Below are 54,656 nucleotides of genomic sequence, written 5' to 3'. Positions count from 1 at the left end.
CTCGCCCAGCTCACCGGCTCCCGCGAGCCCCTGCGCGCCACCCGCGACGCCCGCCGCCGCGGCGCCCACGGCGTCATCGCCTCGCTCGGCCCGGACGGCATGCTCGCGGTCACCCCGGACGGCGTCTGGCGGGCCTCGCCGCCCGCCCCCGTCAAGGGCAACCCGACCGGAGCGGGCGACTCCGCGGTGGCCGGACTGCTCTCCGGACTCGTGGAGTCCCTGAGCTGGCCGGACCGGCTGCGCCGGGCGGTGGCACTGTCGACGGCGACCGTGCTGGCCCCCACCGCGGGCGACTTCGACCGCACGGCGTACGAGGAGCTGCTGCCGCGCGTGGCCGTCGAGGAACAAGGACCAGGAGCGGCGGCCTGAGAACCGCACCAGCAGCGGGGGCCCGCCCCCGCCCCGCACCGGGCCCGTCCGCCGGACCCGGGGAAACAACAGAGGTCAGCAATGCCGCTCGTCAGCACCGGTGAACTCGTCTCCGCAGCCCAGGCCCAGGGGCGCGGGATCGCCGCCTTCAACGTCATCACGCTGGAACACGCGGAGGCCATCGCCACCGGCGCCGAACGCGCCGGCGCCCCCGCCATCCTCCAGATCTCCGAGAACGCCGTGAGGTTCCACGGCGGCCGGCTCACCGCCATCGCCGCCGCGGCCGCCGCCGTCGCCCGCACGTCGAGCGCCCCGCTCGCCCTGCACCTCGACCACGTCGAGTCCGCCGACCTGCTCCACCGGGCCCACGACGAGGGCTTCGGCTCCGTCATGTTCGACGCCTCGAAGCTCGCTTACGAGGACAACGTCCGGGCCACCGCCGAGGCCGTCGCCTGGGGCCACGAGCGCGGCATCTGGATCGAGGCCGAACTCGGCAAGGTCGGCGGCAAGGAGGGCGAGGCCCCGCTCGACGCCCACGCCCCCGGCGTCCGCACCGACCCGGACGAGGCCGCCGCGTACGTCGCCGCCACCGGCGTGGACGCCCTCGCCGTCGCCGTCGGCTCCTCGCACGCCATGACCGAGCGCACCGCCGCCCTCGACCACGAGCTGATCGGCCGCCTCCGCGACGCCGTCCCCGTCCCGCTCGTCCTGCACGGCTCCAGCGGCGTCCCGGACGCCGAGATCCGCCAGGCCGTCGCCGCCTCCGGCATGGTCAAGATCAACGTCGGCACCGCTCTGAACACCGCGTTCACCGGAGCCGTCCGCGCCCACCTCGCCGAGAACACCACGGGCGTCGACCCCCGCAAGTACATCGCCCCCGGCCGCGAGGCCATGGCCGCGACCGTGGCCGGCTTCCTCGCCCTGATGGGCTGAGCTCGGCCCGCGAACGCCACGGCCCCCTCGCCCGGAGGCGAGGGGGCCGGAACGTGTGTGGCGCCGGTCAGCGGGTCTGGTGACCGGCCTTCAGCGACAGCTGGTCCAGGTTGGCGTCGCACTGATCGCCCTCGTTGCACGAGATCATCAGCGTGTTCTGGCCCTTGACGAGGTTGACGTAGGCGTACGTCGTCGTCCAGCCCTTCTCCAGATCGCCCTCGGGGGCGTTCGCGAAGTTCTTCATGTTGATGTCGCGCGGGTCCTCGGAGTTGACCGTCAGGGACGTCTTCGCGTCCTTGCCCGGCACGCCGTACGTCACGAACAGCGTGTACTCGCCGTCCTCCGGCACCTCGACCGTCCAGGTCGCCGAACGGCCCACCTCGTTGAGGTTGATGTACTGCCCGTTCGCGCTCTTGGCGCCCTTCACGGAGTTGTCGAGCTCCGCCGTGCCGCCCAGATGGAGCGAGGCCGCGTCCTGCTCCGGCAGCTCCGCCGGGGCCGAGGAGGACGGGGACGTCTCCGGCGTCGGGGACTGCTCGACCTGCTTGCCCGGACCCTCCGAGGACGTCGCCTCGGCCTTCTTGTCCTTGTCGCCGTCGTCCGTCATCAGCGCCGCGCCGATGCCGATGAGCACCACCGCGACCACCGCGACCGCGGCGATCAGCAGGCCCTTGGTGTTCGGACCGCCCCGGCCGGAACCGCCCGCACCGCCGCGCCCGCCCTGCTGCGGCACCTGCGAGGTGGCCGCGCCGCCGGGATACGTCTCCGGAGCGGCGTACTGCGGGCTGGGCTGACCGTACTGGCCCTGGGGCGCCTGCTGCGGGTACCCGTACGCCTGCTGCTGCGGCACCTGCTGCCCGTACTGGCGCTCGCCGACGGTCCGCACCTGGTTGTACGAGGTCCGGGGCACACCCGGCTGGGCGGCGGGCCCCGGGTAGCCGTAGCCGCCCTGACCCGGCGGCTGCGCACCGGCCGCCTGCCCGTCCTCGTAGAGGTAGCCGAACGGATCGTCGTCCTCGGGTGTGCTCGCGCCGTTGTTCCCGGCCATCCCTGGGTCACTCCTCACCATGTCGCCAGCCGTCGCCCAATGTCGCCGGCCGCCGCCGACCGGCCGAGCCTACCTCGAATGGACGATGTCAAGAATTGACACGGCCCCGGGCGGGAACCCGGACGGGGTCGCGCGGAAGAACGTCAGCCGGCCCTGCGGTGAACCTTCGACCGCGACCGCTTCTCGATGTACATCCGCTGGTCGGCGGAGCGCAGCACCTCTTCCGCGGTCATCCCGCAGGCCGCCCAGCCGATCCCGAAACTCGCCCCGACCCGCACCGCGCGCCCGTCCACCCGGATCGGCGGAATGATGGCGTTCCGCAGCCGAACGGCCAGGTCAGCCGCGTCCGCCGCGCCCAGCCCGTCCGCGAGGACGACGAATTCGTCACCCCCGAGCCGGGCGACGGTGTCCCCGTCCCGCACACACGTGGTGAGCCGGCGCGCCACCTCGATGAGAACCGCGTCACCCGTGTGGTGCCCGAAGCGGTCGTTGATGGACTTGAAGCCGTCCAGGTCGCAGAAGAGGACCGCCAGCCCCTTCGCACCGTCGTCCCGCGACGTGTCCGGCGCCACGGCGTGCACATGGTGGTCGAACGGGTGGGCACCCGGGTCCGGCGTGTAGTGGCCCCGCGGGTCGTCCCCGTACGCCGCGTCCAGCGCCTGCACGTCCGTGGTCGCCGCCGCGTCCGGCCGGGCGCACAGCCTGGCGCCGAGCCTGGCCCGCAGCTCCGCGCTGTTGGGCAGCCCGGTGAGCGCGTCGTGCGAGGCGCGGTGCGCGAGGTTCAGCTCGTGGCGCTTGCGCTCCTCGATGTCCTCGACGTGCGTCAGCAGGAACCGCGGTCCGTCCGCGGTGTCCGCGACGACGGAGTTGCGCAGCGACACCCACAGGTACGAGCCGTCCCGGCGGCCCAGGCGCAGCTCCGCCCGGCCGCCCTCGGCGGAGGTACGGAGCAGGGTGCCGATGTCCTCGGGGTGGACCAGGTCCGCGAAGGAGTAGCGGCGCAGCACCGACGCGGGGCGGCCCAGCAGCCGGCACAGCGCGTCGTTGGTCCGCAGCAGCCGCCCCTGCTGGTCGCCGCCCAGCTCGGCGATGGCCATGCCGCTGGGGGCGTACTCGAAGGCCTGGCGGAAGGATTCCTCACTGGCCCTGAGCGCCTGCTGTTCGCGCTCCAGCCGGACCAGGGCGCGCTGCATGTTGGCCCGGAGCCTGGCGTTGCTGATCGCGATGGCGGACTGCGAGGCGTACATGTGGAGCGCCTCGCGGCCCCAGGCGCCCGGGCGGCGTCCGTTGCGCGGCCGGTCGACGGATATGACGCCCAGGAGGTCCGAGCCGCCGCCGGAGGCGTACATCGGGGCGTAGAGCCGGTCCTGCGGGTGCCACTCGTCCTCGAAGCGGGGCTCGGGGCCCTCCGTGTGCCACTGGGGCACGTCGTCGTCGAGGAGGACCCAGCCCTCGGTGTGCGGTATGAACCGCAGCCCGTCCCACGCCTGGCCCATGGCGAGCCGGCGCTCCCAGGAGCCGCGGGAGCCGACCCGGCCGGTGATCAGGGCCTCGGCGGCGTGGTTCCCCGCCAGGGAGGCGACGACGAGATCGCCGTCGGGGCGGACGAGGTTGACGCAGGCGAGTTCGTACCCGAGGTTGGCGACGATCCCGTCGGCCACGGTCTGCAGGGTGTCGGCCAGGCTCCGTGCCGTGTTGAGATCGGCGACGGCCTGGTGCAGCTGCCGCATCGTCGCGAGACGGACGTAGGGCTCCGACTCGGCGTCCATCGCTCGCACTCCCCGAGACCTCGACAGCACTCCAGAATTCATATCGACGTACGTGACGTACTTACTGCAGTGTCACGGCAACTGAATCACAGCGAGCTGTGCACCCGGTACACAGGGTCAACAAATATCGCACTCTGTGACTCAAGTCACAAACGAGCACGGTGTGATCGGAGCAGGTCAGCGCCCCGGGGGTCCTAGGACCCGGCTGGTCCCCTGGCCCGATGCGGGGGCACGGGGCGCGCGACTAGCGTTCCCGGTGTGTTGCAGACGAAGCCCCCCACCCCGCGTACCGAGCCCGTCCCCCATGCTGAGGGGGTGAGCAACGAAGAGTTCCGGGCCGCGCTGTCCCGGCTGGCGGCCGGCGTGGTGCTGGTCACGGCCCAGGAGCCGCCGCTCGACGAGGGCGGACGCGGCGAGGACGTCGGGATGACCGCGACCGCCTTCATGTCGGTGTCGCTCGACCCGCCGCTGGTCATGGTGAGCCTGCGCAACGACTCCCGGATGGACGACCTGCTGGCGGAGCAGCCGCTGTGGGCGGTGTCCGTGCTGTCGGAGAGCCAGCGGCACATCGCCGGGCGGTTCGCCATGAAGGGCCGGATCAGCGACCGGCTGCTCTTCGAGGACATCCCGTACGTGCGCGGCGAGGTCACCGGCGCCCCGCTGGCGGGCGGCACGCTGGCGACGCTGGAGTGCCGCACGGAGCAGCGGGTGGTCGCGGGGGACCACACGCTGGTGATCGGCCGGGTGCTGAGTGCCCACGTCCCGAGCGGGGAGGGCGGGCCGCTGACGTACTTCCGGGGGAAGTACCGGCAGCTGGGCTGAGTCCGGGGGTGGCGGCCGTCTTTCGTGCCGCGTTACCAGTCGCGCCCCGAGCGGCCCCGCTTGGTGTCGCCGCGCTGCTTCTTCTCCCGCAGCCGGCGTTCGTTGATGCCGCGGGGCACCTTCCGCTTCACGCGCGGCCGGGGCGGCGGGGCCGACGCCTCCGCCAGCAGCGCCGCGAGGCGTACGGCGGCCGTCTCGCGGTTGCGCCACTGGGAGCGGTGCTCGGAGGACCGGACCGCGATCACGCCGTCGGTGAGCCGCCCGGCCAGCCGCTCCAGCGCGCGCTCCTTCCACACCTCGGGCAGCGCCTCGGTGGCCGCGAGGTCGAAGCGCAGCTCCACCTGGGAGTCGCTGGTGTTGACGTGCTGCCCGCCGGGCCCGGAGGACCGCGAGAAACGCCACATCAGCTCGGCCTCCGGCAGGGAGACCGAACCGCGGATGACATAGGGCCCGGACATGACACCCATGTTCCCCGCCCCACCAGGTGTTCGTCACCTCTTTTTGCCGCGCCCCGCCACCTCTTCGGCAAAGAAAGTAAAGGTGGGCGGAACCTCCTGGTCCCCTGTCGGCGTTATGACCTGTGACGGTAGCTTCGTGACCGCGAAGCCCGCACCCGACAGATGAAAGGGACTTCCCATGGCAGTAAGCCTGTCCAAGGGCGGCAACGTCTCCCTCACCAAGGAGGCCCCCGGCCTCACCGCCGTCACGGTCGGCCTCGGCTGGGACGTCCGTACCACCACCGGCACCGACTTCGACCTCGACGCCTCGGCGATCGCGGTCAACACGGGCGGCAAGGTCTACTCCGACGGCCACTTCGTCTTCTTCAACAACAAGGCGACGCCGGACCAGACCATCGTGCACACCGGTGACAACCTCACGGGTGCCGGAGAAGGCGACGACGAGCAGATCAACGTCAACCTGGCGGGTCTGCCGGCCGACGTCGACAAGATCGTCTTCCCGGTCTCGATCTACGACGCCGAGACCCGCAGCCAGAACTTCGGCCAGGTGCGGAACGCCTACATCCGCATCCTCAACCAGGCCGGCGGCGCCGAGATCGCCCGCTACGACCTGAGCGAGGACGCCGCCACCGAGACCGCCATGGTCTTCGGCGAGCTGTACCGCAACGGCGCGGAGTGGAAGTTCCGCGCCGTGGGCCAGGGCTATGCCTCCGGCCTGCGCGGCATCGCCCAGGACTTCGGCGTCACCCTCTGACGCCTGGTCCCTGACGTCCCGTACGTCGACCTCACGGGAGCCCCCGGCCGAACGTCCTGCGGCCGGGGGCTCCCGTATGTCCGCACACCCGGTCTAGGCCGGTCGGGGCCCGCCGAATAGCGGACATGACAGAACCTCAGTCGAACAGAACTGGTCAAGGAAATGTGAGGTAATTGTTCGTACACCGTCAATGACGGTCATCCGATGGCAAGCTCCCCGCTCGTAACCCCCCACGGAACGAGCAACGGAGTTTGCATGACCCCCCACATGAACACCCGTCGCGCCGCAGCCCTGGCCGCCGTGGCCGCGATGGTCGTCGTCGGAGTGCAGACCGGTTCGGCGAACGCCCACCCGAACACCCCCGGCGACGCCCCCTCCGTCTCCGCCACTCCCGCCTTCAGCAGCGCCTCGGCCCGCTCGACCGCCATCAAGTCCGCCCAGTCCGACGCCTCCTCCACGGCCACCGCGCTCAAGCTCGGCGGCAAGGAGAAGCTGATCGCCCGTGACGTGATCAAGGACGCGAACGGCACCGTCCACACCCGCTACGAGCGCACCTACGACGGACTGCCCGTCCTCGGCGGCGACCTCGTCACCCACACCGCCGCCAACGGCAAGCTCAAGAGCGTCACCAAGGCCACCACCGCCCGCATATCCGTGCCGTCCACCACGCCGAAGATCAAGACGGCGGCGAGCGCCCGCAAGGTGATCTGGGCCGGCGGCTCCACCCCCGTCCTCGCCCTGGAGTCCGTGAAGACCGGCGTCCAGAAGGACGGCACCCCCAGCCGCAAGCGCGTCATCACCGACGCCACCACCGGCAAGGTCCTGCGGAGCTACGAGGAGATCGAGACCGCCGGCGTCGGCAACAGCCAGTACAGCGGCAAGGTCGACCTCACCACCACCGCGTCGGGCTCCGGCTTCGAACTGACCGACGGCGACCGCGGCGGCCACAAGACGTACGACCTGAACCAGGGCGAGAGCGGCACCGGCGACCTCGTCACCGACGACGACGACACCTGGGGCGACAGCACCGGCAACGACCGCCAGACCGCCGCCGTCGACGCCCACTACGGCGCCGCGAAGACCTGGGACTTCTACAAGTCCGCCTTCGGCCGCGACGGCATCGCGGGCGACGGCAAGGCCGCGTACTCCCGCGTCCACTACGGCGACGCGTACGTCAACGCCTTCTGGGACGACAGCTGCTTCTGCATGACGTACGGCGACGGCGCCGACAACAAGAGCGCCCTCACCGCCCTCGACGTCGCCGGTCACGAGATGAGCCACGGCCTCACCTCGTCCACCGCCAACCTCAACTACTCCGGCGAGTCCGGCGGCCTCAACGAGGCCACCAGCGACATCCTTGGCACCTCCGTCGAGTTCTCCGCCGACAACTCCACCGACGTCGGCGACTACCTCATCGGCGAGCAGATCGACATCAACGGCGACGGCAGCCCGCTGCGCTACATGGACAAGCCCAGCAAGGACGGCGGCTCGGCCGACTACTGGGACAGCGGCGTCGGCGGCCTCGACGTCCACTACTCCTCCGGCGTCGCCAACCACTTCTTCTACCTGCTGTCCGAGGGCAGCGGCGCCAAGACCGTCAACGGCGTCGACTACGACTCCCCGACCTCCGACGGCTCCACCGTCACCGGCATCGGCCGGGACAAGGCCGTCCAGATCTGGTACAAGGCCCTCTCCGAGTACATGACCTCCACCACCGACTACGCGGACGCCCGCACCGCCACCGAGAAGGCGGCGACCGACCTCTACGGCGCCGACAGCGCCGAGCTCAAGGCCGTCGACGCGGCCTGGAGCGGCGTCAACGTGAAGTAACCCGTACGCGGGAGCAGAAGCGGGAGCCGGTCAGCCGTCCGCGGCGGGCCGGCTCCCGCCGTACAGCCACGCCTTCCACAACCCCGACAGGTCCTGGCCCGTCTCCTCCTCCACGTACGCCGTGAAGTCCGCCGTCGACGCGTTGCGGTGCCGGTACTTCTCCGTCCAGCCCTGCAGCAGCGCGAAGAACTCCTCGTCGTCGTCCACCGCCTCACGGATCTTGTGGATCACCATCGCCCCGCGCCCGTACACCGGCTCGTCCGAGATCCGGGCGGCGGACGGCGGATCGGCGGGCGGGAACGCCCAGTTGTCCCCGTCCTCGTAGGCGTCCTCGAACGACTCCTCGGCCGGGGTGTCGTTCTTCTCCTCCTCCCACAGCCACTCCGCGTATGTCGCCATGCCCTCGTTCAGCCACATGTCGCGCCAGCTCTCCGGCGTGACCGAGTCGCCGAACCACTGGTGCGCCATCTCGTGGACGAGCAGCCCGACGCTCGGCGGGCCGGGGAAGAACGGCCGGTTCTGCGTCTCCAGCGCGTACCCGGCGTCGTCCTCGCGGTCCACGATCGCGCCCGTCGCGGAGAACGGATACGGACCGAAGTGCTCCGCCTCCCACGCCACGACCTCCGGCACCCGGCCGACCGTCCGCGCACTCTCCTCCGCCACCTCGGGGTCCACCGCCGTGAACACCGTGATGCCGCCCGGCATCGTCGACGTCCTGGTCTCGAACCGCCCGACGGCCAGCGTCGCGAGATAGCTCGCCATCGGCTCGGCGGTGTGCCAGCGGAAGGTCGTGCGGCCCTTCTCTGTGACCGGCGGGCCCGCCATCACGCCGTTGGAGACCGCCGTCAGCCCCTTCGGGACGGTGACCGTCAGGTCGTACGCGGCCTTGTCGCCCGGGTGGTGATTGCCCGGGAACCACGCCATCGACCCGGTCGGCTCACCGAGCGCCAGCGCCCCGTCGTCCGTCGGCAGCCAGCCCTCCTCGGACTCGTCCGGGTCCGTGACGGTCTTCGGGGAGCCGGAGTAGTGGACGACCGTACGGAACGTCTCGCCCTTGCGCAGCCGGTCCTCGACCTTCGCGTCCGTACGCAGCGTCAGCTCGCTGCCCGCCCGGTTCACGGTGGCCGGACGCCCCTCCACGGTCGCCGAGTCCACGGTCAGCCCGGCCAGGTCCAGATTGAACGAGCTCAGGTCCTGCGTGGCCCGCGCGGTGATCTCGGCCGTCCCGCGCAGCGTCTGCTCGTCCGGGTCGACGTCGAGCGTGAGGGCGTAGTGCGTGACGTCGTAGCCGCCGTTGCCCAGCTTCGGGAAGTACGGATCGCGCACGCCGGACGCGCCCGGCGTGCCCTCGACCCCGCCCGTGCAGCCGGGCGCGAGAAGCGCGAGGGCGAGCAGCGGGAGGGCGGCGCGGGCCACCCCTGGGGCCCTACGGCATACGCGGGTTCGACAATCCACACCGATGATCCTATGTGTGGAATGTCGTGATCCGGGTGTGGTCCGCCGCCCCCGGAGCATCGCGATGCCCAGCGGCCGTTCACCCGCCGCCAGGCGCACCGGAGGCGTCCTGCCCGCGAGAGCGACGACCGCGGGACACGCCGGGCATGACACCATCGAACCGTGCTCGACATCGGCTACTCCCTCTCCCGCCGCTTCCCCGACCCCCCGCAGACCGACTACCGCCGCGCGGACGTCCACGCGCTGCGCCACGACCTGTTCTCCGGGGACGTCTACCTCGCGGACACCAAGGCGGACCGCGAAGTATCCACAGCCTGGGGATGGGTACCCGTGCTCGACTTCGCCTGGGCCCTCTGCGACATCGTCGAACAGATCGACCAGGACCCGCGCGGCAGCCGCTCGCACCGCCGCCAACAGGCCGAACTCGACTTCACCGAGTCCACCGACCGCATGCTCTTCGAACGCCGCTTCGGCTGGGTCGACATCGAAGCGGACTGGATGGACCCCGAGGAACCGCCCCTCACCTTCAGCCACTCCCTGCTGCGCCGCGAGGCCCGCGACTTCCTGCACGACCTGATCGCCGACCTCGCCGACATGCACGAAGGCCTCGCCGACAACCCCGCCGTCTGGGACCTCCAGGCCCGCTTCCCCCGCCTCTGACCGGACGCCGGAGTCTCACGCCTCCACCCGCACCCCGATCTGCGCCGCGAACGCCGGAGCCAGCTCCATCAGCTGCACCGGACTGATCACCGCACCCGCCAAGCGCTCCACACCCCGCGCGATGTCCAGCTCCGCGGCCCCCCGCAGATCCACCGCCTCCATCCGCACCGCACTGAAGTCCGCCCGCTTCAGCACGCAGTCCCGGAACTCCACCCGCGTCAGCCGCGCACCCCCGAAATCCGGCTCCGCCAGCACACAGCCCTCGAACACGACATCCGTCAGCCGGGCCTCCCGCAGATTCAGGTAGTCGATCTTCCCGCCCCGCACCAGCACCCGCTCCAGCACGGCACCGTGCAACTGCACCCCGCCCAGGCGCGCGTCCACCACCTCCACGTCCCGCAGCGACGCCTCCGCCAGATCGGTGCCCACGCCCCGTACGCCCGTCAGTACCGAATCGATGAACCGCGCCCGGACCAGCTCCGCCCGGTCCAGCGCGCACCCCTCCAGCACACAGTCCATGAACCGCGCACCCCGCCCCGACGCGTCCGCCAGATCGACGGACCCCCCGAACCGCACCCCGTCGTAATCCCCGTCCGGCTCCAGCCCGCCGCCCTCGAACTCCACCAGCGGCGGCAGCCGCACCTCCGGCCGCCGCGCCGCCGCCACACCACTCTTCCGACCACCACTGCGCACCATGCCCCCATCGTGACGCACGCCACTGACAACGCCCCCGGGGACCGCGCGCGGTCAGGCCCCGCCCAGCTCCGCCAGCGCCCCGTCCGTCAGCCGGTACACCGTCCACTCGTCCTGCGGACGCGCTCCCAGCGACTCGTAGAACGCGATCGACGGGGCGTTCCAGTCCAGCACCGACCACTCCAGGCGCTCGTAACCCCGCTCCACACAGATCCGCGCCAGCTCCGTCAGCAGCGCCTTCCCGTGCCCGCCGCCCCGCCGCTCCGGACGTACGTACAGGTCCTCCAGGTAGATCCCGTGCACCCCGCGCCACGTCGAGAAGTTCAGGAACCACAGCGCGAAGCCGACGACCCCGCCGTCCTCGTCCGACTCCGCGATATGCGCGAACGCCGCCGGCCGCTCCCCGAACAGCGCCTCCCGCAACTGCTCCTCCGTCGCCCGCACCTCGTGCAGCGCCTTCTCGTAATCGGCCAGCTCGCACACCATGGCGTGGAGGACGGGGACATCGGCGGGGGTAGCGGTACGAATCATGGGGGCAGCGTAAACAGCGCCCCGCCGCCCCCTACCCCCGGCCCAGCACCACCCGCGCGATCTCCGCCTGCTCCGGCGCCAGCCGCCGCGCCCCGCCCTCGACGGACCAGCACGCGTTCTGGAGCACCCGCCCCAGCGTCCAGGCCGCCGCACGCCCCCGGTCGAGCCCCAGCGCCCCGGTCAGCACATCGAACCGCGCCCCCACCGCGTCCGCGTCGAACCCGTCCACCAGCGCGGGCAGCAGCTCGAACCCGGGATCGCCCACCAACGGCTTCGGGTCGATGGCGACCCACCCGGCCCCGCCCTCCCCCGCCAGCACGTTCCCGAAGTGCAGATCCCAGTGCAGCAACCGGTCCCCCGGCTCCCCCGCCACCTCACGCACCGCCGCCGCACAATCCCGTACGAGCCCCCGCTCCCCCTCGTCCGCCAGCGCCGCCACGACATCCGGCGCACCGGCCAGCATCCGCGCAGCCGCCTCTCCCAGGCCCCGCAACCCGGCGTCCGGCCCCGGCCGCACCGCCGTCAGCCCGCCCAGCAGCTCCGCGACCACCCGCACCGCACGGCCCGCGTCCGCCACCGCCTTCAGCGAACGGCTCCCGTCCAGCCGCTCCAGCAGCATCGTCCCGGTCGCCGGATCGTGCTCCAGCAACCCCACCGCCCCGGCCCCCGCCGCACCCCACAACCGCAGCGCGACCGGCTCCCCCGCCGTTTCCGGGTCCACCGGCTGCAACTTCAGCACCGCCGGACGCCCGTCCCCCACCCGCACCACCGGCAGCACCAGCGCGCACACCCCGTACATCGCCTCACCGTCCCGCCGCAGCCCCCACCGCTCCAGGAACTCCGCCGCCATCCCCGGCAACGCGGCCACGAACGCCCGCCCCGCCTCCCCGTTGTATGCGGACTGAGTAGCAATGAGCGCTTCCGGAATGTCGATCACGCCCCCGATCGTAGGAGCGTGCGTCAATCGGGCCATGCCCACCGGCCACCCCGTCCCGCCCGCACGGCCCCGCCCCGCCCCCGCCGCGTGGCTCCGCGCCACCGGCACCTGGACCCGCAGAGCACCCGGCACCTATCTCTGGCTGACCGTGCTCTTCGCCACCACGGTCATCGTCCACCAGATGTCACCGGCCTTCGAGGAGGAGTTCCTCCGCCGGCGCTCCACCAACATCCACGAGCTGTCCCAGAACCCGGTGCGCGTCCTCATCACCAGCGCCTTCTGGATCGACAGCGGCCAGTGGCTCCCCTACGCGGTCCTCTACACCGTCTTCCACGCCCCCGCCGAACGCCGCCTCGGCACCGCGCGCTGGCTCACCGTCGCCGCCACCGCCCACGTACTCGCCACCCTCGTCAGCGAGTCCGTCCTCGCCTGGACCATCCGCCACGGCCACGCCCCGCCCTCCGCCGCCAACACCCTCGACGTCGGCGTCAGCTACGCCCTCGCCGGCGTGGTCGCGGTCCTCACCTACTACGTCCCCCGCCCCTGGCGCCCGGCGTACCTCTTCGCGGTCCTGGTGATCTACACGGTCCCCCTGATCACCCGCCCCACCTTCACGGACATCGGCCACCTCACGGCGGCACTGATCGGGCTGGGGTGCTACCCGCTGACGCGGCGCGGGACATGAAAAGACGCGGGCATGAAAGACGCGGGCATGAAAAAACCAGGCCGGCGGGGCGCCGGCCTGGTGGGTGGAGCCCCCTGTCGGATTCGAACCGACGACCTACGCATTACAAGTGCGTTGCTCTGGCCAGCTGAGCTAAGGAGGCGTGCCGGAGCAGTCTAACCAACCCGGCACCCGGCACAGCGCAGAAATTTCACAGCCGGGGAACTACTGACAGATCCGAAACCGCCAGGTAGCGTCCTTGCAGGTTCACTCGTTTGGACCAGACCACTCCCTTACGACGGATCGTCCGGCACGTACCTGCCGGTGGAGGAGAAGCATCAGCATGGCCAGTGTCACGTTCGACAAGGCGTCCCGCGTCTACCCCGGCTCCACGAAGCCCGCGGTCGACCAGCTCGAGATCGACATCGCGGACGGCGAGTTCCTCGTCCTCGTCGGTCCCTCCGGTTGTGGCAAGTCCACCTCGCTCCGCATGCTCGCGGGTCTCGAGGACGTCAACGGCGGTGCGATCCGCATCGGTGACCGCGACGTCACGCACCTGCCGCCGAAGGACCGGGACATCGCCATGGTGTTCCAGAACTACGCCCTGTACCCGCACATGACCGTCGCGGACAACATGGGCTTCGCGCTCAAGATCGCCGGTATCAACAAGACCGAGATCCGCGCGAAGGTCGAAGAGGCCGCCAAGATGCTGGACCTCACCGACTACCTGGACCGCAAGCCGAAGGCGCTCTCCGGTGGTCAGCGCCAGCGTGTGGCGATGGGCCGCGCGATCGTGCGTGAGCCGCAGGTGTTCCTCATGGACGAGCCGCTGTCGAACCTCGACGCCAAGCTCCGTGTCTCCACCCGTACGCAGATCGCCTCGCTCCAGCGCCGCCTGGGCATCACGACCGTGTACGTCACCCACGACCAGGTCGAGGCCCTCACCATGGGTGACCGCGTCGCGGTCCTCAAGGACGGTCTGCTCCAGCAGGTCGACTCGCCGCGCAACATGTACGACCGCCCGGCGAACCTCTTCGTGGCCGGCTTCATCGGCTCCCCGGCGATGAACCTCATCGAGGTCCCGATCACCGACGGTGGCGTGAAGTTCGGCAACAGCGTCGTCCCGGTCTCCCGCGAGGCGCTGACCGCCGCCGCGAACCGCGGCGACACGACCGTCACGGTCGGCATCCGCCCCGAGCACTTCGACATCGTCGAGCACGGCGGCGCCGCCGCGAAGGCCCTCAGCAAGGACTCCTCGGAGGCCCCGGCCGGCCTGGCCGTCTCGGTCAACGTGGTCGAGGAGCTCGGCGCCGACGGCTTCGTCTACGGTGCCGCCGAGGTCGGTGGCGAGCACAAGGACCTGGTCGTCCGCGTCGGCGGCCGCGCCGTCCCGGAGAAGGGCACCAAGCTGCACGTCGTGCCCCGCCCGGACGAGCTGCACGTCTTCGCCACGTCGACCGGTGAGCGCCTCACCGACTGACGTCGCACGCGCTGTACGGTGGCCCCGCACGATCTTCGTGCGGGGCCACCGCGCTGTGCGGGGTTTGAACAGGCGGAGGCGAATTCCCCGGCACAACGGTCATTTCGCTCCGGTTCGTCAACACCCGATTCGAAAAGCCCTCTCGAACCATCCCCCGCGAGGGTGACGTAATGTCGCCCTGCCGTCACCGGCCGCTACGCTCGCTGCGTGACCCACACCGTGCGCCGTATCGGCCGAACTCTCGCTTTCGTACTGCCCGTCGTCATGGTCCTGTCCGGGACCCTCGCGGTGACCGCCGTGCCGTGGGCAGCCAGCAACTCCGACTCGCAGCTGCTCGCCGCGTCGGCCCGCACCGTCCCCGGCGCCAAGGGCGCCGCCAAGGAGGTCAAGGTGCGCGCGCCCGAGGACGTCCTGCGCGACCGGCTCCTCCAGGAGCTCCGGGCGAAGGACCCCGGCGTCGCCCTGACACACCTCCAGCGCGCCGTCGAGGGGCGCCCGTCGCTCGCCAGGCACTGCATGTCCCTCGCGAAGACCCTGGGCAAGGCCGCCGTCGAGAAGTACGGCCCGACGCGCGCGCACCGCTTCTCGCGCCCCGTCTGCGACACCTCGTTCGCCTCGGGCGTCGCCCAGTTCAGCTGACCGACGCGACACCTTCTGCGGCCGGGCACGGCTTATCGTGCCTGGCATGCATACGTTTCCGACGCAGGCCGTGATCCTGGCGGGTGGCCAGGGGTCACGGCTGCGCCCGTATACCGATGACCGCCCCAAGCCGATGGTCGAGATCCCGGGTACCGGGACGCCGATCATCGGCCATCAGCTTTCCTGGCTGGCCGCCGAGGGCGTGACCGACGCCGTGGTGTCCTGCGGGCATCTGGCCGAGGTGCTCCAGGAGTGGCTGGCCGACGCGGTGCTGCCGCTGCGCGTGACGACGGTGGTGGAGTCCGAGCCCCTGGGTCGCGGGGGCGGGCTGAAGTACGCGGCGGAGCGGCTGCCGTCGCCGGACGAGCCGTGGTACGCGACCAACGGGGACATCTGGACGCGGTTCTCGCTGCGGGAGATGGCGGCGTTCCACGCGGAGCGCGACGCGACCGCGACCCTTGCGCTGGCCCGTCCCCGGATTCCGTGGGGTGCGGTGGAGACGGACGCGTTCGGGCACATCACGGACTTCATCGAGGCCCCGCCGTCGCCGTATCTGATCAACGCGGGTGTGTACGTGTTCTCCCCCGCCTTCACGGGGCTGCTGCCGGACCGGGGCGACCATGAGCGTACGACGTTCCCCCGGCTGGCCCGCGAACGCCGGCTGGCGGGCTATCCGCTGCCGCACGGGGCGTACTGGCGGGCCATCGACACGGCGAAGGACCTGACGGAGGCCGCCAAGGAGCTGGACGGGCGGTAGGGCGTACGAGGATGGGGCGGGCCCGGAGGAAGTCTTCCTCCGGGCCCGCCCCATTCCCGTGTGGGCGCCCGTGGTCAGCCGAGGAGGCCGCCGATGGGGTTGCGGCCGGTGCCGCTGTCGCCGCTGCCTCCGGAGGTGGACCCGGGGTCGGGGTCGGAGCCGCCGGTGGTGGAGCCGCCGCCGGTGCCGGTGGTCCCGGAGGAACTGGGGCCGGAGCTGGTGGCGGGGGGTTGCTGGGGGGTGGTCTGCTGCGGGGGCTGCTGGCCGGTGCCCTGGGTCTGGCTGGGCTGTCCGGTGCTCGCGCCCGCGGCCTGGCCCGTCTCGCGGACGCCGTCCGACGAGGGGGTGGAGGCGTTGGCGGACGGGGTGTGCGGGGCGGTGCTGTGCGACGGGGTGGGGCGGTCGCCGGTGGGGGCCTTGGAGGCCTTGCCGCTGCGGGACTTGTCGGGGAGCGGGGAGCCCGGGAGCCGGTTGGTGGGGACGCCGTCGGGGCCGGGAACGGTGACGACCCCGGAGGAGCGGACGGCGCCGCCGAGGACGGAGCCGATGAGGAGGGTGAGGCCGACGACGACGCTGGCGACGACGGCGCCGCGGCGCAGGACGCGGCGGCGCAGGTCCCAGATCTCGGAGCGGGGGCCGAGCTTGCGCCAGGCCTCCCCGGCGAGGCGTCCGTCGATGGAGTAGACGGGGGCGCCCGCGATGATCAGGGGGCTCCAGGCGGCGAGGTAGATGATGTCGGGCGCGTCGTAGGCGGCGACGGTGCGCCAGCTGACGGTGACGAGGAGGGCGGCGGACAGCAGGGCGCCGACGGTGGCGGCGACGCGCTGCCAGAGTCCGAGGACGGTGAGGACGCCGACGACGACCTGGAGGAAGGCGATCGAGAGGCCGGCGCCGACGGGGTGGGAGAGCGCGAACTCGCGGAGCGGCTCGGCGAGCGCCCAGGGGTGGAGCGAGTTGAGCCACTTGACCATGGAGCCGCGCTCGCCGCCGTCGAAGTAGACGGGGTCGCAGAGCTTGCCCATGCCGGCGTAGATGGAGATGAAGCCCAGGAAGACGCGCATCGGCAGGAGCACGACGCCGAGGTTCATGCGGCGGCCGGGGTAGTACGCGTGGCGCACGTCGTCGGTGCCGTCCCGGCGGCGGCCGCGGGTGTCGGTGTCCTCGTCGGTGAGGTCGACGGCGGGCTCGTCGTCGTACGCGTCCCGGTGGTCGTGGCGGTCCGCGTCGTACGGGCCGGGGTCGACCGGGTCGTAGGCGCCGACGGCCCTGCGCATGGGGGGCAGCAGGGGGCCGCCGGAGCGGGGTGCGCCGATGACGGGGGTGGGCTGGGTCTCTTCGAGGGGTAGCTCGTCGAGACGCGGGATGACCTGGGTGCCGGCGCCGCCGCGTCCGTTGTCGAACTCGTAGGAGGCGTACGGCTCGTAGGAGTCGTACCCGGTTTCGGGGCGGCCGGCGGTGGAGTTGCGTACGGCCTGGAGGAGTCCGGTGGCGCCGGGGTCGCCAGGGGCGGACTTGCCGCTCCAGACGACGGGGGCGCGCCTGCCGCGTCCGGCTCCGGCGGCGCTCATGGCGGGGATCCTGGGCGCGCCGGCGGGGGTCGCACCGCGCAGCCGTGCGCGCTGGCCGGGGGCGAGCTGCACCCGGAAGCTGGCGTGGTTGACGATGACCTGCGCAGGGTCGCAGTCCACCTTGGTCATGCTCAGGGCGGGTAGTTCGTCGAACCGAGGCGTTCTGGTGTCCACACTCATCTAACCGAGTGATGTGTGATTAGGACACTGCCTCCACCGTGTCGAAGTGTCCGAGACCCGTCAACAGGTGGTGGGGGGTCGCGCGGGGGCGCGCGCACGTGCGTACGCGCCCCCGCGTGGCCCGACGGGGCCGGTGGATCAGGCGCGGCGGCGGGCGACTTCGTACATGACGATGCCGGCCGCGACACCGGCGTTGAGGGACTCGGCGCCGCCGGGCATGTTGATGCGGACGCGGTAGTCGCAGGTCTCGCCGACGAGGCGGCCGAGGCCCTTGCCCTCGCTGCCGATGACGATGACGACGGGTCCGGCGAGCGCTTCGAGGTCCTCGACGGTGTGCTCGCCGTCGGCGGCGAGGCCGACGACCGCGATGCCGTCCTTCTTGAAGGCTTCGAGGGCGCGGGTGAGGTTGGTGACCTTGGAGACGGGCGTCCGGGCGGCGGTGCCGGCCGAGGACTTCCAGGCTCCGGCGGTCATGCCGGCCGCGCGGCGCTCGGGGACGACGACGCCGTGGCCGCCGAAGGCGGAGACGGAGCGGACGATCGCGCCGAGGTTGCGGGGGTCGGTGACGCCGTCGAGGGCGACGATGAGCGGGTCCTCGCCGTTGTCGTACGCGGCTTCGACGAGGTCCTTCGGGTCGGCGTACTCGTAGGGCGGGACCTGGAGGACGAGGCCCTGGTGGTTGAGTCCGCCGGTCATGCGGTCGAGCTCGGGGCGGGGCGCTTCCATCAGGTTGATGTTGCCGCGCTCGCCGGCGAGCTGGAGGGCCTCGCGGACGCGCTCGTCGTTGTCGATGTACTGCTGGACGTAGAGCGTGGTGGCGGGCACGCCGTCGCGCAGGGCCTCGAAGACCGGGTTGCGGCCGACGACCATCTCGGAGGAGCCCTTGACGCCGCCGCGCCGGGGGGCGGGGCGGCGGTTGGCGGCCTGCTTGGCCTTGGCGGTCGCGATGCGGTTCTTCTTGTGCTTCTTGCGCTCCTCGGCGGGCGGGGTGGGGCCCTTGCCTTCGAGGCCCCGGCGTCGCTGGCCACCGCTGCCGACCGTGGCGCCCTTCTTGTTGGACGTGCGGCGGTTCCTGCGCTGGCTGTTCCCGGCCATGACCTACCTGTTTCGTTGCTTCGGTCGTGCGTACGTATAAGTGAAGTGTGCCGCCCGGCGGACCGGGCGGCATGTGGTGGGCTACTGGCGCGGGCCGAGTGTCCACCGGGGGCCGGACGGGCTGTCCTCGATGACGAGTCCGGACTGGTTGAGCTGGTCGCGGATGGCGTCGGCGGCGGCCCAGTCCTTGCGGGCGCGGGCGGACTGGCGCTGGTCGAGGACGAGGCGGACCAGTGTGTCGACGACGCCGTGCAGGTCGTCGCCGCGGTCGCTCTCGCCGGCCCAGTGGTCGTCGAGCGGGTCGAGGCCGAGGACGCCGAGCATGGCGCGGACCTCGGCGAGGCGCGCGACGGCGGCCTCCTTGTCGTCGGCGGCTAGGGCGGAGTTGCCCTGGCGGACCGTGGTGTGGACGATCGCGAGGGCCTGCGGGACGCCGAGGTCGTCGTCCATGGCTTCGGCGAAGGCGGGCGGCACCTCGGCGGCGGGCGCGACGGTCTCGCCGGCCTTCTCGGTGACGCGCTGGATGAAGCCCTCGATCCGGGCGAACGCCGACTCGGCCTCGCGCAGGGCCTCCTCGCTGTACTCGATCATGGACCGGTAGTGCGGGGTGCCGAGGTAGTAGCGCAGGACGATCGGGCGCCAGGCCTTGACCATCTCGCTGACGAGGACCGAGTTGCCGAGCGACTTCGACATCTTCTCGCCGGACATGGTGACCCAGCCGTTGTGCACCCAGTACTTCGCGAAGTCGTCGCCGAAGGCCTTGGCCTGGGCGATCTCGTTCTCGTGGTGCGGGAAGATCAGGTCGATGCCGCCGCCGTGGATGTCGAAGGCGGTGCCGAGGTACTTGTGCGCCATGGCGGAGCACTCGAGGTGCCAGCCGGGGCGGCCGCGGCCCCACGGCGTCTCCCAGCTGGGCTCGCCGGGCTTGGACGCCTTCCACATGGCGAAATCGCGCTGGTCGCGCTTGCCGGTCTCGCCCTCGCCGGACGGCTGGCGCAGGTCGTCGAGGTCCTGGTTGGAGAGCTCCAGGTAGCCGGGGAACGAGCGCACGTCGAAGTAGACGTCGCCGTCGGCCGCGTACGCGTGACCGCGCTCGATGAGGCCCCGCATCATCTCGATCATCTCGGGGACGTGCCCCGTGGCGCGCGGTTCGTAGGTGGGCGGCAGGCAGCCGAGCGAGTCGTAGCCCGCGTTGAACGCGCGCTCGTTCTCGTAGCCGATGGCCCACCAGGGGCGGCCCTGTTCGGCGGACTTGGTGATGATCTTGTCGTCGATGTCGGTGACGTTCCGGACGAACGTCACGTCGTAGCCGCGGTACGCGAACCAGCGGCGCATGATGTCGAAGTTCAGTCCGGACCTGATGTGCCCGATGTGCGGGGCGGCCTGGACGGTAGCGCCGCAGAGGTAGATCGAGACACAGCCCGCTGTGAGCGGGACGAAGTCACGGATCTGCCGGGCGCTGGTGTCGTACAGGCGAATAGTCACCCCTCAAGGGTAGTGGGCCCGCACCAGTGCCCCTGCGCCCCTGTGGATATTGCGAGCGCAGTTGTTACGGGGCCGGTGCGGCAGGCCGGCGTGCGGGTCAGCCGGTGCGGCAGGCCGGCGTGCGGGTCAGCCGGTGCGGCAGGCCGGCGTGCGGGTCAGCCGGTGCGGTAGACGAGGGCGGTCGCGAGGCCCGCGATGCCCTCGCCGCGGCCGGTGAAGCCGAGGCCGTCGGAGGTGGCGGCGGACAGCGACACGGGCGCGCCGACGGCGTCGGACAGGACCTGCTGCGCCTCCTCGCGCCGCTTGCCGATCTTCGGGCGTACGCCGACGACCTGGACGGCCACGTTGCCGATCTCGAAGCCCGCCGCGCGGACGGTGCGGGCGGCCTCGGTGAGGAGGGTGACTCCGGCGGCGCCGGACCATTCGGGGCGCCCGGTGCCGAAGTGCTGTCCGAGGTCGCCGAGGCCGGCGGCGGAGAAGAGGGCGTTGCACGCGGCGTGGGCGACGACGTCGGCGTCGGAGTGGCCGGCCAGGCCGGGGCCCTCGCCGTCCCAGCGCAGACCGGCGCACCACAGCTCGCGGCCCTCTTCGAAGGCGTGGATGTCGGTGCCGATGCCGACGAGGGGGATGACAGGGGCGGGGGCCTGGGCGGGCCCGGGGGTCTCAGAAGCCATCGTTGGCCCTCCTGCGTGCGAGTACGGCCTCGGCCAGGACGAGGTCGAGCGGCCGGGTCACCTTGAACGCCTCCTCGTGTCCGGGGACGACGACGACGGGCGCGCCGAGCTGTTCGACCATGCCGGCGTCGTCGGTCGCGCCGTCGCCGCTGACGGCGACCTGCTCGTGGGCGCGGACGAGGGTGGCGCGGTCGAAGCCCTGCGGGGTCTGTACGGCCCTGAGCCGGGCGCGGGCGGGGGTGGAGAGCACCGGTTCGGGTGCTCCGGGGGGCCCGGGCTCGACCTCCTTGACGGTGTCGGCGAGCGGCAGGGCGGGGACGACGGCGGGGGCGCCGTCGCGTACGGCCTCGACGACCGCGTCCACGGTGTCGACGGGGACCAGGGGCCGGGCCGCGTCGTGGACGAGGACGGCGGAGATGGTGTCGGGGAGGGCGTCGAGGCCCTGCTTCACGGATTCCTGGCGGGTGTCGGCGCCGGGGACGACGAGGAAGTCGGTGCGCTCGGGCAGGGCGTGCTCGTCGAGGAGGTTGCGTACCTCGGCGGCACCGTCGGGCGGTGCGACGACGACGACCAGGGACACGTGCCGGGAGGCGGCCATGGCCCGTACGGCGTGGATGAGCATGGGCGTCCCGCCGAGCGCGCGGAGCGCTTTGGGGGCGCCGGGGCCGAGCCGTACGCCGCGGCCGGCCGCGGGGATCACGGCGGCCGTGCGGTAGGGACGCGGTTGTTCAGACATCGGTTGCACTCCGAGGCTTCGGCATGTTTGTGTCCACGGCCGACGTGGGTATGGCCACAAGCGAGCCGGGCGCCGCGCCATGACTCGACCGGGACCCTTTCCGTGACCCCCGGGCGGGTGGGTGCACGCCGCGGCCGTTCGGGGTCGGCCTCGCACGCCGGATTCAGCAAGATCGCGAGCAAGGTACCAAGGACGTGTGACGGGGGATCATCGGCAGGCGCCGGGAAATCCGGCCGGATCTCGCCGTTGGTGGCTGCAAACAGTATCCAGCCGGGTCGGCATCTGGCTGGAATTCACCGTTCGATTGCGGTCCACAGGTCCGGACATGCCGCAGCGCCCGACGACACAGCGTGAATACGACTGGTCAGCGGGCACCGCGGCACATTTCCTATGGCCGGTGCGAACCGGTCGTCATGACGACCGGTGCCGTCCGGTTCAGGAGGCGAGGACCTCGTCGAGGAGCGCCTCGGCCTTGTCCTCGTTGGTGTTCTCGGCGAGGGCGAGCTCGCTCACCAGGATCTGGCGGGCCTTGGCGAGCATGCGCTTCTCACCTGCGGAGAGTCCGCGCTCGCGCTCGCGGCGCCACAGGTCGCGCACCACTTCGGCGACCTTGATGACATCGCCGGACGCGAGCTTCTCGAGATTTGCCTTGTAGCGCCGGGACCAGTTCGTCGGCTCCTCGGCATACGGTGCGCGCAGCACCTCGAAGACGCGGTCCAGCCCTTCCTGCCCGACTACGTCGCGCACACCCACGAACTCCGCATTGTCCGCCGGTACACGCACCGTCAAGTCGCCCTGAGCGACCTTGAGCACCAAGTAGGTCTTGTCCACGCCTTTGATCTGGCGAGTTTCGATAGCCTCGATCAGCGCGGCCCCGTGATGGGGATAGACCACGGTGTCGCCAACCTTGAACGTCATGTGACAGGTACCCCTTCCGTGGCTATCAAGCGTAACACGAGAATCGCTACTCCTGAATGGCGTTTTCGCAGGTCAGGGCATATCTCGGGGCTTGACAACTGCATCAGGGACGTGCTGCGGACAGCCCCCGGAAGGGGGTATTCGCAGGTCGGAGCGGCTGTACGGGGACGGAGAAACGCGGACGTTACACGCACTCCGCCTCGCTCCGAAGGGGACGAACGTCCCGATTTGTCGGGTTCCGGTTGCCGAACTTTCCGTAGCCCGTTCGATGATGGATCACTCGTTCGGGCGTAACTGCCGATGGCCAATGAAATTGATCAACGTACGGCCGCGGCGGGGATTATGCGCAATGAATGCGCCACCGTCCGTGAACAGCAACGAAGCCCGGGGCGAACGTGCGGCCGGAATTTGATCAAGCGCGTTATGTGAAGGGACCGCGAAAGCGCGTACGCGGCCGGGGCCCGGGATCACCGGTGCGTCAGGGGCGGGTCGGGTGCGGGGCGGTGAGGAGGGCTCGGTAACCTGACGGCTGACAGACCCTTAGGGCGGCTTTGCACCACCCGCCCGACCCGTCCATCTCACCGTCCGCTCGTTCAAGGAGTTGCCGCCGCCGTGAGCCGCAGCCTTCGACACGGCGCCCTCGCCGCCACTGCCATCGCGTTCTCGTTCACCGCGCTCACCGCGTGTGGTGCGGGCAATAACGCGCAGACGCTCGAAGTCAGGCCTGACAACGCCGCCACCTCGGCCGGCACGATCAAGATCCAGAACGTCAACGTCATCACCCAGCCCGAGCGCGACGCCAAGGGCCCGGCGGTCGTATCCGCCACCGTGTTCAACACCGGCTCCAAGGCGGAGACCCTCGACTCCATCACCCTGACGGGCAGCAGCGGCTCCGTGCAGCTGAACCCCGCCGAGGGCTCGGGCCCGGTCGTCGTCCCGGCCGGCGGCCGGGTCGTCTTCGGCGGCAAGGGCAACGCGTCCGCCGTGATCGAGAACGGCGACGAGGCCACGCAGACCGGCAACGTGCAGCCCCTCGTCTTCAAGTTCAGCCGCACCGGCGAGGTCTCCCTGGGCGCCTCCGTCGTCCCGGCGACCCACTACTTCAAGGGCTTCGGCCCCAGCGCGCTCCCCGAGCCGTCGAAGACGCCGTCCGGCTCCCCCACCGGCTCCGCGTCGCCGGACACCTCCGAGAGCCCGTCCGGCGAGGCGTCGGCCTCCTCCTCGGCGAGCGAGTCCGGCCAGCCCGGCTGAGCCGCACCCCGTACACACATGGCTGAGGCGCCTTCCCCACCGGGGAGGCGCCTCAGCCATGCCGGGCCTACGCGTACGGCCTACGGCTCGAACTTGTAGCCCAGACCGCGCACCGTCACCAGGAACCTGGGCGCGCCCGGGTCCGGCTCGATCTTGGCCCGCAGGCGCTTCACGTGGACGTCGAGGGTCTTGGTGTCACCCACGTAGTCCGCGCCCCAGACCCGGTCGATGAGCTGCATCCGGGTCAGCACCCGGCCCGCGTTGCGCAGCAGCATCTCCAGCAGGTCGAACTCCTTGAGCGGCAGGTCGACCTTGCCACCGGAGACCGTGACGACGTGCCGGTCCACGTCCATGCGGACCGGGCCGGCCTCCAGGGCGGCCGGCGCGACCTCCTCGGGCTCGCCGCGGCGGCGCAGCACCGCGCGGATGCGGGCGACGAGCTCGCGGGAGGAGAAGGGCTTGGTGACGTAGTCGTCGGCCCCTATCTCAAGGCCGACGACCTTGTCGATCTCGCTGTCCTTGGCGGTGACCATGATCACCGGCACGTTGGACCGGCTGCGCAGCTGGCGGCAGACCTCGGTGCCGGGGAGCCCGGGCAGCATCAGGTCGAGCAGCACGAGGTCGGCGCCGTTGCGCTCGAACTCGTCCAGGCCGTCGGGTCCGGTGGCCGCGATGGCGACCTCGAAGCCTTCCTTGCGGAGCATGTAGGACAGGACGTCGCTGAAGGATTCCTCATCCTCGACGACAAGCACTCGGGTCACGGAAGAGCCTCCGGGGCGGGGAAGGATACGTAGGAGTCGGGAGTGGCGCCCGGGCGGGACGCCTCGTCGCCGTTGACGATGAGCGGGCCGCCCGCTGCGCGGTCCCGGCCGCGTGCGGAGCCCGCTTCGGGCAGCCGCAGGGTGAAGGTGGAGCCCTGTCCCTCCGAGCTCCACACGGTGACCTCCCCGCCGTGCGAGGCGGCCACGTGTTTGACGATGGCGAGACCGAGGCCCGTACCACCGGTGGCGCGCGAGCGGGCCGGGTCGACGCGGTAGAAGCGTTCGAAGACCCGTTCCCGGTCCTTCTCGGAGATGCCGATGCCCTGGTCGGTCACGGCGATCTCGATCTCGTCCCCGCCGGGCACGACCACGCGGCGGGCGGCGATGCCGACGCGGGTGCGGGCGGGGCTGTAGTTGACGGCGTTCTCGACGAGGTTGCCAAGGGCGGCCGCGAGCTGGCCGCGGTTCCCCCATATCCGCAGGTCGGCGGTGCCGCCGGCGGCCATGGTGATCTGCTTGGAGCCGGCCTGCTGGCGGCAGCGGTCGATGGCCTCGGCGACCAGTTCGTCGACGCGGACGGGCTCGGCGTCCTCCAGCGGGTCGTCGTTCTGCACCCGGGAGAGGTCGATGAGCTCCTGGACGAGGTTGGTGAGCCGGGTCGCCTCGATCTGCATGCGGCGGGCGAAGTGCTCCACCGCCTCCTGGTCGTCGGAGGCGTCGAGCACGGCCTCCGAGAGCAGGGACAGGGCGCCGGTCGGGGTCTTGAGCTCATGGCTGACGTTGGCGACGAAGTCGCGCCGGACCGCCTCGATGCGGCGGGCCTCGGTGAGGTCCTCGACGAGCAGCAGGACCAGCCGGGAGCCGAGCGGGGCGACCCGGGCGGAGACCGCCAGGGCCTCGCCCCGGCCCGTGCCACGTCGCGGGAGGTCCAGTTCCACCTGGCGTATCTCGCCGTCGCGGCGGGTGTCCCGCGCCATGTTGAGCATCGGCTCGACGGCGAGGCGGCCGCCCCTGACGAGACCCAGCGCGTACGCGGCGGAGCTGGCCTTGACGACGCTGTCGCTCTCGTCGAGCACGACCGCGGAGGAGCTGAGCACGGACAGGACCGTGTCGACGCCGGGGGGCAGCGGGGCGTTGCTGTCGGGCCGCGGGGAGGTGCGCGTCGGCTTCTTCTGGTCGCGCTCGCTCCAGCGGAACGCCAGCATGGCGATCACGCCGGTACCGACACCGGCGATCGCGGCAGCTGCGGCGACCGCCGCGTTCACGTCCATGTGCCCAGGTTATGCGGCACCTCGGACACTCTCCCAGCGGTGCGGGGGGCTCCTCGGCCACTCGTCGCCCAGAGTTCACCGAGGGGCTAGCGCCGGTTCACTTGGCCGGTCGGAATCCGACGCGTACGCCCGTCACGGTGGCGTCGTGGGGTTCGGAGCCGGTCGCCGGCGGGCCCCGGCCTCGGTCAAGGACTGGAGAGGGACATCCCATGCGTGACGCGTACCACGAGGAACTCGACTCGATCGGAGAGGGCCTGGTCGAGATGGCCAGGCTCGTCGGGTCGGCGATAGGCCGGGCGACGACGTCGATGCTCGACGCCGATCTCAAGCTCGCGGAGTCGGTGATCGCCGCCGACCAGAAGGTGGACGACCTCCAGCACGAGCTGGAGGCGCGGGCCATCGCCCTGCTGGCGCGCCAGCAACCGGTGGCGACGGATCTGCGGATCGTGGTGACGTCGCTGCGGATGAGCGCGGACCTGGAGCGCTCGGGCGACCTGGCGCAGCACGTCGCGAAGCTGGCCCGGCTGCGGTTCCCGCAGTCCGCGGTCCCGCACGACCTGCACGCGACGATCCTGGAGATGGGGCAGCTCGCGCAGCGCCTGATGGCGAAGGCGGCGGAGGTGATCGTCACCAAGGACGTCGACCTGGCGCTCCAGCTGGAGCAGGACGACGACGAGATGGACCTGCTGCACCGCGCGCTGTTCCAGCACCTGATGGACGACCGCTGGAAGCACGGGATCGAGACGGCCGTCGACGTCACGCTGCTCGGCCGCTATTACGAGCGGTTCGCCGACCACGCGGTGTCGGTGGCCAAACGGGTGGTCTACCTGGTGACGGGCGAGCACGCGGACGAGATCCAGCAGCCGACGCCGGTGGACGGGGCTTGAGAGGGCCGCCGCGCGGGAAGGCCGGGGCGCGGGGCGGTGAGGCGCACGCCCGCGCGCACGGCTCGCACATGCGTTCCTGCTCGTGTGCGCCGTTGATGCGCCCGTCCGGGTGGGCATGCAATGGGGCGGGGCGGCACGACGTGTCCGTACGCCCCGGTCACGGGCCCCGTGCGGGCCTGCGGCCCTGTCGTACGCCTTGAGGAGGAACCATGACCGATTCCCCCATGACCGAACCCGAGCAGGAGGCCCCCGTCGAGGTGGTGCAGCTGACCGTTCTGGGCGCCTGCGGCTGCGGCTCGGGCTGCGGGTGCGGCTGCCAGTCCGGTGCGCCGTGCCAGTGCGGGGGCTGCTCGGGCTGACGCCGGACCGGCCGCCGGCTGTTGGGCCGTACGGGTTACGAGGGTGACGCCTCCGCCTTCGTTGCCCGTACGCCGATGTCCTGCGGGGCGTCGGTCCCGGCCGCGCCGAGGATCTCCGGCGCGGGGGCGGTCCCGGTCGCGGCGGCGATCTGCGTCGCGGCGCTCTCCTGCGCCAGGGCGGGCTCCTTCGTCGCGCCCGTCCCGGTCGGCAGGCCGCGCATCAGCAGCCAGTAGCCGGCGGCGGCCACCGTGCCCAGGAGTGCGCAGGTCGCCCAGAGCCACCCGGCGCCGAAGTGGTCGATGACCACGCCGGACATCAGGGGGGCGACGAGCGCGGCGGCCGACCAGGACAGGGTGTACATGCCCTGGTAGCGGCCCCGGCCGTGCGCCGGGGAGAGCTGGACGACCAGGCCGTTCTGCACGGGCGCGTTGATGATCTCGGCGACGGTCCACACGCAGATCGTCAGCGCGTACACCCCGACCGAGCCGGCGAAGGCGGTCAGCCCGAAGCCGTATCCCGCGAGCATGGAGGAGACGAGGAGCAGGCGGCGCGGGTCGCGGCTCTGGATGAACCGGGTGACGGGGATCTGGAGCGCGACGATGAGGACGCCGTTGACGGCGATCGCCGTACCGAAGTCGGAGCTGCTGAGCCCGTCGGCGCCCATGGCCACCGGCAGGCCCACGTAACCCTGCTGGAAGATCAGCGCGATCACGAACGACAGGCCGACGACGCCCATGAACCGGCCGTCGCGCAGCACGGTGGAGAGCCGTACGCCGTCGTCGGCCGGGACACCGCCGGCCGTGGGCGCGCCCGGTCGCTCCGGGCGGGACTCCGGCACCTTCAGGAAGACCACGATCGCGCAGACCAGGGTCATCGCGGCCTCGCCGACGAAGCCCGCGAGGTAGCTGTACTCGGCGACGAACCCGGCGCCGGCGGAGGACACCGCGAAGCCGAGGTTGATGGCCCAGTAGTTGAGCGAGAAGGCCCGCACCCGGTCCTTCGCGGGGACGATGTCGGCGATCATCGCCTGGACCGCCGGGCGGGAGGCGTTGCTCGCCATGCCGACGAGGAAGGCGACGCCGGCGATGGCCATCGGGTGCGACATGAAGCCGAGCACGGCGACCGCCGCGGCGGTGGAGAGCTGGGCGGCGAGCATGGTGGGCCGCCGCCCGACGCGGTCCGTCAACACCCCGGCCCCGAGCGAGGACACGACCCCGCCGAGGCCGTGGAGGGCGGCGACCAGACCGGCGTACGAGGCGGAGTAGCCGCGGTCCAGGGTCAGGTACAGGGCCATGAAGGTGGCGACGAACGCCCCGAGGCGGTTGACCAGCGTGCTGGTCCACAGCCACCAGAACTCCCTGGGGAGACCGGAGACCGTCTCCCGGGTGGCACGGGTGGCCCGTCCGAGACCGGTGGCAGACATACGGGTTTCCCCCCAGGGACGTACGACGGATGACGCCGGGGAGGTAAGTGGCCCACCGACGGTCCGAACATTACGAATCCACGGGCCCCGCCTGCCACTCAATTGACGGGCGCCGTCAAACGTCGAAGGGCGCCCCGCTCCCCCGCCGGCCCTGTCCGCTCTGTGACCGGTCGCGCGCCGCTCGGACGGGTTCGATTACGCTCGGACTCATGGCCGACGCACCGTACAAGCTGATCCTCCTCCGCCACGGCGAGAGCGAATGGAACGCGAAGAACCTGTTCACCGGTTGGGTGGACGTCAACCTCACCGAGAAGGGCGAGAAGGAGGCGGTCCGCGGCGGTGAGCTGCTGAAGGACGCCGGCCTGCTCCCCGACGTGCTGCACACCTCGCTCCAGAAGCGCGCCATCCGCACCGCCCAGCTCGCGCTGGAGGCCGCGGACCGCCACTGGATCCCCGTCCACCGCTCCTGGCGCCTGAACGAGCGCCACTACGGCGCCCTCCAGGGCAAGGACAAGGCCCAGACGCTCGCCGAGTTCGGCGAGGAGCAGTTCATGCTCTGGCGCCGCTCGTACGACACCCCGCCGCCCGCCCTTGAGGACGGCACCGAGTTCTCCCAGAGCGACGACGCGCGCTACGCGACGATCCCGCCGGAGCTGCGCCCGCGCACGGAGTGCCTCAAGGACGTCGTCACGCGCATGCTGCCGTACTGGTACGACAGCATCGTCCCGGACCTCCTGACCGGCCGCACGGTGTTGGTCGCCGCCCACGGCAACAGCCTCCGCGCCCTGGTCAAGCACCTCGACGGCATCTCCGACGCCGACATCGCGGGCCTGAACATCCCGACGGGCATCCCGCTCACCTACGAACTCGACGCGGACTTCCGCCCCCTGAACCCGGGCGGCACCTACCTCGACGCGGACGCCGCCCAGGCGGCCATCGAGGCCGTGAAGAACCAGGGCAAGAAGTAACACCTGCCCGAACGAGCCCCTTACCCACTTTCACGGGGAAGGGGCTCTTTCACGCCCAGACAACGTCGCGGCGGGCCGCGCGTCAGCCGAGGCTCACGCTCCATACGTCGCCGTGACCCAACCATTCATCGCGCTCTTCGCCATCGCTGCTGACCAGGACGGAGACCTTGGTCTCGGTTGCGCGGTACTCCTGGAAATCGCCTTGGTCGATGCTCCGCAGCGCCGGAGCGCCCGGCAAGCTGGAATACGCACTCCGCAACTCGTCCCACGTGAGGTACCGAGGGAAGCGATCCTGCATCTTCGCAGACCAACGCTCAGCCATGTCGGCGCGACCGGCCAGCCTGTGCAACTCGACAGACCCCCCGGACACCCGCCACTCCTGGTCGAGATTCAGATAGAACTCGATGAAACCGTAATCGCGGCGCATCGAATCGCCATCTTCGTCCACAATGTCCACGAAATCGAAATCAACGGCCCGTTGCATATCAGACGGAGTAGATCCGACGCCAATTCCGTAGATTCTTCCCGTTGCAATGAATGAAACAATTCTCTCAAGGGCGCTCACGGCCACCCCTCCAGCTTCTCAATGAGATTTGTCATTTCGCCTGCCCGGTTCTTATTATTTCCCCAGTTGTGATCGAGCATGTGCTCCCGCGCGGAAGTGGCCTTGGCGAGTAGATCGGCGCGAAGCTTAGGATCATTGTTCACGGCATCCACGGCTTCTCGAACACTCTTTTCGGAGGCCCAACCGTGTTCGAGCCTGATCGGCTCGCCCGCAATCTTTCCACTGTCATCCACAAAAATCCGAACTTCGTCTTCAAGGCCAGGTTTCTTCTTCAGAGGGATGTGGACGTGGGCACCTTTGGTAGCCCAATCGGGCGCCACGGGAGATACACGCACCTTGCAGGGCTTCAGCCCCAAAGGATCTGCCCACGTGTGTGGGCTTGTCACATACGACACAGTGTTGGGGGCCGGCCGGAGACCCAAGGGGTCGACTGTCACGTAGCGGGCAATTTCAGGGTCGTAGTACCTGTGTACGTTGTAGTGAAGACCGGACTCGGGGTCGAAATACTGGCCGGGAAAGCGGAGAGGCGTGTACGCGGCACTCGACACCGACCACGAGGTCTTACCCCACAATGTCGTACGTGCACGCCAGGCAATTTCGCCGGATTCGTCAATGAGCTCGCTCGGCGTTCCAATCAAATCTGTAACGACAGAAAAGAATCGTTCATTAATAACTTCTTGTGACGGCCCTCCATGAATCACGCGCTCCGATTGAGTCAGCGGGCGTACGCCTTCGTGATCCCAAGTGATCAAAACAGGGTTCGGTAGGCCCCTCCCGCTGGCCCGCTGCTCGCAGAGATTGCCGTCGTCCCAGGTGAAGGAGGTCTGCTCGTGGATGGAGGACCCATCACTCGCAAGACGTTGCTTGGCTACACGGCGCCCGAGGGGATCGTACAAGTAGCGCCACTTCACCCCATCCGGCGTGAGCACTGCAACAAGTCGGTCCTCTGCATCCCACTCATATCGCCATGTCTCCGGCTTCCGTGAAAGTCGACGTTTCTGGCGGAGGATGACCCGGCCCTGGGCATCATGCTCGTAGCGGACGCCTCCTGCCGCGTCGATGCGTGTACCTGTGTACGTCCGTGCACCCATGGCCTCCTGCCCCGGGTGTTCCGAAGGCCAGGCGGCCTTGATCTGATTTCCGGCCGAGTCGTACGCGTATTGCTCCTCCCAGTCGGGTGCGCGCACGGCCGTAACACGTCCGACTGCGTCGACATCGAATTTCTGGGCGCCACGCATCCGGTCGTCGATACCGACGACGTTGCCATCAGCACGGTATGCATAGGCTCGACGCTGAACGGTGCGACCCGAGGCCGTGATTCGCTGCTCGGTAAGCCGACCCATGATGTCGAATTCATGTCGGCTTGTAACCGTTTTTCCGATATGCCGGACCAGCTCCTGCCCGGCAGCATCGCGGTCGAAGGTGAGCTTACGGCCAGATGTCGTGAGCTCGTTACGGCGGCCCGCTGCGTCGTAAGTCCACGCGCTGACGACACCGCCGGGGGTAGTTCTGCTGATTCTTCGCCCGAGAGCGTCATGCTTGAAGGTGAGACATCGGCCATTGACGCCTTCAAATTTCAAGCGTCCGTGCCGATCCCGAATTCTAGTCAGGGTGACATCGGGTCCTGAGGCCACGGCCAGCTGGTCGAAGTCGTCATATTCGTAGCGGGTGAGCGTTCCGTCTACGTACTTGCGCAGCAGTTGGCCGAGTTCGTTGCGTTCGAAGCGGATGATCTGGCCGGCGCCGTTGGTTCGGGATACGAGGCGGCTCGCGGCGTCGTAGGTGTACACGAGCGTTCTTCCGTCGAAGTCGCGCTCCCGGACGAGGCGCCCCACCGCGTCGTATGTGTAACTCCAGCGCAGTCCTTGCGGGCTTGTCACTTCAGTGAGTCGAAGCAGCGAGTCGTGGCCGAACTCATGTCGTGCCGAGTCCGGTCCGGTACGTGCGACGAGCAGGTCGAAGTCGGAGTACTCAAAGGTGGTGACGCCTCCCATCGAGTCTGTGTGCGAGAGGCAGTTTCCCTCACCGTCGTAAGTCCAGGACTGTCTGCTGCCATCGGGGTCGACACGATGAGCGAGATTCCCTTCCGGGGTCCAGGCGAACCATGTGACAGTCCTCAGGGCATCCGTTATCGCAACCGGACGGCCGTAGGCGTCGCGTTCGTAGCGAGTCGTCGCGCCCAGCGGGTCGGTGATCTCGGCGAGCAGACCGGCAGCGTCGCACCGTACGGATGTGCGATGGCCGAGCGCGTCGGTCACGGACGTGATGCGCCCCGCCCCGTCGTACGCATAGGTCGTCGTCGCGTCGGAGGCATCGGTGATCGATGTTCGGTTACCGCGTTCGTCGTACGTCTGCCGGATGACTGTCCCGTCTGCGCTCTTGACCCGCACCGGTAGGCCCAGGGTGTTGTATTCGGCCGTCAGCTCTCGCCCGTCAGGGCGGGATACCGAGGTCAGGCGGCCCTGCTCGTCGTAACTGGAGCGAGTGGTGTGCCCGAGCGGGTCCGTGACTGACAGAAGTCGGTGGTAGCGGTCGTACTCATAGCGGGTGACCACACCAAGCGCGTTGATCTCGGCGACGACCTGGGATCGAGCGTTGATCACATATCGCGTGGTATTGCCGAGCCCATCGGTCGTGGACGTCATGCGCAGGCCGGTGGCCGGATCGATGTCGTCCCAGGCAAAGTGGGCTTCGAGATGACCGTTGGCCCCGGTTTGGTATACGCAGCGGTCATGCTCGTCGTAGCTGTATTCGTACCGGCTTCCGTTGGTGTCCGTCCAGGCAGTGATACGGCCGAGTTCGTCGTAGTCGAAGCGAAGCGGCGTGCCGGAGGAGTTGGTGACCTCGGTGAGGTGGCCTTCGGTATATCCGTATCGGAGTATCTCCTGGTCGCTGCCGTCCGGCGCGGCACCCGCCAGGTGCAGTGCAGTGACTCTGCCGTCATGCGTCGTGAGTTTCAGGCGATAACCGCCGTGGTGGACGATCGATGTAGGGGTACCGAGGTCGTCGTACTCAAAACTGATCCAGCAGCCGTTGCGGTCGTCGATCTGGGCCAGCAGCGCCAGTTCCCCGGCGGGATGGTCTACGAAGTGCCGGACGCAGCCGGCTTCGGGGTCGGTGATGGTGTAGCCGCCATCCACCCGGTCCAGCGGCCAGCGTCGGCCATGTGTGGGCATGACGGGCGCCCCGGGGGCAGGGTGCGGGTAGGCGAGCAGACTGCCCTCGTTACAGCTGAAGACCACGCCTTCCGCATCGATCTCCAGACGCTGGTCAACCGTGCTCGACCAGCCGTGGCCGAACCATCGGCCGCCACGGTACGAGGAGTCGAAGACGCGCTCGAAAACAAGTGGTAGTGACCCTGGCAGGGCGATGTCGGTCTGTGGGAGCAGCATGCGGCCGGTCGCAACATCGACGGGGTCCCCAGCACACTTGACGACTGTGCACTTCTTGGCTGCGGAGTCGGGGTTCTTTTCGTGACCGTGACGATTCCTTCCCGTGGGCCGTTCGAGAAGGTCCTTCATCCCAGCTCGCAGACCACCCTTGAACAGGCCACCCCCCTTGGTACCGAATAGTTCGGGAATGAGTCGGCCAAAGAACTCCGAGGGATCGCCCTTGGCCGCGTTCCAGGTGTTCTTCAAGGCGCGGTCGGGGTTGGCACCGGTGGAGACGAGACCGGCCAGTGTGGTGTGGACGCCCTTGTAGTACTCGGCCGGGTGGGTCAGGTTGTACGGGTCTTGTGGATCTACGGAGCGGACGAAGTCGACCAGGCCGGCCGTGCCCTTGACGGCACCGCCGAGAACGTGGGCGAGCTCGATACCTTGACCCATGCCATGGTCGAAGAACTCCTGCTTGAGCCGGTCCATGCCGGCCGGCACCTCTGGCGCGTGTGCCAGAGCCGCGCTGATCAGACTCTTGGCTGCTGCCGCCGCCTCGTTGCGCGCCTGTCGGGCATGGTTCAGGACCTCTTGCGCTTCTTGTCGCTTGGCCAAACCCGGGTCCGAGAACTCACCGGGATGCGGGAGCGGGTGATCAGTATTGCGAGCCGCGTTGTACGCTCGCGCCTTCTCGTTGTACGCAGAGACGGCTGTTTCGGTGCGTTGCTTGCCCTCTCCGTAGAGGGCAATGGCCTCGTGGGCCTTGTTCTGGGCGCTGGCAAGCGTGTCCGCGTATGCCTCCAGCGCCGTGGCCGCGTCATCGAAGGCAGCCGCCGCGCGCACCCAGTCAGTGGGCAGCGTCTGAAACTTTTCCCGGAACGCGTCGGCGGCAGCCCCTTCCAATGACTGGAGTCGAGCTTCTTCATACCGCGAGCAACGAGATCGAACGCGCTCTCGAAGTCCCGGAGGTTCTTCACCGATGTGGCGATCTTCCCTGGTTTGCCGTGGATCAGCTCGTCGGCCTCCTCGCTCTCACCCAGCTGCCTCTCATCGACCTGTGCGCCCAGCGCCGACGCGGTCTCGTCCCCCCAGTCCTCGACTGCGTCCGCCCACTGGTCGACGCCGACCTTCTCCAAGCCGGCTCCGACCATGTCGGTACCGTGGTCGACCACCTCACCAACGAACTGCTTTCCCTTGCCGACGAGTTTGCCGGCGCCGTCGACGAGCCCGTCGCCAAGTTTCCCCCAGTCCACCTTCAGCCCCCCCGACCCCATCGCGGCTGTTCAGCCTGGTCAATCGTGCCCTGCGACGGGTCGAGGTGATCCCTCAATTGTTCGTCCACCGACGCTCGCAGATCCGAACCAATGAAACCCTGATGCTCCATTGAGTCGAGTAGTGAGTCCGACACGTCGTAACCGGTGTCCTGCCACAGCTGGTTCACTTCGCTCCGTGCCTCAAGCATGGACTCCGCACTGAAGTCGGGGTTGTCATACGCTGACTGGCTGCGAATCGTGTCCCAACTCAGGCTCTTGACCTCATCCTCGGACAAATATGGGTTCCCGTTCAGGGAGTTCACCCCGATCTTGAGTGAATCCTTCATGTACTGCTCTTGCTCGGCGAAGGAACCCGCGGACAACCCGACCCCGAGGGCGAAGCTGTTGCCCCGTTGAGTCAGGGCACGCACTCCCCACTCCCACCGGCTGCAGAACGTGTCGAACAGCGTCGCCAATCCCGAATGCCCCAGCTCCATCCCCGACAACGACAGATCGGAGAACCCGCGACCCACCGACGCCTCTCCGATCATCCCGAGATCCTTCAACTCGGAATGCGCCAGGTCGATCCCCTTCGCAATGTCGGCCAACGCCTCAGGCGGAACCCGGAGCTCTGCCTCCTCCCCGCTCACTGCACGCCCGCGACATCGACCGCCACGGCGTCCGGCACGATGCCCGCCACCGGCGGAAAGAGCATTCCGCCGTCCTCAGTGCCCGCGTCCAGCGCTACGCCCCCCGGGCCCGGCAGCAACGGCACCATCACATCCAGCAAACGTGCGCCCAGAACGGTCTGGTAGGTCCACTCCCGCTGAGCTTCCCCACGGGCGCGCGAACCGGGCCAGCGCTTCCTCGTCCGAGAACGCGCAGATCCAGCGCACCCCATTCAAGTCCGCAGACCACAGGCCGCCCCCCTTGTCCAACGGAACCAGCAACGGCGTACGCCGGAACTCGCCCAACAGCAGGGCGAACTCCCGCCGGGCGGCCACGGTTGGGGAGTTCCCATGTGTCATGGCAAAGGCCAACTCCGCCTCGCGCGGCATGGGCGACGCAACGGGCACGGACAGGTCAGCCGAGGTATTGGGCTTTGAGCGCTGGGCGAGCGGACGGACCCTGCCGTCAGCGGCGCCATCTCCGTAATCGAGCACCTGTCGCATATTGTCATGGTGCTCTTCCGTAGAGCAACGAACAGAATTGGCCAGCCAGCTGCTGCACAGTCCGAAGTTCTCCCCAATCCTGCGTGCTGGGGACGGTTGCTTGGCATAGCCCCCACGTCACCGGGTGTGGGTACTGCGTTCTGTCTCCACCATCGACTGCACGCCCCGTACCCTGACCCCCACGCGGGGAAGAGCGGGAGGGCGGTCATGGGTGAGCCGTTGAAGACCTTTGTCGGGGGTGCCGAGGTCGAGGTGCCCAACAGCATTCCGGCGATCCGCGACGCGTTGCCCGAGGGGCGGCGGGAGGAGTTCGACCGGGCGATCAACGAGGCCGGGGTGCACGAGATCCAGGCCGTGATGCGGCACTGGATGCTGGAGGCCGTGCCCGATCCGGAGGCCGAGCGGATCCTGGACCGGCTGGCGCGGGACGAGGCCGAGAGGCGGAACGTCGCTTGAGCTTCCGGATCTCCTACGCGCCGCCCGCCGACGACACCCTGGCCAAGATGGGGGACGGTGACACCTTCCGGGACGAGATGGCGGGGACCCTGGGGGTCGAGCCGTACGGGCACGGGTCGACCGCCGTCAAGGGGGAGCACGATCGCCGTGAGGCGACGGTCGCCGGGGCGATCGTGCTCTACTACGTCTCCGGGTCGGTCCTGACCGTCACCGTCGTACGGCTCGTCCCGCTGCCCTGACTCCGGGTCAGGCTCCGGGTCAGGCGAGCTTCTTCGCCTGCGCGTCGATCACCGCGGTCGGCAGGTCGAAGTCGCCGCCGCCGCCCATGGCGGCGAGGTTCATCGCGCTGAACGAGGCGACCGTGGTGCCCTGGCGCAGAGCGATGAGCTTGAAGGTCATCTTGTCGCCGCCCGACTCCAGGCTCACGGTCCAGGCCGCCGCCTCCTCGCCGCCCTTGACCTGCTCCTCCGCGATCTTGGCGACCTTCTGCTTGTCCCCGGCGACGGTGAGCGTGAAGCCGCCCGCGCACTCCGTCGCGGCGGTGCGCAGCGAGGCCAGCGTCTCCTCGGCACCCTTGCCGTCGTACGAGGCGAGCGTGGTCAGCGTGGTCGTGACGTCGAAGGCGGCCTTGAACGCCTCCTCCGGGTCCGCGGTGTCCTTGTCCGCGCCCTTCTTCGGCTCGCTGGCCACCTTGCGCTGCGTGGACGCGGCGGGCGAACCGGCCTTGGCGCCCATCAGCAGGTCGCCGAAGACGTCGCAGGGGGCCTTGTCCGCGGTCACGTCCTTGGCGTCGACCGCGTCGGCCGGACCCGCCTTGGTGATCTTGTGGCCCTTGACGTCGCCCTGCGCCAGCGAGACCTTCTCCAGCTCGGCGGCGGACAGCGCCTTCGCGGAGGCCTGGTCGGCGCCCTTGTCGGGGCCCTTCTCCGACGGCTGGGCCGAGGAGCCGGCCGCCTTGCCGCCGTCCTTGTCGTCGCTGTCCGAACCGCAGGCCGCGGTGAGCAGGGCCAGGGACATCACCGTGGCGGCAACGGCGGTACGGCGTATGGCAGTGGGTCGCATGGCCCGTCCTTCTGTCTCAAGGTGTTTCGCCCGCACGCGAGCAGCCCCGCCGGGTTCGGCGCGGCTGTGAATGGGGGTGCGTGGGGGTGATCAAACTCTATGAGCCCGCTGTGGTTTAGCAAACCTTTACCGTGGGCATCGCAGGTGATCGTGACGACGTCGTGATCACTTCGCTCACACCGTTCAGGGGGAGGCAGTCCGTGCCGATCGATTCCGTTCTCTCCGATGTGCTGGGCTCATTGGGCATACCGCCCGGCGCGGTCGCCTCACGCGAACCGCTCACCGGGGGCACGTACAACGCCGTCACCCGCGTCCGCCTGACGGACGGCCGGGAGTGGGTGGTGAAGACACCGCCGCCGAACTCCGGGGTGTGCCTGTCGTACGAACACGACCTGCTCGTCAACGAGGTGACGTACTACGACGCCTGCGCCTCGCTCGCCGAGAAGACCGCCGTGCCCGCCGTGGTGCGCGCCGAGCCGGACCCGGCCGCCGCCACGGGCGCGTACGTGGTCATGACCGCCCGCCCGGGACAGCCCTGGCACGAGCTGACCGGCGCCCTGGCCGACGGCGAGGAGGCGCGGCTTCGCACCGCGCTCGGGCGGATCGTCGGCCGGCTGCACGGTGTGCCCGCGCCGGGCGGCTTCGGCTACCCCTCGGGGGCGCTCGGCCCGCTCGCGCCCACGTGGCGGCAGGCGTTCACGGCGATGACGGACGCGGTCCTGGCCGACGCGCGGAGGTACGCGGCGCGGCTGCCCCGTACGGCCGCGGACATCGGCACCGTGCTCGGCACGGCCTCGTACGTGCTGGACGACGTGGCCCGGCCCGCGCTGGTCCACTTCGACCTGTGGCAGGGGAACATCCTGGTCACGGGCGGGCCCGGGGAGCGCCGGGTGGGCGGGATCGTCGACGGGGAGCGGATGTTCTGGGGCGACCCGGCCGCCGATTTCGTCTCGCTCGCCCTGTTCGGGGACATCGCGGACGACAAGGACTTCCTCGCCGGTTACGGGGACGCGGCGCCGGACGGGCCGGTGGAGTTCGACGGTTCGCTGCGGCTGCGGCTCGCCCTCTACCGGGCGTATCTGTATCTGATCATGCTGGTGGAGACCGTGCCGCGCGGCACGTCCGGGGAGCAGCTGGAGTGGACCTGGAACGAGGTCGCGCCCCGGCTGGAGGCCGCCCTGGTGGAGGTCGAGTCCGCGCCGCGCGTGCGGGAGTGACCCGGGATCAGCTCTCCGTGCGCTTGGTGAGGTGCGCGAAGGCGTCGAGGTTACGGGTGGACTCGCCGCGCGAGACCCGCCAGGCGTACTCCTTGCGGATCGCGGTCGCGAAACCGATCTCCAGCAGGGAGTTGAAGGCGCCGTCGGCCGCCTCCAGTACGGAGCCGAGCAGCCGGTCCACCTCTTCGGGCGTCACCACGGAGAGCGGCAGCTTGCCGGTGAGGTAGATGTCCCCGAGCTGGTCGATCGCGTAACCCACGCCGAACAGGCGCAGGTTGCGCTCCAGCAGCCAGCGGTGCACCGCCGCGTCGTTCTCGTCCGGGTGCCGGATGACGAACGCGTTGAGGGAGAGGCTGTGGGCGCCCACGATCAGTGAGCAGGTGGTGGCGAGCTTGCGGGTGCCTGGGAGCTGGACGACGTAACTGCCCGGCGCGGGGCTCTCCCAGTCGAGCCCGGCGTCCGCGAAGGCCGCTTCGAGGACCTGTGCGGCCCGGGTGGCCTCGTTCTTCGCCGGTACGGGTGCGTCAGCCATGTTTCGAGCGTACGTCAGGCGGTAAGGGCGCGCGGTCGGAGGCGGGTGCCGGGGGGTACGGGGCACCCGCGGGCGGTTTCGCGCGCGGCGGGTGCGGGCAAGGCGCGAGGTCACACCTGCCGGATGCGGGTCCGCCTGCGGTGTTCCTGGATCGCCGCCGTGTAGACCTCGGCGGTGGCGGCCGCCGCCGTGTCCCAGCCGAACCGCTGGGCGTGCTCCGCCGCCGCCCCGCCCATCCGGGCGACGAGCTCCGGCGCCGCGGCGAACCGCTCCAGCGCCTGCGCGTACGCCGCCGGGTCGTGCCCGGGGACGAGGAAGCCGCTGACCCCGTCGCGTACGGCCACCGGGAGGCCGCCCACGGCCGCCGCGACGACGGGCGTCCCGGCCGCCTGGGCCTCGACGGCGACCAGGCCGAAGGACTCGCTGTACGAGGGCATGACCAGCACGGACGCGGCCCGGAACCAGTCGGCGAGCTGGTCCTGCCCGACCGGCGGGTGGAACCGTACGACGTCCGCGATGCCCAGCCGGGCCGCGAGCTTCTGCAGCCCCTCCGGCTTGGCGAGGCCGCTGCCGCTGGGGCCGCCGACGACGGGCACCACGATCCGGGAGCGCAGGGAGGGGTCGCGGTCGAGCAGCACGGCGACGGCGCGCAGCAGCACGTCGGGGGCCTTGAGGGGCTGTATGCGGCCCGCGAAGAGCGGGATCAGGGCGTCCTGCGGCAGGCCCAGGCGGTCGCGGGCGGCGGCGCGGCCGTCGGCGGGGCGGAAGCGGTCGAGGTTGACGCCGGGGTGGACGACGGCGACGGCGTGCGGGTCGGCGTCGTAGAAGCGGACGAGCTCGTCGGCCTCCTCGGCGGTGTTCGCGATCAGCCGGTCGGCCGCGTCGACGATCTGCGTCTCGCCGATGACCCGGGCGGCGGGCTCGGGGGTGTCGCCCTCGGCGAGCGCGGCGTTCTTGACCTTCGCCATGGTGTGCATGGCGTGCACGAGGGGAACGCCCCAGCGCTGTGCGGCGAGCCAGCCGACGTGTCCGGAGAGCCAGTAGTGGGAATGGACGAGGTCGTAGTAACCGGGGCGCTGGCCGGCCCACGCCTGCATCACGCCGTGCGTGAAGGCGCAGAGCTGGGCCGGCAGCTCCTCTTTGGCCAGGCCCTCGTACGGTCCCGCGTCGACGTGGCGTACGAGGACACCGGGCGCCATCTCCACGGCGGCGGGCAGGCCGCCGGTGGTGGAGCGGGTGAAGATCTCGACCTCGATGTTGATCGCGGCGAGCCGCTTGGCCAGCTCGACGATGTACACGTTCATGCCGCCGGCGTCGCCCGTCCCCGGCTGGTGCAGCGGGGAGGTGTGCACGGAGAGCATCGCGATGCGGCGGGGCCTGCGGTGACCGGCGGTGAAGGAGCCGGTGAGACCTGCAGGGAACCTGCGACGCGGTGCGCCACGACTGCTGCCGAGCCGAGAGACGTACTGGGTCACGTCGTCCGTCCTCCTCGCTGGGCCCCGGTGCCGGCATGGTTCACGGCATGGCACCGAAGGGGCGCACGGTCCCTTCGGAGGTGGGGAACAGCGGAATCCCTCCTTTCATTTCCGCATTGCCAAATCATTACGGTGTAGACGCGGCGTGTCGCCACGATGCTCTCCCGCCCGGCCGGCGCCCGCATCCGCCCGGATCGTTACGCTCTGTGTCATGCGCCCGATCGGCACCGCGACCCGCGGGACCACCAACCCGAACCGGCTGCGCCGCATGGACCGCTGGATCGCCGCCACGCACGGCCCCGCCCTGCGCCGCGCCGCCCTTCCCGTCGCCGTCGACCTCGGTTACGGGGCCGCGCCCTGGACCGCCGTCGAGCTGCTGGAGCGCCTGCGCACCGCCGAGCCGCGCACGGCGGTGGTCGGCATCGAGATCTCCCCCGAGCGGGTGGCCGCCGCGCAGCCGTACGCGCGCGAGGGCCTCGCCTTCCGGCACGGCGGCTTCGAGATCCCGCTTCCGGAGCGGCCGGTGCTGATCCGTGCGGCGAACGTGCTGCGTCAGTACGACGAGGGCGAGGTGGCCGCCGTCTGGCAGCGGCTGTGCGACCGGCTGGCGCCGGACGGGCTGCTGGTGGAGGGCACCTGCGACGAGATCGGGCGCCGGCACGTGTGGGTCGCCCTGGGGCCCGAGGGGCCGCGCACGGTGACGTTCGCGACCCGGCTCGGCTCGCTGGACCGCCCGTCCGATCTGGCCGAGCGGCTGCCGAAGGCGCTGATCCACCGCAATGTCCCGGGCGAGCGGGTGCACGCGTTCCTGCGCGACTTCGACCGCGCGTGGGCGGCTGCGGCGCCGTACACCTCGCTGGGGGCCCGGCAGCGCTGGATCACGGCGGTGCGGGCGCTGTCCGGCGACTGGCCGTTGACGGACGGGGTGCGCCGCTGGCGTCAGGGCGAGGTGACGGTGGAGTGGGCGGCGCTGGAGCCCGGGAGGGCGTGAGGGGGCGCGTTTCCGCGCTGTCCGGGTGCGCCCTCGTTGCGCCGGAATTCACCCCTGCGGTGGGAACGGCGGGCGGGCATCGTTCGTCGGAGTCTGTGGAGCACCGGTGGGGTGGGGTTGGCGGGGAGTGACGGAATGGCGAAGTGGTGCCCGTAGGCCGGGACGTGTCTGCCTCTTGTTGCTTTTCGGTACGGCATGGCACGATCTCGTCGAGACCACATGTTACTGACGGTTAATCAGATTGTTGGGAACTGCTCGAACAGTTGGGAACTGCTCGGAGGGGGAGCTCGTGTACCGACGTCACTGTGGAGCCGCCGCGATCACTCTGGTCTGCGCGCTGGCGGTCCTCGCCTCGCCGGTGCAGGCGTTCGCCGCCCCGGCTCCGCCCGGCCCGGACGGGCCGAACACGCCTTCCGCGGCGGCGGAGCCCGGCACGAAGAGCCTCGAAGAGGTGCGCGCGGAGATCGACGAGCTGTACCTCAAGGCGGGCGCCGCCACGGACGCGTACAACCTCGCCGAGGAGAAGGCGAAGAAGCAGTCGGGCGAGCTCGTCGAGCTGGCGCAGACCATAGCCGAGGGCCAGGCGAAGATCGCCGACCTCAAGAACCGGGCGGGCGCCCAGGCCCGCGAGCAGTACCGCAACGCCGGATTCCCGCCGGGCGCGCAGCTCATGCTCAGCGGCGACCCGCAGCTCTTCCTCGACGGGATCAGCCGCGCCCGCCAGGGCCAGCAGGCCACCAAGGGACTCCTGGGGCAACTGACCAGGTCGCAGGAGGACTTGGAGACCTACACCAAGGACGCCAACACCAACTGGACCAAGCTCGAGGCGAGCCGGGTCAAGCAGGCCAAGGCGAAGAAGAAGATCAACGCGCAGATAGCGGCGGCGAAGAAGCTGGAGTCGCAGCTGGAGAAGGAGGAGCGCGTCCGGCTCCTCAAGATGGAGCAGGAGGAGGCGCGCCGGGCGCAGACCTCCTGGCTCGGCTCCGGAGCGCTGAAGGAGATCAACCGCGAGGCGAGCCCGCTCGGCAAGAAGGCGCTGGCCTTCGCGACCGCGCAGATCGGCAAGCCGTACGTGTGGGGCGCGGAGGGCCCCAAGTCGTACGACTGCTCCGGACTGACGTCCCAGGCGTGGGCGGCGGCGGGCCGCCCGATCCCGCGCACCTCGCAGGAACAGTGGCGCCTGCTCCCCCACATCGAGATCAAGGACATGCGCCCCGGCGACCTGATCATCTACCACGCGGACGCCACGCACGTCGGCATGTACGTGGGCGACGGCCAGATCGTCCACGCCCCGCGCCCCGGCCGCAACGTCACCCTGGCGGGTGCGGGCTCGATGCAGATACTCGGCGTGGTCCGCCCCGACGCGTAGTCCTGGGGCGGACGGCGGGGGGGGGCGGTGCACCCTCGGCGAGCGCGGTGGTGTGCCGTCGCGGGCGCCCTGCCGGGCGCCGCAGCCGGGTGGGCGCGGTGGTGTGACGGGCCGGTGCCTGGCCTCCGCGTCGATGCGGCGCGGGCGCGGGCACCGGTAGTCCGCCTCGCCCCGGGCCCCGGGGAGCGCCCCCGCCACCCGCGTGAGGCGGGCCACTTCGCCCGCCCCGGGCCGCGTGACCTTTGTCATGTAGGCGAACCGCGCCGCATCGCGGCCACACGTGCCTGATCCGTGGTGGGACGCGGCTTATGGCGGTGCATATGCCGGGCGGCGCCCGCGGGTCGGCATTCCGTTCGTGCGGGCCGTAACGCTATGGTCCCCGTCTGGCGGGTCGTCGATCGTCGTTCCGCCGCGCCCTCGGGGGGAGGGAAGGAAACCCGAACCGATGCCCGTACCCGTACCGCAGCAGTGTTCCGCGCCCGCCGAGGAGAACAGCTCCGGCGCCGGCCTCACGCTCCTGGTGATCGAGGACGACCCCGCGGGCACCTTCACCGCTCCGGAGCTCTCCGTCGCGGCCGGTGCCCGGGTCCGTATCCGTGCCGCCCGCAACCTCACCGAGGCCGGCCGGCTCCTCACCGACGACGTGGACTGCATCCTGCTGGACCTGGCCCTGCCGGCCGGCACGGAGACGCGGGGCGACCGGGACGGCGAGGAGGACGGGCTCGCCACGCTCAAGCACGTACTACGGATCGCACCCCGGCACGCCGTGCTCGCCCTCACCGCGGAGGACGACGCCGAGCTGGCCGCCGAGGCGGTCCGGGTGGGCGCGCAGGACTACCTGTTCCGGGGAGAGCTGGACAGCAGGCTGCTCAGCCGGGCCATCCGCTACGCCGTGGAGCGCAAACGCGCCGACGTGGCGCAGCACCAGCTCACCGAGTCCCGGCTGCGCGCCCAGGAGAACGCCCGGCTGGAACGCGGGCTGCTGCCCACCCCGCTGCTCGACGGCTCCGACCTGCGCTTCGCGGCGCGTTACCGCCCGGGTCGCAGCCGCGCGCTGCTCGGCGGGGACTTCTACGACACGGTCCGCACCCCGGACGGCACGGTCCACGCGATGATCGGCGACGTCTGCGGCCACGGCCCGGACGAGGCGGCGCTCGGCGTGGAACTGCGCATAGCCTGGCGGGCGTTGACGCTGGCAGGGCTGTGCGGCGACGAGCTGCTGTCCACGCTCCAGCAGGTCCTGGAGCACGAGCGGGAGAGCGAGGAGATCTTCGCGACGCTCTGCACCGTGGACATCGCCCCGGACGGCCGCCGCGCGGGCCTGTGCCTGGCGGGCCACCCCGCACCGCTGATCACCCGCCGGGGACGGCCCGCGCAGCTGCTCCCGTACGAGGACGGCGGGCCGGCCCTCGGCCTGCTGCCGCGTGCGCGGTGGCCGCGCCGGCAGGTGGAGCTGGGCGGTTCCTGGAGCCTGATGATGTACACGGACGGCCTGATCGAGGGCCGCGTCGGCGACGGTACGCAGCGGCTGGGCCAGGACGGCATGGTGGCGATGGTCAACCGGCAGCTGGCCGACGGGCTGACCGGTGAGGACCTGCTGGAGGCCGCGGTCACCCAGGTGCGGGAGCTGAACGGCGGCGAGCTGACCGACGACGTCGCGGTCCTGCTGCTCGACCGCGACGCGGAGTCCGCCCGCCCCCGGACCCCCGGCGGCGGGCGGACTCTGAACATCCCGCGCCCGCGCCCCGGCCGGGCCGCGCCGGCGGAGGTTCAGCGCCCGCCGTTGTAGGGGCCGTACGGGCCGTCGCTGCTGGAGCCGCCGCGTCGGCGGCCACCGCCGGAGACGGCCTTGAGCGCCGGCCGCACGTCCACGAAGAAGACGATGCTGGCGATCAGCCCGGCGAGCTGGAGGAAGAGGAAGGGCACCCAGAGGTTCACCGCGACCGCGACGCCCAGGATGATCAGCCAGAACGACTTCTTCTGCTTGTCCGCGGCGCGGTAGGCGTCCTCACGCGCCATCAGGGCCATGACCAGCGCGACCACGGCGAGGACGAGCATGGCCGTGTAGATCAGCCCGAGGAACGAGTTGAAGCCTTCGAGCAACATGATGTGCACCGCCTAGTCAGTGGATAGCGCCTCGCGGCCAAGGTACCGGGACAACGACCGGGCCACCCGGAATGTGCCCACCCGCCGCCCCGGCACACCTGCCGGGACGCACGGCTACTTGGCGGAGGGCGGCGTGGCCTTCTTCGCGGCGGGCTTGCGCGCGGGCGCCTTCTTGGCGGCGGCCGGCTTCGCGGCGGCGGGCTTGGCAGCCGGCTTCGGCTTCGCGGTGGCGGCGGCCTTGACGTCGGCCGCCTTCGCCGGGGTGGCGGGCTTCGTGGCAGCCGGCTTCGCGGCCGGGGCGGGCTTCGCGGCGGCGGCCGCCGGCTCCGGCTCCTTGCGCGGCTCGACGACGACGGCGATCTCCACGATCTCGTCGGCCGTCTCGCCCCGCCACGTCCGCACGGTGCGCTCGCCGCGCTCGGCGACCTTCTCGTACGTCTCCCGGGCCCGTACCGCGTACTCGGCGGCCACACCCACGCCGCGCAGCGCCAGGTCCTGGGCGTTCTCGCCGAGCTTCTTCAGGTCGGTGTCGAAGGCGCCGATCACCTCGGTGACCTTGGCCTGCAGAGTGGCCTGCGCCTCCCGGGCCTGCTCGGCGACCTTCTCCTGGACCACCTTGGGGTCGGTGTTGCGCACGGCCTCGATGCGGTCGGGCGCCTCGGCCCGCAGCTGTTCGAGCAGCGCCGGGACCTTGCGGGCCTGGCGGACGGCCAGGTCGGCGGTGCCGGCGGCGAAGTAGAGGGGGGTCGGGTCGGTGAGGGTCTTGCGCAGGTCATCGGTGATGGCCATGACTGTGGTCCTCCCGGATCATCAGGCTCGGTGTGAGGGTGGTGGAGCTCTCAAGCTGTATCGGCAGCACTGCCGTCGGCATTGAAGGGAGCGTCCTCGCCGGGCGCGTCCCCGTCGCCTGCCCCGGGCTCGTCGTCCAACCCGTTCTCCTTGCGGAAGGAGGCGTAGATCTGGAGCAGCACGCTCTTCTGGCGCTCGTTGATCGACGGATCGGCGAGGATCACCGCCCGCGTCTCCAGCTCGTCCGGCTGCCGCTCGTCCAGGATTCCGGCCCGCACGTACAGGGTCTCGGCGGAGATGCGCAGCGCCTTCGCGACCTGCTGCAGCACATCGGCGCTGGGCTTGCGCAGCCCGCGCTCGATCTGGCTGAGGTACGGGTTGGACACCCCGGCGGCCTCCGCGAGCTGCCGCAGCGAGAGCTGCGCGCTACGGCGCTGCTCGCGCAGATACTCGCCGAGATTGCCGACGTTGAGTGAGGCCATGCCTCGATGCTGCACCCACTTGCTAACTTTTGCAAGCGACCGCTTGCAAAAGTGTCCCTTGCCGCTCCTCAGCCGCACGGCCCGAAGAACTCCGCCACCACGGCCCGGAACGCATCCGCGTCGTCCACCCACGGACAGTGCCCCGCCCCCGGCTGCACGACGAGCGAGGCGTCCCGGAACAGGGCGGCGAAGGCGGCCACCGCGGACGGCGGGCTGTTCAGGTCGTACGCGCCGGCGAGCAGGTGTACCGGCGCGGCGAGGTTCGCGAGGGCCCTGCGGGTCTCCGGCGGGTCAAAGGCCCCCTCGGCACCGAAGAGGGCGACGGACTCCGGGTTGGTGGGGCGGCCCAGCGCCTGTTGGCGGCGGGCGGCCTCGTCCCAGCGGCCGTGGAAGAACGGTTCGACGGCCGCCCAGTCGGTGCCGTTTCCGTGTGTGATCGCCTCCAGCGCGGGGAAGGCCGCCGGGAACCACGGCTCGCCGCTCCTCAGCCGCGCGAGCGCCCTCCGCTCCTCACCGGTGATCTCGATGCCGACGGCACGCGTGCTGGGGGCGATCAGGGCCAGCCTGCCGACCCGGTCCGGGTGGCGCTCCGCGTACCGCACCGCGATGTTCGCCCCGGCCGAGTGGCCGAGCAGGTCGATGCGGTCGAGGCCCAGGTGGCGGCGCAGCGCCTCCACATCCCCGGCGAGGTGGTCGCAGCGGTACGTGGTGACGTCCGCCGGGACCGCCGAACCGCCGTTGCCCCGCAGATCGAGGACGACGAGGCGGCGGTACGCGGACAATCCGCCGAGGTCGCCGAGGTAGCGCGAGTCGGCCGGGCCGCCCGGCACGCAGACGACCGGGGCGCCGGGGCCGTCCCCGTACACGTGGTAGGCGAGCCGGGTGCCGTCGGGCGCGGTGAAGGTATGAGTGGCCATGGGTGCAGCGTCGCACTCATAACCGGGTTGTACAACCTGGTTATGACGACGCGTTCCCGGTATATAACTGGGTTGTGGCAGGCGAACAGAAACACCCCAGCAGCACCGCGCTGACCGAGGAACAGGCCGCGCGCATGCTCGCCGGGATGAACGAGGTCATCCGCGCGGGCGAGGAGATGCGCAGGCTGCGCGCCGAGATGATCAAGGTGTTCACCGACCTCGGCTGGACCCAGGAACGCATCGCCCGGCTCACCGGCATGAGCCAGCCCGCCGTCTCCAAGCAGGTCGTCAAGCACCGCGAAGCCGGGCCGCCGCAGCCCATGGACCTCGCCCTCGGCCAGGTCGATCCCCCGTGGCTGGAGGGGCGGCTGTGGGCCGTGGCCGAGGACATCGCGGAGACGTACGGCGCAGCCGCCCGCTGCGCACGCGCCGTCGACGTCCTCGCGCGCCACCGGAAGCGCTTCACGCCCGAGAACACCGACGCCCTGCGCCGGCTCGTCGAGGAGGACCTGCGGCGCTACGGGGGCGAACTGGCCGCGCACCGGGCCGCGTACGACGAGATCAGCCGCGCGCTCGACGTGCCGTCACAGGCCACCGGCACCCCGCCCGGCCCGGCCTCCGTACGCCGTACCCTCGCCCACCGCCTGCAACTCGACCGGCTCCGGGGTGGCGACGAGCCGCCCGCCGGCCCGTAGGCTCGTCCGCATGGACCAGCTCCTGCCCCTCCTCGTCTGCGCCGGCGCCCTCGCGGCGGTCATGGGGCTCCTCGGCTGGGTGGCCGTGCGGGCCCGAAGGCGCGGGCTCGCCGGGTCTGCGCTGCAGGCCGCGATGGCCTCGTACGACGAGGCGTTCCGGGTGACGGCCCACGAGTCGTACTACGAGATCCGCGCTCAGGCGGACCGGCAGGCCCCGATGGCCGCGCCCGACGACCCGTGGCGCTCGCCGTACGAGCTGCCCCGCGCGCCGCGTGGCGAAAGGCCCCGCGGGGCCGGCAAGACGTTCCTGCGCTGGTGGCGCCGGGGCTGACCCGCGCGCCGCGTCAAGGCCCCTCCAGCCCGGACCTCAGCTGCGCGAACCCGCCTTCCGCCGCCTCCACCGCCTCCCCGTACAACGCGTCCGCCGTCGCACCCGCGTTGATGCGGCGCCAGTTCTCCGAGGCCAGGATGCGCTGGACGGCGATGATCTGGCCCGCCGCGAGCCGGTCCGGGGCGCGGCCGCCGAGGGCACGGGCGAGGGCGTCCTCCGAGCGGCTCAGGTAGGCGTGGAGGCGGGCCACCAGGGCCGGGGTGCCGTACAGCAGCGCGTGGTACGCCAGCACCTCCGGCGCGTCGCACAGGCCGGTGATCGGGTCACGGCGCGCCAGGCCGTCCAGGAAGTGGGCCCGGAGCGCGGCCAGCGGGGTCGTGCCGGCCGGGCGGGCGGCGACCACCCGGGCGGCCTCGTCCTCGTGGTCGGCGAACCGGTGCAGGGCCAGGTCCTCCTTGGCCGGGAAGTACCGGAAGAGCGTCGGCTTGGAGATGTCCGCGGCCGCCGCGACCTCCGCCACCGACACCTTGTCGAACCCGCGCCGGAGGAACAGGGCGATCGCCGCGTCCGAGACCGCCTGATAGGTCAGCTGCTTCTTGCGCTCCCGCAGGCTCATCGGCGCATGCCCGTCCGCCGACCCGTCCGACCTGGCCTTCTCTGCGCTCATGACTCCGAAGCGTACGCCCTTGACCTCAAGCGGAGTTGAGCCCTCCGCCCCGCCGGCCCCCTTCCGTCAGAACACGTCCGGGCACCAGGCCCGCCGCGCCGCCCGGAACACCGCGTCCGCACTCGCCGCCGCGCCCGGGGTCAGCTCCGCCACCCGGCCCAGCGCCGCCAGCCGCAGGACCGATTCGTCACCGAGCCAGAGCGTCCCCAGCTCCCGTACGTCCAGGGCCAGGTCCGCCGAGCGGGTGGTCGGCGCGCAGGTGGCGCCGTCCGGCGAGGCGTCCAGATGGAAGCGGCCGGCCGCGAGGCCCGCGTCGTCCCGGATCTCCAGCACCAGGGAACCGGGCACCGCGTAGGTACGGGTCTCCAGCGCGCGTACGACGTCGAGGACGCGCACCCACAGGAAGTCCGCCTGGGTCACCACGCGCGCGGCGCGCGGGTCCGGCAGCAGCAGTGGGAGCAGGTCGTCGGCGGGCCGGTTGCCGGTGCGGATCGTCGAGATCCAGTCCACCGAGCAGAGGAAGTGCCACAGCGACCGCTCGGCCGCCGGGGTCACCGCGATCATGTCGCGCACCTGTGCACCGTTCAACGGCTGCTTGGCGTCGCTCCAGTTCTCGTCGGCGCGGTAGACCAGCATCCCGTCGACCGTCCCGTCGGCGCCCCGGTACACGGCGTAGAAGGGTTCAGTCCAGTGGTCCCGGGCGAAAACACCCTCCCCCGTGACCTTGTCCCACCAGCGGGCGTCACGGCTCACCGCACCGTGCTGCCGGGCCCGCAGCCGGTCGTGCAGGGCGGGGCCCAGCTTCCGCGCCTCCGCGCCGTCCACCAGGTCGATCCGGCCGCCGTCGCCGTCCGCCGGGACCCGGCGGTGCGGGTCGAGGCCCGTGCGGTGGACGTCGATCTCCCAATGCGTGGTCCAGGCCGCCGGACCGAACCCGTACCGCCCGTAGATCGGGTACTCGGCGGCGATCAGCGTCGCCGCCACGTCACCGCGCTCCTTCGCCTCCGCCAGGTCCACCGCCATCAGCCGCGAGAGCAGGCCCCGGCGGCGGTGGGTCGGCGAGACGGTGACGTTGGTTACCGCGTCGGTCGGCACGGTGGCACCGCCGACCGTCGTCAGCTCCTGGGCGAACGAACGGAACGTCGCCACGCACCGCCCGGCATCGAACGCCCCCCGCGTGCGCGCCAGGTCCATGTACGGCAGGCGCCCCGTCACCTCCTCCTCGGGCGGCGTGGGCTGCCTCAGGAAGCCGGTGTTCAGGGCGCGCAGCCAGTCGGCGAACTCGGACGGGGTGACAGGGCGTATGTCGAGGGCGTTCATGCGCCCCACGCTAGGCAGCAAGGTGCGGGATGTCGCCCGGTTTTGACGCCCGTACGCGGGGAAGGGACGGGGGCTCAGAACACCGCCCGGATCTCCCCCACCTCCGCCGCCCCGCCCAGCAGCGGCGCCCGGCCGATCCGGCCGACCACCGGGGCGTCGATCCCGAGCAGCCCCAGCGCGCGGGCCAGGACCGGGCCCAGCGCCCGGGTCGAACCGTCGTCGATCTTGAAGGCCAGCGCCCGGCCGTCCGCCAGGGCCACCGCCTGCACGGCCTCCGCGCCCATCTTGGACAGGGTGCCGGGCACCTCGCGCATCAGCCAGGTGTCGGGGCGCCGCGTGCCCGCCACGTACTCCGGGTGCGCGCGCATCGCGTCCGCCACCCGGCGCTCCGCCGTACCCGGCTCGGCCGTGACGAAACCGCGGAACGCCCGCGCGAGGCCCACCAACGAGATGGCCATCAGCGGCGCCCCGCAACCGTCCGTGCCGACGGCGGCGACCTCTTCGCCGGCCGCCTCCTCGACGACCTGGTGCACGAGCTGCTGGAGCGGGTGCGCGGGGTCCAGGTAACCGGACAGGTCCCAGCCGTTGAGCGCGCAGGAGGCGAGCATCGCCGCGTGCTTGCCCGAGCAGTTCATGACGATCCGCTCGCGGACGTGGCCGGCGGCCAGGTACGTCTCGGCCTCCGCCGCGTCCAGCGGCAGGTCGGGCGGGGTCTGCAGATCCTCGGGCGACAGTCCGTGCTCGGCGAGCATCTTGCGTACGAGATCGAGGTGGAAGCCCTCGCCGGAGTGGCTCGCGGCGGCCAGCGCCAGCCGCTCCCCGGACAGGTCGAGCCCGGCCCGCAGCACCGCCGCGGCCTGCATCGGCTTGTTGGAGGAGCGCGGGAAGACCGGCGCCACCGGGTCGCCCAGGGCCAGCTCCACGCTGCCGTCGGCGGCCAGCACGACCAGCGAACCCCGGTGGTGGCCCTCGGTGAAGCCGGACCGTACGACCTCGGCCAGCACGGGCAGGGCGGGGGCCTGGTCGGATATGGCGGGGGTGCGGGCTGCGCTGGAGGTCATGGTGGCCTTCCGGGGACGGACGGGACCCGCCCCCGGAGGGATCGCCTCAGGCGAGCAGGTCGTCTACTTGTGCTTCCCCGTCACGGTACCTGCGGGCGATCTCCGCGCCGCAACCGTCCGCCGTGCGCTGGAGCCGGTGCCGGCGCCGGGAGACCTGCTGCTCGTAGCGGACCAGGCGGCCCATCGCGGTGTGCAGCTCTTCGTCCGTCCGGGCGTCGAGGTCCGACAGCTCGACCTCGGCGAGCGTCTCCGCCGCGAGCCTGCGGTATTCGTCGCTGCGCGGCGTGGACAGCGTGACGTGCCGGGCGGAGGAGCGCTGCGGGGACGGGGCGTCGGCGAGGATCTCCGGCAGCCGGTCCACCACCGGCGACTCGGGGTCGCGGCGCCGGGCCAGCTCGGCCCGCAGGATGTCGATCCGCCCCTGGACGAGCCGCCGCACGTAGCTCAGGTCGGCCTCGTCGCGCTGCGCGTCGCGGCGCCGGGTGCGCAGCTCCGGCAGCCTCAGGCCGGCGAGGTCGGGCCGGGCGCCGTCACCGGCGTCGTCGCCCTGCCCGGTCCGCTGTACGGGCGGGCGCATGGTGCTGATACTCGTACCGGTACCGCTGTTGCCGCTGATGCCGGGACGCGCGACCGGCACTGCGCCCGGGGACTGCCCGGTTCCATGGGTGCTCATGCTTGTGTCCATCCCCTCGACCGGTGCGTCGGCGCACCGCCTCCCGAGCATGGTGCCACTCCGAGGGCCCCAGTGAGGTTGCTCTGTACCCGTTCGGCCCAAGATAGGTTGGTCTGTATGCGTGCAGTGGTACAGAGGGTGGATGGTGCGAGCGTCACGGTGGCGGACGCCGCGGACGGCGACGGGGGTTCCCGGGTCGTCGGGGAAATAGTCGGCGAGGGCCTGTGTGTGCTGGTGGGCGTGACCCACGAGGACACCCCGGAGAAGGCGGCGCAGCTGGCCCGCAAGCTCTGGTCGGTCCGCATTCTGGAGGGCGAGAAGTCCTGCTCCGACGTGAATGCGCCGCTTCTGGTGATTTCGCAGTTCACTCTCTACGGGGACGCCCGCAAGGGCCGCCGCCCCACCTGGAACGCCGCGGCGCCCGGCGAGGTCGCCGAGCCGCTGGTCGACGAGGTGGTGGCGCGGCTGCGGGCGCTCGGGGCGACGGTGGAGACGGGCCGGTTCGGGGCGGACATGCGCGTCTCGCTCACCAACCACGGCCCGTTCACCGTCATCGTCGAGGTCTGAGGCGTCCTACGGCTCGACGACCGTCTCCTGGGCCGCCGCCGTGTCCCCGGCCAGCAGCTCCGCGTCGACCGCCACGTTCCGCTTCACCAGGGCCAGGGCGATCGGGCCCAGCTCGTGGTGGCGGGCGGACGTGGTGACGAAGCCCAGCTGGCGGCCCTCGGGCCCGTCGGACGCGAGCCGGACCGGGGTGCCCGGGCCGGGCAGGTGGACCTCGCTGCCGTCCAGGTGCAGGAAGACCAGACGGCGGGGCGGCTTGCCCAGGTTGTGCACCCGGGCGACGGTCTCCTGACCCCGGTAGCACCCCTTCTGGAGGTGCACGGCGACGCCGATCAGGCCCAGCTCGTGCGGGATGGTGCGGTGGTCGGTCTCGAAGCCGAGCCGCGGCCGGTGGCCCTCCACGCGCAGCGCCTCGTGGGCCAGCACCCCGGCGAGCGGGCCGTGCGCCGCCGCGTACGCCTCCAGGTCGGCACGCGGCAGGAACAGGTCGCGGCCGTGCGGGGTCTCGCGTACGACGGCGCCCTCCGGGACCTCGGCGATCGAGCCGGCCGGGAGGTACACCACCGCGAAGTCCTCGGTGCGGTCGGCGACCTCGACCCGGTAGAAGAACTTCATCGACTCCAGATAGGCGATGAGGTCGCTCTGCGTACCCGGTTCGACGTGCATCCACACCGTCTCGCCGTCGTCGACGAGATACAGGGCGTGCTCGATGTGCCCGTTCGCGCTGAGGATCAGGGCCTCGGTGGCCCGGCCGGGCGCGAGTTCGGTGACGTGCTGGGTGATCAGGAGGTGCAGCCAGGCCAGCCGGTCGCTCCCGGTGACGGCGACGACGCCGCGGTGCGAGAGGTCGACCAGGCCCGAACCGTCGGCGAGGGCGCGCTGCTCGCGGAACAGGTCGCCGTAGTGCGCGGCGACGCCTTCGTCGCGGCCCTCGGCGGGGACGGCGCCGGGCAGGGACAGCAGGGGGCTCTTCATGCGACCAGCGTACGACTGGATCTCAGGCCCCGGCCGCCGGTGCCGGACCGGCGGCGTCCGGACCCTTCTCCGCCGCCTTCGCCGTGCAGTCGGCGCAGCGGCCGAAGATCGCGAAGTGCTTCATGTCCGTCTCGAAGCCGAACGCGCCGCGCAGCTTCTCGGTGAACTCCTCGACGACGCCCACATCGGCCTCGATCACGTCCGTGCAGTCACGGCAGACGAGGTGGATGTGGTGGTGGCGGTCGGCCAGGTGGTACGTCGGGGCGCCGTGGCCCAGATGGGCGTGGCTGACCAGCTCCAGCTCCTCCAGGAGCTCCAGCGTCCGGTAGACCGTCGAGATGTTCACGCCCGACGCGGTCCGGCGCACCTCGGAGAGGATGTCGTCGGGTGTCGCGTGTTCGAGCGTGTCGACGGCTTCCAGGACGAGCTGGCGCTGCGGCGTCAGCCGGTAACCGCGCTGCCGGAGATCGGTCTTCCAGTCGGTGCTCACCACAGCCCCCAGTGTAGATCCGCGCCCGGCGCCCTCTTCGGGGAAGGCGACGGCTACTTGAAGAACGCGATCCCGTCGTCCGGCAGGTCGCCGAGGCTCTTGGCCATCGCCTCGACCTCCTCGGGCGTGACGGTCTTCTTCAGGTGCGCCGACATGTACGGGCGCAGCTCGACCTCGGGCGTCGCCTTCTCGCCGACCCACATCAGGTCGCTGTTCACGTACCCGTAGAGCCGCTTGCCACCGCTGTACGGGCCGGAGGCCGCGGTACGGGCCACCGCGTCGGTGACCAGGTCGATCTGCGGCTTCTTGTCGGCCAGCTCGCCGTACCAGATCTCGATGACGCCCTGGTCGCGGGCCATGACGACCTCGACCTTGCGGTCCTTGTCGATGCGCCAGTAGCCGGTCTCGGTCTCCAGCGGACGGGCCTTGTTGCCGTCGCCGTCGAGGACCCAGGAGTGCGAGGTGTACTCGAGGAAGTCGCGGCCGTCGTGGCTGAAGGTGACCTCCTGCCCGAAGTTGCACTTCTCGGCGCCCGGGAAGTCGGAGACTCCCGCGCCCACCCAGTTGCCCAGGAGGAAGGCCAGCGGGACGAGGTCCGGGTGGAGGTCGGACGGGATCTCGATCATGAGCGGCTCAGACGATCTGTGAGGCGGGAGGCGGGAAGGCCGGGAACGGGGAGGGGGTCAGCGCTGACCCTGGTACAGCTTCTTCACGGTCACGCCGGCGAAGGCGAGAACGCCGACG

The 54,656-nt window shown here is 70.9% G+C and carries 56 protein-coding genes, 1 tRNA gene and 2 pseudogenes (1 of these 59 running past the window's edge); 23 read left to right on the top strand and 36 right to left on the bottom strand.

Annotated elements, in window-relative coordinates; translation table 11 throughout:
- A protein-coding gene (locus OG242_RS17665; RefSeq protein ID WP_405899082.1) for a 1-phosphofructokinase family hexose kinase crosses the window boundary here: on the top strand, positions 1 to 369 show its 3' end. Its footprint begins 579 nt before the window's first position; the window shows 369 of its 948 coding nt (coding positions 580-948); its start codon lies beyond the left edge, outside the window; it ends in the stop codon at positions 367 to 369.
- A gap of 81 nt (positions 370 to 450) precedes the next feature.
- Complete coding sequence (locus OG242_RS17660; protein WP_405899081.1) at positions 451 to 1,302, top strand: ketose-bisphosphate aldolase; 852 nt, start codon at positions 451 to 453, stop codon at positions 1,300 to 1,302.
- A gap of 67 nt (positions 1,303 to 1,369) precedes the next feature.
- On the opposite strand, the gene OG242_RS17655 is transcribed toward OG242_RS17660, so the two are convergent.
- Both OG242_RS17655 and cdgB read right to left on the bottom strand, forming a co-directional pair.
- Positions 1,370 to 2,350: a carbohydrate-binding protein gene (locus OG242_RS17655; RefSeq protein WP_405899080.1), complete on the bottom strand. Its 981-nt coding sequence runs from the start codon at positions 2,348 to 2,350 to the stop codon at positions 1,370 to 1,372.
- Positions 2,351 to 2,493: 143 nt separating this feature from the next.
- Positions 2,494 to 4,119 carry a diguanylate cyclase CdgB gene (gene cdgB, locus OG242_RS17650; protein ID WP_405899079.1) on the bottom strand — a complete coding sequence of 542 codons (1,626 nt, stop codon included), beginning with the start codon at positions 4,117 to 4,119 and terminating at the stop codon, positions 2,494 to 2,496.
- A 315-nt stretch (positions 4,120 to 4,434) separates the two neighbouring features.
- On the opposite strand from cdgB, the gene OG242_RS17645 reads away from it, so the two are divergent.
- Complete coding sequence (locus OG242_RS17645; protein ID WP_405899078.1) at positions 4,435 to 4,941, top strand: flavin reductase family protein; 507 nt, start codon at positions 4,435 to 4,437, stop codon at positions 4,939 to 4,941.
- A gap of 32 nt (positions 4,942 to 4,973) precedes the next feature.
- Here the strand turns inward: OG242_RS17645 and arfB are convergent, their stop codons facing one another.
- Positions 4,974 to 5,408, bottom strand: coding sequence for an alternative ribosome rescue aminoacyl-tRNA hydrolase ArfB (gene arfB / locus OG242_RS17640; protein ID WP_164639828.1), 435 nt, complete (start codon positions 5,406 to 5,408; stop codon positions 4,974 to 4,976).
- Between the two features lie 169 nt (positions 5,409 to 5,577).
- On the opposite strand from arfB, the gene OG242_RS17635 reads away from it, so the two are divergent.
- Both OG242_RS17635 and OG242_RS17630 read left to right on the top strand, forming a co-directional pair.
- A complete protein-coding gene (locus OG242_RS17635; protein WP_328901429.1) occupies positions 5,578 to 6,153 on the top strand; it encodes a TerD family protein in 576 nt (191 codons plus the stop codon).
- Between the two features lie 255 nt (positions 6,154 to 6,408).
- Positions 6,409 to 7,983: a M4 family metallopeptidase gene (locus tag OG242_RS17630; RefSeq protein ID WP_405899077.1), complete on the top strand. Its 1,575-nt coding sequence runs from the start codon at positions 6,409 to 6,411 to the stop codon at positions 7,981 to 7,983.
- A 30-nt stretch (positions 7,984 to 8,013) separates the two neighbouring features.
- On the opposite strand, the gene OG242_RS17625 is transcribed toward OG242_RS17630, so the two are convergent.
- Positions 8,014 to 9,438, bottom strand: coding sequence for a M1 family metallopeptidase (locus OG242_RS17625; RefSeq protein ID WP_405899076.1), 1,425 nt, complete (start codon positions 9,436 to 9,438; stop codon positions 8,014 to 8,016).
- 162 nt (positions 9,439 to 9,600) lie between these two features.
- Between OG242_RS17625 and OG242_RS17620 the strand changes: the two genes are divergently transcribed.
- Complete coding sequence (locus OG242_RS17620; protein WP_405899075.1) at positions 9,601 to 10,098, top strand: hypothetical protein; 498 nt, start codon at positions 9,601 to 9,603, stop codon at positions 10,096 to 10,098.
- A 15-nt stretch (positions 10,099 to 10,113) separates the two neighbouring features.
- Here the strand turns inward: OG242_RS17620 and OG242_RS17615 are convergent, their stop codons facing one another.
- From OG242_RS17615 to OG242_RS17605, 3 genes are read right to left on the bottom strand one after another with little or no spacing between them, the layout of a single operon-like run.
- Complete coding sequence (locus OG242_RS17615; protein WP_405899074.1) at positions 10,114 to 10,794, bottom strand: pentapeptide repeat-containing protein; 681 nt, start codon at positions 10,792 to 10,794, stop codon at positions 10,114 to 10,116.
- A 51-nt stretch (positions 10,795 to 10,845) separates the two neighbouring features.
- Positions 10,846 to 11,322, bottom strand: a complete 477-nt coding sequence (locus OG242_RS17610) for a GNAT family N-acetyltransferase (RefSeq protein WP_405899073.1) — start codon at positions 11,320 to 11,322, stop codon at positions 10,846 to 10,848.
- A gap of 31 nt (positions 11,323 to 11,353) precedes the next feature.
- Complete coding sequence (locus OG242_RS17605) at positions 11,354 to 12,295, bottom strand: aminoglycoside phosphotransferase family protein (RefSeq protein ID WP_405899072.1); 942 nt, start codon at positions 12,293 to 12,295, stop codon at positions 11,354 to 11,356.
- On the opposite strand from OG242_RS17605, the gene OG242_RS17600 reads away from it, so the two are divergent.
- A complete protein-coding gene (locus OG242_RS17600) occupies positions 12,294 to 12,944 on the top strand; it encodes a rhomboid-like protein (RefSeq protein WP_405899071.1) in 651 nt (216 codons plus the stop codon). The genes OG242_RS17605 and OG242_RS17600 overlap by 2 nt on opposite strands.
- A 65-nt stretch (positions 12,945 to 13,009) precedes the next feature.
- Here OG242_RS17600 and OG242_RS17595 read toward each other — a convergent pair.
- A tRNA-Thr gene (locus OG242_RS17595) sits at positions 13,010 to 13,086 on the bottom strand.
- 180 nt (positions 13,087 to 13,266) lie between these two features.
- Between OG242_RS17595 and OG242_RS17590 the strand changes: the two genes are divergently transcribed.
- The 3 genes from OG242_RS17590 to OG242_RS17580 all read left to right on the top strand — a co-directional run bounded on the left by OG242_RS17590 (position 13,267) and on the right by OG242_RS17580 (position 15,799).
- On the top strand, positions 13,267 to 14,403 hold the full coding sequence (locus OG242_RS17590) for an ABC transporter ATP-binding protein (RefSeq protein WP_405899070.1): 1,137 nt from the start codon (positions 13,267 to 13,269) through the stop codon (positions 14,401 to 14,403).
- Positions 14,404 to 14,610: 207 nt separating this feature from the next.
- A complete protein-coding gene (locus tag OG242_RS17585) occupies positions 14,611 to 15,042 on the top strand; it encodes a hypothetical protein (protein ID WP_405899069.1) in 432 nt (143 codons plus the stop codon).
- A gap of 46 nt (positions 15,043 to 15,088) precedes the next feature.
- Positions 15,089 to 15,799 (top strand): NDP-sugar synthase, encoded by a 711-nt coding sequence (locus tag OG242_RS17580; RefSeq protein WP_405899068.1) that lies wholly within the window; start codon positions 15,089 to 15,091, stop codon positions 15,797 to 15,799.
- A 74-nt stretch (positions 15,800 to 15,873) separates the two neighbouring features.
- Here OG242_RS17580 and OG242_RS17575 read toward each other — a convergent pair whose 3' ends face one another.
- The 6 genes from OG242_RS17575 to OG242_RS17550 all read right to left on the bottom strand — a co-directional run bounded on the left by OG242_RS17575 (position 15,874) and on the right by OG242_RS17550 (position 22,455).
- Positions 15,874 to 17,547 (bottom strand): DoxX family membrane protein, encoded by a 1,674-nt coding sequence (locus tag OG242_RS17575; RefSeq protein WP_405899067.1) that lies wholly within the window; start codon positions 17,545 to 17,547, stop codon positions 15,874 to 15,876.
- Between the two features lie 138 nt (positions 17,548 to 17,685).
- The gene (gene rlmB, locus OG242_RS17570; RefSeq protein ID WP_405899066.1) at positions 17,686 to 18,642 is read right to left on the bottom strand and encodes a 23S rRNA (guanosine(2251)-2'-O)-methyltransferase RlmB; all 957 of its coding nucleotides are present in this window, start codon (positions 18,640 to 18,642) and stop codon (positions 17,686 to 17,688) included.
- An 81-nt stretch (positions 18,643 to 18,723) separates the two neighbouring features.
- A complete protein-coding gene (gene cysS / locus OG242_RS17565) occupies positions 18,724 to 20,127 on the bottom strand; it encodes a cysteine--tRNA ligase (protein WP_405899065.1) in 1,404 nt (467 codons plus the stop codon).
- Between the two features lie 155 nt (positions 20,128 to 20,282).
- Positions 20,283 to 20,801, bottom strand: a complete 519-nt coding sequence (gene ispF / locus OG242_RS17560) for a 2-C-methyl-D-erythritol 2,4-cyclodiphosphate synthase (RefSeq protein WP_405899064.1) — start codon at positions 20,799 to 20,801, stop codon at positions 20,283 to 20,285.
- Complete coding sequence (ispD, locus tag OG242_RS17555) at positions 20,791 to 21,537, bottom strand: 2-C-methyl-D-erythritol 4-phosphate cytidylyltransferase (RefSeq protein ID WP_405899063.1); 747 nt, start codon at positions 21,535 to 21,537, stop codon at positions 20,791 to 20,793. The genes ispF and ispD overlap by 11 nt, the downstream gene beginning before the upstream one ends.
- A gap of 435 nt (positions 21,538 to 21,972) precedes the next feature.
- Positions 21,973 to 22,455, bottom strand: coding sequence for a CarD family transcriptional regulator (locus OG242_RS17550; RefSeq protein WP_006380568.1), 483 nt, complete (start codon positions 22,453 to 22,455; stop codon positions 21,973 to 21,975).
- Positions 22,456 to 23,067: 612 nt separating this feature from the next.
- On the opposite strand from OG242_RS17550, the gene OG242_RS17545 reads away from it, so the two are divergent.
- A complete protein-coding gene (locus OG242_RS17545) occupies positions 23,068 to 23,706 on the top strand; it encodes a DUF461 domain-containing protein (RefSeq protein WP_405899062.1) in 639 nt (212 codons plus the stop codon).
- 80 nt (positions 23,707 to 23,786) lie between these two features.
- Here the strand turns inward: OG242_RS17545 and OG242_RS17540 are convergent, their stop codons facing one another.
- Complete coding sequence (locus OG242_RS17540) at positions 23,787 to 24,467, bottom strand: response regulator transcription factor (protein ID WP_018519642.1); 681 nt, start codon at positions 24,465 to 24,467, stop codon at positions 23,787 to 23,789.
- Positions 24,464 to 25,738 (bottom strand): sensor histidine kinase, encoded by a 1,275-nt coding sequence (locus OG242_RS17535; protein WP_405899061.1) that lies wholly within the window; start codon positions 25,736 to 25,738, stop codon positions 24,464 to 24,466. Before OG242_RS17535 ends, OG242_RS17540 begins: the two co-directional genes overlap by 4 nt.
- Before the next feature lie 209 nt (positions 25,739 to 25,947).
- On the opposite strand from OG242_RS17535, the gene phoU reads away from it, so the two are divergent.
- On the top strand, positions 25,948 to 26,625 hold the full coding sequence (phoU, locus tag OG242_RS17530) for a phosphate signaling complex protein PhoU (RefSeq protein WP_405899060.1): 678 nt from the start codon (positions 25,948 to 25,950) through the stop codon (positions 26,623 to 26,625).
- Between the two features lie 209 nt (positions 26,626 to 26,834).
- Positions 26,835 to 26,984: a hypothetical protein gene (locus OG242_RS17525; RefSeq protein WP_405899059.1), complete on the top strand. Its 150-nt coding sequence runs from the start codon at positions 26,835 to 26,837 to the stop codon at positions 26,982 to 26,984.
- 35 nt (positions 26,985 to 27,019) lie between these two features.
- On the opposite strand, the gene OG242_RS17520 is transcribed toward OG242_RS17525, so the two are convergent.
- Positions 27,020 to 28,408 (bottom strand): MDR family MFS transporter, encoded by a 1,389-nt coding sequence (locus OG242_RS17520; protein WP_405899058.1) that lies wholly within the window; start codon positions 28,406 to 28,408, stop codon positions 27,020 to 27,022.
- Positions 28,409 to 28,617: 209 nt separating this feature from the next.
- Here OG242_RS17520 and OG242_RS17515 point away from each other — a divergent pair, with 209 nt between their 5' ends.
- Positions 28,618 to 29,376, top strand: a complete 759-nt coding sequence (locus OG242_RS17515) for a phosphoglyceromutase (protein ID WP_405899057.1) — start codon at positions 28,618 to 28,620, stop codon at positions 29,374 to 29,376.
- Positions 29,377 to 29,458: 82 nt separating this feature from the next.
- On the opposite strand, the gene OG242_RS17510 is transcribed toward OG242_RS17515, so the two are convergent.
- The 5 genes and pseudogenes from OG242_RS17510 to OG242_RS17490 form a co-directional block, all read right to left on the bottom strand.
- The gene (locus tag OG242_RS17510) at positions 29,459 to 29,941 is read right to left on the bottom strand and encodes a hypothetical protein (protein ID WP_405899056.1); all 483 of its coding nucleotides are present in this window, start codon (positions 29,939 to 29,941) and stop codon (positions 29,459 to 29,461) included.
- Positions 29,938 to 32,586 carry an RHS repeat-associated core domain-containing protein gene (locus OG242_RS17505; protein ID WP_405901639.1) on the bottom strand — a complete coding sequence of 883 codons (2,649 nt, stop codon included), beginning with the start codon at positions 32,584 to 32,586 and terminating at the stop codon, positions 29,938 to 29,940. Before OG242_RS17505 ends, OG242_RS17510 begins: the two co-directional genes overlap by 4 nt.
- Before the next feature lie 618 nt (positions 32,587 to 33,204).
- A pseudogene (locus tag OG242_RS17500) lies at positions 33,205 to 34,466 on the bottom strand (putative T7SS-secreted protein); the annotation flags it as partial.
- 104 nt (positions 34,467 to 34,570) lie between these two features.
- Positions 34,571 to 35,176 carry a hypothetical protein gene (locus OG242_RS17495; RefSeq protein ID WP_405899055.1) on the bottom strand — a complete coding sequence of 202 codons (606 nt, stop codon included), beginning with the start codon at positions 35,174 to 35,176 and terminating at the stop codon, positions 34,571 to 34,573.
- Positions 35,177 to 35,214: 38 nt separating this feature from the next.
- A pseudogene (locus tag OG242_RS17490) lies at positions 35,215 to 35,596 on the bottom strand (SseB family protein).
- Positions 35,597 to 35,947: 351 nt separating this feature from the next.
- Between OG242_RS17490 and OG242_RS17485 the strand changes: the two are divergent.
- Together OG242_RS17485 and OG242_RS17480 are read left to right on the top strand one after the other, a co-directional pair.
- Entirely contained in the window at positions 35,948 to 36,196 is a 249-nt protein-coding gene (locus OG242_RS17485; protein WP_405899054.1) for a hypothetical protein, read from the top strand.
- Positions 36,193 to 36,435, top strand: coding sequence for a hypothetical protein (locus OG242_RS17480; RefSeq protein ID WP_405899053.1), 243 nt, complete (start codon positions 36,193 to 36,195; stop codon positions 36,433 to 36,435). Before OG242_RS17485 ends, OG242_RS17480 begins: the two co-directional genes overlap by 4 nt.
- 19 nt (positions 36,436 to 36,454) lie before the next feature.
- Here OG242_RS17480 and OG242_RS17475 read toward each other — a convergent pair whose 3' ends face one another.
- Positions 36,455 to 37,258: a hypothetical protein gene (locus OG242_RS17475; RefSeq protein ID WP_405899052.1), complete on the bottom strand. Its 804-nt coding sequence runs from the start codon at positions 37,256 to 37,258 to the stop codon at positions 36,455 to 36,457.
- A gap of 200 nt (positions 37,259 to 37,458) precedes the next feature.
- Between OG242_RS17475 and OG242_RS17470 the strand changes: the two genes are divergently transcribed.
- The gene (locus OG242_RS17470) at positions 37,459 to 38,475 is read left to right on the top strand and encodes a phosphotransferase family protein (RefSeq protein ID WP_405899051.1); all 1,017 of its coding nucleotides are present in this window, start codon (positions 37,459 to 37,461) and stop codon (positions 38,473 to 38,475) included.
- A 7-nt stretch (positions 38,476 to 38,482) separates the two neighbouring features.
- Here the strand turns inward: OG242_RS17470 and OG242_RS17465 are convergent, their stop codons facing one another.
- Both OG242_RS17465 and mshA read right to left on the bottom strand, forming a co-directional pair.
- A complete protein-coding gene (locus tag OG242_RS17465; RefSeq protein WP_405899050.1) occupies positions 38,483 to 39,007 on the bottom strand; it encodes a YbjN domain-containing protein in 525 nt (174 codons plus the stop codon).
- Positions 39,008 to 39,117: 110 nt separating this feature from the next.
- Positions 39,118 to 40,482 (bottom strand): D-inositol-3-phosphate glycosyltransferase, encoded by a 1,365-nt coding sequence (gene mshA, locus OG242_RS17460; protein ID WP_405899049.1) that lies wholly within the window; start codon positions 40,480 to 40,482, stop codon positions 39,118 to 39,120.
- Between the two features lie 211 nt (positions 40,483 to 40,693).
- On the opposite strand from mshA, the gene OG242_RS17455 reads away from it, so the two are divergent.
- From OG242_RS17455 to OG242_RS17445, 3 genes are all read left to right on the top strand, one after another.
- Positions 40,694 to 41,473: a class I SAM-dependent methyltransferase gene (locus OG242_RS17455; protein ID WP_405899048.1), complete on the top strand. Its 780-nt coding sequence runs from the start codon at positions 40,694 to 40,696 to the stop codon at positions 41,471 to 41,473.
- Between the two features lie 289 nt (positions 41,474 to 41,762).
- Positions 41,763 to 42,842 carry an NlpC/P60 family protein gene (locus OG242_RS17450; RefSeq protein ID WP_405899047.1) on the top strand — a complete coding sequence of 360 codons (1,080 nt, stop codon included), beginning with the start codon at positions 41,763 to 41,765 and terminating at the stop codon, positions 42,840 to 42,842.
- A 445-nt stretch (positions 42,843 to 43,287) separates the two neighbouring features.
- Entirely contained in the window at positions 43,288 to 44,631 is a 1,344-nt protein-coding gene (locus OG242_RS17445; RefSeq protein ID WP_405899046.1) for a PP2C family protein-serine/threonine phosphatase, read from the top strand.
- Here OG242_RS17445 and OG242_RS17440 read toward each other — a convergent pair.
- The 4 genes from OG242_RS17440 to OG242_RS17425 form a co-directional block, all read right to left on the bottom strand.
- Positions 44,613 to 44,948: a DUF2516 family protein gene (locus OG242_RS17440; protein ID WP_026242615.1), complete on the bottom strand. Its 336-nt coding sequence runs from the start codon at positions 44,946 to 44,948 to the stop codon at positions 44,613 to 44,615. The two genes, OG242_RS17445 and OG242_RS17440, sit on opposite strands and share 19 nt — an antisense overlap.
- Before the next feature lie 114 nt (positions 44,949 to 45,062).
- Positions 45,063 to 45,737, bottom strand: a complete 675-nt coding sequence (locus OG242_RS17435; protein ID WP_405899045.1) for a hypothetical protein — start codon at positions 45,735 to 45,737, stop codon at positions 45,063 to 45,065.
- Positions 45,738 to 45,787: 50 nt separating this feature from the next.
- Complete coding sequence (locus OG242_RS17430) at positions 45,788 to 46,219, bottom strand: helix-turn-helix domain-containing protein (protein WP_405899044.1); 432 nt, start codon at positions 46,217 to 46,219, stop codon at positions 45,788 to 45,790.
- A gap of 68 nt (positions 46,220 to 46,287) precedes the next feature.
- Complete coding sequence (locus tag OG242_RS17425) at positions 46,288 to 47,136, bottom strand: alpha/beta fold hydrolase (RefSeq protein ID WP_405899043.1); 849 nt, start codon at positions 47,134 to 47,136, stop codon at positions 46,288 to 46,290.
- A 74-nt stretch (positions 47,137 to 47,210) separates the two neighbouring features.
- Between OG242_RS17425 and OG242_RS17420 the strand changes: the two genes are divergently transcribed.
- Positions 47,211 to 47,831: a sigma-70 family RNA polymerase sigma factor gene (locus OG242_RS17420; protein ID WP_405899042.1), complete on the top strand. Its 621-nt coding sequence runs from the start codon at positions 47,211 to 47,213 to the stop codon at positions 47,829 to 47,831.
- A gap of 10 nt (positions 47,832 to 47,841) precedes the next feature.
- Entirely contained in the window at positions 47,842 to 48,162 is a 321-nt protein-coding gene (locus OG242_RS17415) for a hypothetical protein (RefSeq protein ID WP_405899041.1), read from the top strand.
- 13 nt (positions 48,163 to 48,175) lie between these two features.
- Here the strand turns inward: OG242_RS17415 and OG242_RS17410 are convergent, their stop codons facing one another.
- The 4 genes from OG242_RS17410 to OG242_RS17395 all read right to left on the bottom strand — a co-directional run bounded on the left by OG242_RS17410 (position 48,176) and on the right by OG242_RS17395 (position 51,883).
- A complete protein-coding gene (locus OG242_RS17410) occupies positions 48,176 to 48,829 on the bottom strand; it encodes a TetR/AcrR family transcriptional regulator (protein WP_405899040.1) in 654 nt (217 codons plus the stop codon).
- 66 nt (positions 48,830 to 48,895) lie between these two features.
- Positions 48,896 to 50,149 carry a GNAT family N-acetyltransferase gene (locus tag OG242_RS17405; RefSeq protein WP_405899039.1) on the bottom strand — a complete coding sequence of 418 codons (1,254 nt, stop codon included), beginning with the start codon at positions 50,147 to 50,149 and terminating at the stop codon, positions 48,896 to 48,898.
- Positions 50,150 to 50,223: 74 nt separating this feature from the next.
- Entirely contained in the window at positions 50,224 to 51,210 is a 987-nt protein-coding gene (locus OG242_RS17400) for an asparaginase (protein ID WP_405899038.1), read from the bottom strand.
- Positions 51,211 to 51,256: 46 nt separating this feature from the next.
- On the bottom strand, positions 51,257 to 51,883 hold the full coding sequence (locus OG242_RS17395) for an ABC transporter substrate-binding protein (RefSeq protein ID WP_405899037.1): 627 nt from the start codon (positions 51,881 to 51,883) through the stop codon (positions 51,257 to 51,259).
- Between the two features lie 117 nt (positions 51,884 to 52,000).
- On the opposite strand from OG242_RS17395, the gene dtd reads away from it, so the two are divergent.
- Complete coding sequence (gene dtd / locus OG242_RS17390; protein ID WP_164638904.1) at positions 52,001 to 52,450, top strand: D-aminoacyl-tRNA deacylase; 450 nt, start codon at positions 52,001 to 52,003, stop codon at positions 52,448 to 52,450.
- 6 nt (positions 52,451 to 52,456) lie between these two features.
- Here dtd and OG242_RS17385 read toward each other — a convergent pair whose 3' ends face one another.
- The 3 genes from OG242_RS17385 to OG242_RS17375 are packed head-to-tail and all read right to left on the bottom strand — an operon-like array spanning position 52,457 to position 54,538.
- Positions 52,457 to 53,422 (bottom strand): YgfZ/GcvT domain-containing protein, encoded by a 966-nt coding sequence (locus OG242_RS17385; RefSeq protein WP_405899036.1) that lies wholly within the window; start codon positions 53,420 to 53,422, stop codon positions 52,457 to 52,459.
- Positions 53,423 to 53,444: 22 nt separating this feature from the next.
- Complete coding sequence (locus OG242_RS17380; RefSeq protein WP_405899035.1) at positions 53,445 to 53,915, bottom strand: Fur family transcriptional regulator; 471 nt, start codon at positions 53,913 to 53,915, stop codon at positions 53,445 to 53,447.
- 50 nt (positions 53,916 to 53,965) lie between these two features.
- Positions 53,966 to 54,538 carry an FABP family protein gene (locus OG242_RS17375; RefSeq protein ID WP_405899034.1) on the bottom strand — a complete coding sequence of 191 codons (573 nt, stop codon included), beginning with the start codon at positions 54,536 to 54,538 and terminating at the stop codon, positions 53,966 to 53,968.
- Positions 54,539 to 54,656 lie beyond the last annotated feature (118 nt).

The sequence above is a fragment of the Streptomyces sp. NBC_00727 genome, from assembly GCF_045161745.1.
Lineage (GTDB): Bacteria > Actinomycetota > Actinomycetes > Streptomycetales > Streptomycetaceae > Streptomyces.
The sequence above is the reverse complement of the archived record's forward strand: the minus strand, read 5'-3'. Positions and strand labels throughout refer to the sequence as shown.

Excerpts from the sequence above, each read along its gene's own strand:
- OG242_RS17445 (WP_405899046.1), top strand. The coding sequence starts at position 43,288 with ATGCCCGTACCCGTACCGCAGCAGTGTTCCGCGCCCGCCGAGGAGAAC.
- cdgB (WP_405899079.1), bottom strand. The coding sequence starts at position 4,119 with ATGGACGCCGAGTCGGAGCCCTACGTCCGTCTCGCGACGATGCGGCAG.
- OG242_RS17440 (WP_026242615.1), bottom strand. The coding sequence starts at position 44,948 with ATGTTGCTCGAAGGCTTCAACTCGTTCCTCGGGCTGATCTACACGGCC.
- ispD (WP_405899063.1), bottom strand. The coding sequence starts at position 21,537 with ATGTCTGAACAACCGCGTCCCTACCGCACGGCCGCCGTGATCCCCGCG.
- OG242_RS17615 (WP_405899074.1), bottom strand. The coding sequence starts at position 10,794 with ATGGTGCGCAGTGGTGGTCGGAAGAGTGGTGTGGCGGCGGCGCGGCGG.
- OG242_RS17375 (WP_405899034.1), bottom strand. The coding sequence starts at position 54,538 with ATGATCGAGATCCCGTCCGACCTCCACCCGGACCTCGTCCCGCTGGCC.
- phoU (WP_405899060.1), top strand. The coding sequence starts at position 25,948 with ATGCGTGACGCGTACCACGAGGAACTCGACTCGATCGGAGAGGGCCTG.
- OG242_RS17475 (WP_405899052.1), bottom strand. The coding sequence starts at position 37,258 with ATGCGACCCACTGCCATACGCCGTACCGCCGTTGCCGCCACGGTGATG.
- dtd (WP_164638904.1), top strand. The coding sequence starts at position 52,001 with ATGCGTGCAGTGGTACAGAGGGTGGATGGTGCGAGCGTCACGGTGGCG.
- OG242_RS17605 (WP_405899072.1), bottom strand. The coding sequence starts at position 12,295 with ATGGCCCGATTGACGCACGCTCCTACGATCGGGGGCGTGATCGACATT.
- OG242_RS17630 (WP_405899077.1), top strand. The coding sequence starts at position 6,409 with ATGACCCCCCACATGAACACCCGTCGCGCCGCAGCCCTGGCCGCCGTG.
- OG242_RS17535 (WP_405899061.1), bottom strand. The coding sequence starts at position 25,738 with ATGGACGTGAACGCGGCGGTCGCCGCAGCTGCCGCGATCGCCGGTGTC.
- OG242_RS17430 (WP_405899044.1), bottom strand. The coding sequence starts at position 46,219 with ATGGCCTCACTCAACGTCGGCAATCTCGGCGAGTATCTGCGCGAGCAG.
- ispF (WP_405899064.1), bottom strand. The coding sequence starts at position 20,801 with ATGGCTTCTGAGACCCCCGGGCCCGCCCAGGCCCCCGCCCCTGTCATC.
- OG242_RS17550 (WP_006380568.1), bottom strand. The coding sequence starts at position 22,455 with ATGACGTTCAAGGTTGGCGACACCGTGGTCTATCCCCATCACGGGGCC.
- OG242_RS17485 (WP_405899054.1), top strand. The coding sequence starts at position 35,948 with ATGGGTGAGCCGTTGAAGACCTTTGTCGGGGGTGCCGAGGTCGAGGTG.
- OG242_RS17580 (WP_405899068.1), top strand. The coding sequence starts at position 15,089 with ATGCATACGTTTCCGACGCAGGCCGTGATCCTGGCGGGTGGCCAGGGG.
- OG242_RS17505 (WP_405901639.1), bottom strand. The coding sequence starts at position 32,586 with ATGACGTCCACGACCGATGGGCTCGGCAATACCACGCGATATGTGATC.
- OG242_RS17655 (WP_405899080.1), bottom strand. The coding sequence starts at position 2,350 with ATGGCCGGGAACAACGGCGCGAGCACACCCGAGGACGACGATCCGTTC.
- OG242_RS17465 (WP_405899050.1), bottom strand. The coding sequence starts at position 39,007 with ATGGCTGACGCACCCGTACCGGCGAAGAACGAGGCCACCCGGGCCGCA.
- OG242_RS17455 (WP_405899048.1), top strand. The coding sequence starts at position 40,694 with ATGCGCCCGATCGGCACCGCGACCCGCGGGACCACCAACCCGAACCGG.
- OG242_RS17520 (WP_405899058.1), bottom strand. The coding sequence starts at position 28,408 with ATGTCTGCCACCGGTCTCGGACGGGCCACCCGTGCCACCCGGGAGACG.
- OG242_RS17660 (WP_405899081.1), top strand. The coding sequence starts at position 451 with ATGCCGCTCGTCAGCACCGGTGAACTCGTCTCCGCAGCCCAGGCCCAG.
- OG242_RS17590 (WP_405899070.1), top strand. The coding sequence starts at position 13,267 with ATGGCCAGTGTCACGTTCGACAAGGCGTCCCGCGTCTACCCCGGCTCC.
- OG242_RS17415 (WP_405899041.1), top strand. The coding sequence starts at position 47,842 with ATGGACCAGCTCCTGCCCCTCCTCGTCTGCGCCGGCGCCCTCGCGGCG.
- OG242_RS17410 (WP_405899040.1), bottom strand. The coding sequence starts at position 48,829 with ATGAGCGCAGAGAAGGCCAGGTCGGACGGGTCGGCGGACGGGCATGCG.
- OG242_RS17385 (WP_405899036.1), bottom strand. The coding sequence starts at position 53,422 with ATGAAGAGCCCCCTGCTGTCCCTGCCCGGCGCCGTCCCCGCCGAGGGC.
- OG242_RS17395 (WP_405899037.1), bottom strand. The coding sequence starts at position 51,883 with ATGAGCACCCATGGAACCGGGCAGTCCCCGGGCGCAGTGCCGGTCGCG.
- OG242_RS17600 (WP_405899071.1), top strand. The coding sequence starts at position 12,294 with ATGCCCACCGGCCACCCCGTCCCGCCCGCACGGCCCCGCCCCGCCCCC.
- OG242_RS17515 (WP_405899057.1), top strand. The coding sequence starts at position 28,618 with ATGGCCGACGCACCGTACAAGCTGATCCTCCTCCGCCACGGCGAGAGC.
- OG242_RS17405 (WP_405899039.1), bottom strand. The coding sequence starts at position 50,149 with ATGAACGCCCTCGACATACGCCCTGTCACCCCGTCCGAGTTCGCCGAC.
- OG242_RS17435 (WP_405899045.1), bottom strand. The coding sequence starts at position 45,737 with ATGGCCATCACCGATGACCTGCGCAAGACCCTCACCGACCCGACCCCC.
- OG242_RS17425 (WP_405899043.1), bottom strand. The coding sequence starts at position 47,136 with ATGGCCACTCATACCTTCACCGCGCCCGACGGCACCCGGCTCGCCTAC.
- OG242_RS17610 (WP_405899073.1), bottom strand. The coding sequence starts at position 11,322 with ATGATTCGTACCGCTACCCCCGCCGATGTCCCCGTCCTCCACGCCATG.
- OG242_RS17525 (WP_405899059.1), top strand. The coding sequence starts at position 26,835 with ATGACCGATTCCCCCATGACCGAACCCGAGCAGGAGGCCCCCGTCGAG.
- OG242_RS17635 (WP_328901429.1), top strand. The coding sequence starts at position 5,578 with ATGGCAGTAAGCCTGTCCAAGGGCGGCAACGTCTCCCTCACCAAGGAG.
- rlmB (WP_405899066.1), bottom strand. The coding sequence starts at position 18,642 with ATGGCCGGGAACAGCCAGCGCAGGAACCGCCGCACGTCCAACAAGAAG.
- OG242_RS17575 (WP_405899067.1), bottom strand. The coding sequence starts at position 17,547 with ATGAGTGTGGACACCAGAACGCCTCGGTTCGACGAACTACCCGCCCTG.
- arfB (WP_164639828.1), bottom strand. The coding sequence starts at position 5,408 with ATGGGTGTCATGTCCGGGCCCTATGTCATCCGCGGTTCGGTCTCCCTG.
- OG242_RS17400 (WP_405899038.1), bottom strand. The coding sequence starts at position 51,210 with ATGACCTCCAGCGCAGCCCGCACCCCCGCCATATCCGACCAGGCCCCC.